Source organism: Imhoffiella purpurea (assembly GCF_000585215.1).
GTDB classification, from domain to species: Bacteria; Pseudomonadota; Gammaproteobacteria; order Chromatiales; family Chromatiaceae; genus Imhoffiella; species Imhoffiella purpurea.
Genome location: NZ_AONC01000015.1, coordinates 1 through 57671, shown reverse-complemented (window position 1 = coordinate 57671; position 57671 = coordinate 1). Strand labels below are relative to the sequence as shown.

The window sequence follows — 57671 nt, the reverse complement described above, 5'->3', positions numbered from 1 at the left end:
GCGGTGCGCGGATCGCTGCTGGACGTCTTCCCGATGGGCTGCCAAGCCCCTCTCCGGGTGGATCTTTTCGACCTCGAGGTGGAGAGCATCCGAACCTTCGATCCGGAGACCCAGCGCACACGCGACCGCATCGACCGGATCCGGGTACTTCCGGCACGCGAGTTCCCCTTCGACGAGGAGGCGATCGCGGGCTTCAGAAGGAGCTACCGGGCGAGCCTCGAGGGCGATCCCCAATCCAGCCTCGTCTACCGCGACGTCTCCGAGGGCCGCACGCCAGGGGGACTCGAATACTATCTGCCGCTCTTCTTCGAGGAGACGGCGACGCTCTTCGACTATCTGCCGAGCGCGACACTGGTCTTCGAGTCCCAGGATTCCAGGGAAACGGCCTCCGCCTTCTTCGACGGCGTCACGCAGCGATACGAACAGCGGCGTCATGATCGCGAACGCCCGCTGCTGGCACCGAACCGGCTCTATCTCGAACCCGACCAGCTCGCCTCGGCGCTCAACGGTCTCTCCGGCGTCAACTACCAGTCGCACGAGATCGCGGAACGGCGTCGCGGCTATGCGAGTCTAGCCAATTTCGCCACCGCGCTATTGCCTCCGCTCGCCATTCAGGCGCGCGCCGCCAAGCCCGCGCAGGCACTCGAGGACTTCATCGCCGCACCGGACCGCCGCACCCTGTTCGTCGCCGAGAGCACGGGCCGGCGCGAGATGCTGGCCGAACACCTGGCCGGCTTCGGCATCCGTCCGCGTCAGTTCGCCGGATGGGACGGATTCCTCGCCGGAAAGGACGCCATCGGCCTGACGGTCGCCCCGCTCGAGCAGGGGCTGCTGCTGGAGGACGCCGGCATCGCCGTCGTCACCGAAACTCAGCTCTATGGCGAACGCGTGCGCCAGGAGCGGCGCCGCCGCACCCGCGAGCGCGACAGCGATGCCATCGTCCGCAACCTCACCGAGCTCACCGAGGGTGCGCCGGTCGTCCACGAGGAGCACGGCGTCGGCCGCTACCTGGGACTGCAGACGCTGGACGTCGGCGGCATGACCGCCGAATTCCTCGCCCTGGAATATGCCAACGGCGACCGGCTCTACGTCCCGGTCAGCTCGCTGCATCTCATCTCGCGCTACACGGGGACCTCGCCCGAGAGCGCCCCGCTGCACCGACTGGGCGGCGACCAGTGGGAGAAGGTCAAGCGCAAGGCCGCGCAGAAGGCCCACGACGTGGCGGCCGAACTCCTGGACATCTATGCGCGCCGGGCGGCGCGTCAGGGCGTCGCCTGTCCCGAGGGCGGCGAGGAGTACGCCGCCTTCGCCGCGGCCTTCGCCTTCGAGGAGACCCCGGATCAGCTAAGGGCGATCGAATCGGTCCTGGACGACATGGCCTCCGACAAGCCCATGGACCGGGTGGTGTGCGGCGACGTCGGCTTCGGCAAGACCGAGGTCGCCATGCGCGCCGCCTTCATGGCGGTCAACGGCGGACGCCAGGTCGCGGTGCTGGTGCCCACCACCTTGCTGGCCCAGCAGCATTTCGAGAATTTCTCCGACCGCTTCGCCGACTGGCCGATCCGGGTCGAGAGCCTGTCGCGCTTCCGCACCGCCAAGGAGCAGAAGGGCGTGCTGGACGGGCTGGCCGAGGGCACCGTCGACATCGTGGTCGGCACGCACAAGCTGCTCCAGCCCAGCATCCGGTTCAAGAACCTGGGGCTCGCCATCATCGACGAGGAGCACCGCTTCGGGGTGCGTCACAAGGAGCAGCTCAAGAACCTGCGCAGCGAGGTCGACGTCCTGACCCTGACCGCCACGCCCATCCCGCGCACCCTCAACATGGCCATGTCCGGCATGCGCGATCTCTCCATCATCGCCACGCCGCCGGTCGAGCGCCATCCCATCAAGACCTTCGTCAGCCCCTGGAACGACGCCCTGGTCCAGGAGGCAGTGCTGCGCGAGCTCAAGCGCGGCGGCCAGGTCTATTTCCTCCACAACGAGGTGGAGACGATCGAGAACCAGGCCCAGAAGCTCCAGGAGCTGATCCCGGAGGCCCGGCTCCAGGTGGCGCACGGACAGATGCGCGAGCGCGACCTGGAGCGGGTGATGCGCGACTTCTATCACCAGCGCTTCAACCTGCTGGTCTGCACCACCATCGTCGAGAGCGGCATCGACGTCCCGAGCGCCAACACCATCGTCATCAACCGGGCCGACAAGCTAGGCCTGGCGCAGCTCCATCAGCTGCGCGGGCGGGTCGGACGCTCGCACCACCGCGCCTACGCCTATCTATTGACCCCGCCGACCAAGGCCATGACGGCCGACGCCAAGAAACGGCTGGAGGCGATCGAGTCGATGGAGGACCTGGGCGCCGGCTTCACCCTGGCGACTCACGACCTGGAGATCCGCGGCGCGGGCGAACTGCTCGGGGACGAGCAGTCGGGGCAGATCGCCGAGATCGGATTCACCCTCTACATGGAACTGCTGGAACGCGCGGTCGAGGCGCTCAAGGCCGGACGCTCGCCCGAGCTGGACCGCCCGCTCGATCACGGCACCGAGATCGATCTCGGCGTCCCGGCCCTGCTGCCGAGCGACTATCTTCCGGACGTGCATGCGCGCCTGGTGATGTACAAGCGCATCGCCAGCGCCCGGAATCCCGAGGAGCTGAAGGAGCTGCAGGTCGAGATGATCGACCGCTTCGGGCTGCTCCCCGAGCCGGCCAGGAACCTGCTCGAGATCACCGAGCTCAAGCTCAGGGTCCAGCCCTACGGCATCCGCAAGATCGAGGCGGGCCCCGCGAGCGGACGCATCCTCTTCGGCGACGAACCCAAGATCGAGCCGGTCAACCTCATCCGACTGATCCAGGCCAAGCCCAAGGAGTTCAAGCTCGAGGGCGGGGACAAGCTCAAGTTCTTCCGCGCCATGCCCGAGCCGCAGCAGCGACTACGGCAAGCCAATGCGGTGATCGACGAGCTGACCGGCTAGTTCAGGCCTTCTTCTGGCACCCCGACTCCGAGCAGACGCCGTAGATGACCAATGAATGCTCCTCGATCTCGAACCCGTTCTCGGCGGCGATCCGTGCCTGGCGCTCCTCGATGATGGAATCGGCGAACTCGACGATCTTGCCGCACTTGACGCACACCAGATGGTCGTGATGCTCGCCGCTGTTGAGCTCGAACACGGACTGGCCGCCCTCGAAATGGCGCCGGCAAACGAGGCCGGCGCTCTCGAACTGGGTGAGCACGCGATAGACGGTCGCCAGACCGATCTCTTCCTGCTGGCTCAGGAGCTCCTTGTAGACGTCCTCGGCGCTGAGATGTCGCTTTCCGCAATTCTCGAGGATGCTCAATATCTTGACCCGAGGTGCCGTGACCTTGAGTCCAGCCTGTTTGATCTGCTGGCTTTCCAATTGGATGTCTCCGTCAGGTACCGTCGGGCTCTCGATGGCCCTTGACGGCATGCCTTGCCATGCGCCCCTGTCAAGGGGGACCGGCGCTGCTGTATGATGCTGCGGTTTATCGCAAAGTCGTTATCAGAGCAAGATGCGAAAGATACTCAATTTTCCGATCATTGGCTGGCTTGCGGTCCTGGCAGTTGCGGGATGCGCGCGGGACAAGAAACCGGACGACTACCAGTCATCGGTTCTGGAAGACCTGCCCTTCGTCTATAAGATGACGGTTCAGCAGGGCAATATCATCACCGAGCAGATGGTCGACGATCTCGAACTCGGCATGACCAAGCGTCAGGTCGAATTCCTGCTGGGCACACCGTTGCTCATCGACTTCTTCCATACGAATCGCTGGGATTACGTCTACACGATCAAACGCGGACACGACCAGATGGAGGAACGCTCGCTGACGCTCTATTTCGAGGATGACGCACTGGTGCGCATCGCCGGCGACATGCGCCCCGATCCCCAGCGCAAGGCGAGCCAGGAGCCGACCGAGATCCTCGTCACCGTGCCGGACTACGAGCACCGCAAGGGGCTGATCAAACGCAGTCTGGAGGCGGTCGGTCTGGAACCCAAGGACTAGTTCAGGCCGCGGCCGGCTTGCGACCGCCTGCCGCTCCGGCCGCCCGCTGTTTGCGCGCGGCCTTGGGATCGGCAATGAGCGGGCGGTAGATCTCGATCCGGTCGCCGTCCTGGGGAACCTGGTTCAGCTTCGCGAGCTTGCCGAAGATGCCGACCTTGTTGACCGCCAGGTCGATCTCGGGAAAACGCGCCAGCACGCCGGACTGGGCGATCGTCTCCTCGACGCTGGTCCCGGCGGGGACCTCCAGATTGCGCAGGAATTGCTCATCGGCCCCGACGAAGGCGACCGAGACCTGCAGATAGTCGGTCATCTGTAGACCTCGTCGGCACGCTTGCAGAAGGCATCGACCAGGGTGTTGGCGATCTGGTTGAAGACGCTGCCGAAGGCCTTGTCGATCAGCTTGCCCGAGAACTCGAACTCCAGCTCCAGCTCCACCTTGGAGGCATCCTCGCGCAGCGCGGTGAAGCGCCAGCAGCCGTTCAGCTTGCGGAACGGCCCATCCAGGAGCTCGAGCGTCATCCAGGTATCGCGCTCGAAGCGATTGCAGGTGCTGAAGGTCTGACGGATGCCCATGCGGGCGACCTCGATCTGGCCGCAGATCTTCTCCTCTGTCTCGGACAGAACGCGGGTGCTGTGACACCAGGGCAGGAATTTGGGATAGGACCCCACGTCGTAGACGAGATCGAACATTTGCGATGCCGAATGCGACACCAGGGCGCTTTTCTTGACGGTAGCCACGATTTCTTCACGAACGAACGATTGAAAGACAACCCAGCCGTGTCTCCCCCCGGATCCGGATCGACCCGCAATCGGAGACATACCAGGCCGAGCTGAGTCGGTTGAGGAGCCTCTCAGACTCGGATCTGGTCACGCACCACATCGGCGAGCCGATTGGCGAGACGGTCGACCTGATCGGCATCGACTCCCTCGACCATGACCCGAACCAATGGCTCGGTACCCGATGGACGCAGCAGCACCCGCCCGCTGCCGGCGAGCTCGCGCTCGGCCTCGGCGACCGCCTCCCGAACCCGGGTCGAATCCATCACATTGCCGGCGCCGTCGAGACGCACGTTGACCAGCGCCTGAGGATAGAGCTCGACCTCCCGGCTCAGCGCGTCGAGCGTCATGTCGAGCCGCTCGATGGCCGTGAGAACCTGCAGGGCGGAGACGATCCCATCGCCGGTCGTGGTGCGGTCGCGGCAGATGATGTGCCCCGAGGGCTCGCCGCCGAGGATACCGTCCATGTGCTTGAGCCGCTCCATGATATAGCGGTCCCCGACCTTGGTGCGAAACAAGCCGATCCCCAGACGTTGCAGCGCATGCTCGAGGCCGAGATTGCTCATCAGGGTTCCGACCAGATCGCCGCGCATGGCGTCGGCCGCCATTCGGGACTTGGCGATGATGTAGAGCAGCTGATCGCCGTCGACCAGCCGGCCTTGCGAGTCGACCATGAGCACCCGGTCGCCGTCGCCGTCGAAGGCGATGCCCAGATCGGCGCCCTCCGCCACCACGGCCTGGCACAGCGCCTCGGGCCGGGTCGAGCCGACGTCCCGATTGATGTTGAATCCGTCGGGCTCGGTTCCGATCGAGACGACCGTGGCACCCAATTCCTCGAGGACGTGAGGGGCCGTGTTGTAGGTTGCGCCATGGGCGCAATCGACGACGATCTTGAGATCCCGGAAATTCATCGAGGACGGGATGGTGCTCTTGCAGAACTCGATATAGCGGCCGTTGGCGTCCTCGACCCGTTTCGCCTTGCCCAGACGGCTCGAATCCACCGTACACAGCGGGCGCTCGAGCTCGGACTCGATGGCCAATTCGATCTCGTCCGGCAGCTTGTCGCCGTCGGGCGAGAAGAATTTGATCCCGTTGTCCTGATAGGGATTGTGCGAGGCGGTGATGACGATGCCGGCGGAGGCCCGGAAGGCACGGGTCAGATAGGCCACGCCCGGGGTCGTCATGGGACCGAGCAGCCGAATGTCGACGCCCGAGGCCACCAGCCCCGCCTCCAGGGCCGACTCGAACATATAGCCTGAGATGCGGGTGTCCTTGCCGATCAGGATCTTGCCTCGGCCGTTGCCGAGGACGCGCCCGGCCGCCCAGCCGAGCTTGAGGACGAAATCCGGGGTGATGCACCCCTCGCCGACCCGACCGCGGATACCGTCCGTGCCGAAATACCGACGCATGGATCAGTGTTCCCCGGCCGGACGGCCCACGTGTCCGGTGTCGGAGAGATCCGAGTCGCCCCGAGGCGGATCCGCGGGGCGTTTGGTATCCTCGTCGTCCCAGTCGCGCGGAGGCCGGGGCGTGCGACCCTCCATGATGTCGCCGATCTGGTCCGAATCGATGGTCTCGTACTTCATCAGCGCCTCGGCCATGGCGTGAAGCTTGTCCATGTTCTCGACCAACAGGGTCCGGGCGCGCTCGTAGTTTCGATCGATGAAGTCGCGGATCTCTTCGTCGATGAGATGGGTGGTCTCGTCCGACACGCTCTTGTGCTGGGTGACCGAGTGCCCCAGGAAGACCTCCTGCTCCTCCTCGCTATAGGTGAGCGGTCCCAGCTTGTCGGACAGGCCCCACTTGGTCACCATATTCCTGGCGATCTCGGTCGCGCGATGGATGTCGTTCTGCGCTCCCGTGGTCACGCTCTCCTCGCCGAAGATCAGCTCCTCCGCCACGCGCCCGCCGAACAGGCTGGATATCTGGCTCTCGAGCCGCTGCTTGCTGTAGCTGAAGCGGTCGTCCTCGGGCAGGAAGAGGGTCACGCCCAGGGCGCGACCGCGCGGAATGATGCTGACCTTGTGCACCGGATCGTGGTCCGGAACCAGACGGCCGACGATGGCGTGACCCGACTCGTGGTAGGCGGTCAGGCGCTTCTCGTCCTGGGACATCACCATGGAGCGGCGCTCGGCGCCCATCATGATCTTGTCCTTGGCCTTCTCCATGTCGTCCATGTCGACCAGCTTCTTGTTGGCGCGCGCGGCGAACAGGGCGCCCTCGTTGACCAGATTGGCCAGATCGGCGCCCGAGAACCCGGGCGTCCCCCGAGCAAGGATGGATGCCTTGACGTCCTCGGCCACCGGCACCTTGCGCATATGCACCTTGAGGATCTGCTCGCGGCCGCGCACGTCGGGCAGCGGCACCACCACCTGGCGGTCGAAGCGACCGGGACGCAGCAGCGCGGGATCCAGGACGTCCGGGCGGTTGGTGGCGGCGATCACGATCACGCCCTCGTTGCCCTCGAAGCCGTCCATCTCGACCAGCAGCTGGTTGAGCGTCTGTTCGCGCTCGTCGTGTCCGCCGCCGAGGCCCGCGCCGCGATGCCGTCCGACGGCGTCGATCTCGTCGATGAAGATGATGCAGGGCGCGTGCTTCTTCGCCTGCTCGAACATGTCGCGCACACGCGAGGCACCGACGCCGACGAACATCTCGACGAAGTCCGAGCCCGAGATGGTGAAGAAGGGCACCTTGGCCTCGCCGGCGATAGCGCGTGCCAGCAAGGTCTTGCCGGTACCGGGCGGCCCCACCATGAGCACGCCCTTGGGAATCTTGCCGCCGAGCTTCTGGAACTTGGTCGGATCCTTGAGGAAGTCGACCATCTCGGTGACCTCCTCCTTGGCCTCCTCGGCCCCGGCCACGTCCTGGAAGGTGACCTTGATCTGGTCCTCGGAGAGCATGCGCGCCCGGCTCTTGCCGAACGACATGGCGCCCCGACCACCGGCCCCACCCTGCATCTGACGCATGAAGAGGATCCAGAGACCAATCAGGATCAGCAGCGGGAACCAGTTGATCAGGATCTGCATCAGGACCGACTGCTTCTCGGGCGGCGCCGCCTTGATCACCACGTTGTGGTTCAGCAAATCGCCGACCAGGCCGTCGTCTCCCGGGCTGAAGGTCGTGAAACGCTGACCGGACTCGTTGACGCCCTCGATGGTCCGCCCCTGGATGGTGACTTCCTTGACGCCACCCTGCTTCACCTGCTCGATGAAATCCGAATAGTTCAGGTTTCTCGGGGTCGATTGGGTGGCGGTGAAATTGTTGAACACGGACATCAGCACGATGGCGATGACCACCCAAAGAAGAAGATTTTTCGCCATGTCACTCACGGCTGATAGCCCCTAGTGGTTGTCTTTCTTTACGCATGCAGAGGTGGACCGGTGAACTTAGCACCGACGCTCTAGCGATTAAAGCCTTTCGCGACCAGATAGAGCTCGCGGCTCTCGGCGCGCGAGGACTTGGGCTTGCGGCTCGCCACCTGACGGAAGGTCCCCCGGAGGTCGCGCAGAAAGGCATCGAAACCGACGCCCTGAAATGCCTTGGTCACGAAGGTTCCGCCCGGTTTCAGCTGCTCGCGCGCCAGTTCCAGCGCCAGCTCGAGCAGGTACATGCTGCGATTCTGATCCACGACGGCCGTCCCCGTCATATTGGGCGCCATGTCGGACATCACCAGATCCAAAGGATCCTGACCCAGCATCTCGCGCAGCGAAACCAGGATCGCTTCCTCGCGGAAATCGCCCTGGAGGATCTCGACCCCGGCGAGCGGCTCCATCGGCAGGATGTCCAGCGCGATGACGCGCCCCTTGTCCCCGACCAGTTGCGCCGCGATCTGCGACCAGCTGCCAGGGGCTGCGCCGAGATCGACCACGCGCATCCCGGAAGCGAGCAGACGGTCCTTCTCCTGGAGCTCGAGCAGCTTGTAGGCGGCCCGCGAACGGTAGCCGTCGAGCTGAGAGCGCTTGACGAAGGGATCGTTGACGTGGCGATCGAGCCAGCGTCGACTGGATTTGCTTCTTGCCATGAACCAGGAATGAGAAATTAAGTGCGAGCCGAGACGACGACAATAACCAAGTCGGCTGCTTAGGCTAACACATTCCGCGCCAGGCTCCGGCGAACAAATTCGTCATCAGATATCGTGGACCCAGCGGAAACGGAAGATCTCCAGCAGAACGCCGGCCGTTCCACCGCCGAAGAGACCGCCCAGAATCGCCTGCTGGATCTCGAGATGCATGGTCTCGCTCGCGATCAGGGACATCCCCTCGCCCAGGTTCAGCAGCGGGCCGGCGACCATCCAGACGCTACCGGCCGCAACGCCCGCGAGGATCGCCATGATGAATGCCTCGATCAGATAGCAGGGATGGGATTCGAGACGTATCCGCCGGGAAAGACCGACCCACCAACGCACCGTCGAGACATAGAGGACGCCGTTGACGCTGACCACGAAGGCAAGCGTGGCGAAGATCGGAAACGGATGCGGATGCAGAGGTTCGGCCACGGCCACGACGGCACCGCCGATGATGCCGGTCGCCAGACCGGCCAGGGCCTTGCCGGGCACATGGCGCGAGCAGCGCTTGGGAAAGGCGACGGTGAGACCGACCGTCGCCGCGACGGCCGCGGCCAGTAGCGCGACATCGGCGAGCGAGACCTGCCCCGACAGCAGTATCAGCAGCATGACGCCGACGACCGCACCCAACCCGGTGCTGATCAGGGCCAGCTCGCGCGCACCATAGAGGACGGCCCCCACCCCACCCGCAACCGAGGCGGCGATGACATAGGAGAAATAGCCCAATCCCACACCCTCGAGCAGGAGCACGAGCCCGGTGAAGAGTGGGGCATAGATCATCCCGATCAGGCTCCAGACGATACCCCTGAGAAAGGCGAGTCTGACGCGGGAGCCCAGGGAGAGATCGACATCGTCCAGAGGGGTGTAGGGACGTGCATTGGCGAATTCGGTCGAACTCTCGGGAGACATGGCGATACCACTGCGATACGACTACGACATCTGTATTGAGAGGATGCACCCATGCGGGCATTCCTCCCCATGACCCAGCTCAACCGCGATGGCGAAAGCCTTGGAAACGGCTTGGACCAGGGCGAAATATCATGGCGGGCTCGACTCGAATACTAACGAAGGCCGCCTGTCTCCGGCGAGAAGAGAGTCACATGTAAACGAAAAACGGGGCCATCGGCCCCGTCAGCATCCGATCCGAGGGATCGAGCTCGATGGCGATCAACCGGCCCGAAGGGTCCAGGACGCGCACCAGCCGTTCACGTTGATCAGCTTGCCGGGGAACAGCTGGCAGCCCTTCCACTCGTCCGTTGCGCCCGCAGCGTCGGGGAGCATGAACTGGCAGTTGGCGCAATGCTGTTCCTCCGGGGGCAAACCGGGGCGAGCGGCCGCGACACGATCGGACTGGGTGGCGTCCGCATGGTATTTCAGGGCCACGGCGGTCGGGTCATCGGCGGCCACGGCATTCGCAGGAGCCTGAGCGCGAGCGGTGCCGACACCGACCAGGTTGATCACAGGAATCGCTGCGGCGGTACCCAGCATCACTTTGACGGCGTCGCGACGGCTCTTGCAGATTGGCTTATCGGACATTGGTGTCACTCCTAAAGGGAATTAGGCACAGTTGTACTGATCTCGAAACTCCCGGCCGAGTGCCGAGAGCCGCTCAGCATTGTGCATCACCAGGCCGAAAAAGGCGAGTCATTCACTTAGTAATCCTCGGACGAACGCGACCCAGATCAATTGAGATAGGTGCCTGCACCCAGATAATGCGCCCGCCAATAGGGGGTGTTCAAACGAGCCAGGCGGACCCGGCTGCGCGAGCTCGAGGCATGCACGAAGCGCTCTCGATCGACCATCAAGCCGACATGATAGACACCGGGCGCCGTCTTGAAGAACACCATGTCGCCCGAGCGCAGCCGATCGATCGGGATCGGCCTGGACGCCTTTTTCTGCGCCTTGGCCGTGCGCGGGATACTGACCCCGACTCGGTGATGGGCATAGAAGGTGAGACCACTGCAATCGAATCCTTCGCGAGGCGATTCGCCCCCATAGACGTAGGGTGAGCCGATCAGGGACAGACCGGCGAGGACGAGATCCGCTCTGCGCCCGGCATCCCCCCCGTCCTCGCGACTGCCGACTCCCGAACAGCCGGATACCAGCATCAGCATGGTCGCCAGTCCGAAAGGCACCCAAGCACCAGCCCCAGATATCCTCATAAATCACTCGCAGTCAAGATGATAATCTATTGTTTTGAATAGATACATACGACTAACTTGAGGATCTGTCAAGAGGCTCGTCCCACCGCGATGCCGGCAGCGGCTCCGGATCCGCTCCGCGCCCGGACGGCGGCAGACAAGGCTTTACGTGATTTATGGCAAACCGTACATTTACGCGATAGATCGACATCGGATCCCCCACCCGCTTTTCAGCCAGGCGCTCGTATCCGGGCGCCCCGACTCAGGTCCTCGCGAGGCCCTTTGGAGTGCAATCCATGCCTGAAACCAAACACTGCCGGCTCTTGATCCTCGGATCCGGGCCTGCCGGCTATACCGCGGCCGTCTATGCGGCACGCGCCAACCTCAAGCCCGTCCTGGTGACGGGACTGGAGCAGGGCGGCCAACTGATGACGACCACGGAGGTCGACAACTGGGCGGGCGACCCGAACGGCGTCCAGGGTCCGGAACTCATGGATCGGATGCGCCGCCACGCCGAGCGCTTCGAGACCGAGATCATCTTCGACCACATCAACGAGACGGATCTCGGCAGCCGCCCCTTCAAGCTGACGGGCGACTCGGCCGTCTATACCTGCGACGCACTCATCATCGCCACGGGCGCCAGCGCCATGTATCTCGGCCTGCCGTCCGAACAGGAGTTCCGCGGTCGCGGCGTCTCGGCCTGCGCCACCTGCGACGGCTTCTTCTACCGCAATCAGAAGGTGGCGGTCATCGGAGGCGGCAACACCGCCGTCGAGGAGGCGCTCTATCTCTCCAATATCGCCTCCGAGGTCATCCTGGTGCATCGACGCGATGCCCTCAGGGCCGAAAAGATCCTGCAACAACAGCTGTTCGAAAAGGCCGAGCACGGCAATATCCGCATCGCCTGGAACCATGTGCTGGACGAGGTGCTGGGGGATGCCACGGGCGTCACCGGCATGCGCATCAAGAGCACCCAGGACGACTCCACCCAGGATATCGACCTGCAGGGCGTCTTCATCGCCATCGGGCACAAGCCGAACACCCGAATCTTCAGCGGTCAACTCGATATGGAGAAGGGATATATCCGAGTCCGAAGCGGGATTCAGGGCAATGCCACGGCCACCTCGGTGGCCGGGGTGTTCGCCGCCGGCGACGTCATGGACTCGGTCTATCGTCAGGCCATCACCTCGGCCGGCAGCGGCTGCATGGCGGCGCTGGACGCCGAGAAATACCTGGACGCACTGGAGGCCCGAGAATAACGAGCGACCGGCTCCACTTGGAGCCCGCGCCCCGACCCATATCTCATGGCCATGGACGGCCCGACCTCGACCCCGCGAAAACCCTATCTGGTCTCGACGCACGCGTCGATCGCCGAGATTCCGGCGCATGACTGGAACCGGCTCGCCAGCCCGGACACCCCCTTTCTGCGTCATGAATTTCTCGCCGCGATGGAGACACATGGCTGCGTCGGCGAGGAACTGGGATGGATCCCGCTCCACCTCGCGCTGCGAGACGAAGCCCAGCACCTGCTGGCCGTCGCCCCCTGCTATATCAAAACCAATTCATACGGCGAATTCGTCTTCGACTGGTCATGGGCAGACGCCTACCATCGCCACGGCCTGCGCTACTACCCCAAGCTGGTCATCGCCTCGCCCTATACCCCGGCAACCGGCCCCAGACTCCTGACCGGAGCGACGCCGGCCCGGGACCAGTATGCCAGTGCCCTGCTGCAGGGCGCCGCCCGAGTCGCCGAACGACTCGGCATCTCCTCCCTCCACTGCCTCTTCCACGCGGAAGAAGAGACGCGACTGCTCGAGGGATGCGGCTTCATGACCCGTCTCGGCTGTCAATTCCACTGGCACAATCAGGGATACGACAGCCTCGACCAGATGCTCGGCACCTTCACCTCAGCCAAGCGCAAGCAGGTCCGGCGCGAGCGCCGACGGGTCGCCGAAGCCGGGCTGCGGCTTCGACGCATCAGGGGCGACGAGGTCAATGAGGAGGAATGGAGCATCTTCCACCGTTTATACTGCAGCACCTTCGACAAGCGGGGCGGCATTCCGACCCTGAGTCTCGACTTCTTCCGCGCCATCGCCGAAGTCATGGGTGACAGCCTGCTGCTCGTCCTGGCCTATCGAGGCCGCCACATCGTCGCCGCAGCCTTCAATCTGATCGGAAACAGCTCGCTCTATGGACGCCATTGGGGATGCAACGAGGATTTCCATGGCCTTCATTTCGAAGCCTGTTACTATCAGGGACTCGAGTACTGCATCGAACAGGGTTTGGACCGCTTCGAACCAGGTGCCCAAGGTGAGCACAAGATCAGCCGAGGCTTCCTGCCGACCCGAACCTGGTCCGGTCACTGGGTGGCCGATCCAGGCTTCCGAACCGCCATCGCCCGCTTCCTCGAGAAGGACGTTCGCGGTATGGAGGAGTACCTCGCCGCAATGCAGACACACAGCCCCTATCGGAGCCATTGACGGAGCGTTACGCCGGCACCTCGTCCCTCGCCCTGACACGAACAGCCGATGATCGCTCTACTCGACCCCTACGACCGGCAGTCCTTCCCAGACCCGCGCGTCGCACTGCGCGAGCCGAACGGACTGCTTGCCGTCGGCGGCGACCTGAGCCCCGGGCGGCTGCACAACGCCTATCGGCGCGGGATCTTTCCCTGGTTCAACGCCGGAGACCCCATCCTCTGGTGGTCGCCCGACCCCCGCACGGTCCTCTTCCCCAATCTGATCCACACCTCGCGCAGCCTGCGCAAGCATCTGCGCAAGCCCGACTTCACAGTCTCCTTCGATCATGACTTCTTCGGCGTCATCGATGGCTGCGCACGACCGCGCGACAATCAGTGCGGAACCTGGCTGGTGCCTCAGATGATCGCGGCCTATCAGAAGCTCCACGCGCTGGGACTGGCCCATTCGGTCGAGGTATGGCGAGGCAGGGAACTGGTGGGCGGACTCTACGGCGTCGCGGTCGGCCGCGCCTTCTTCGGCGAATCCATGTTCAGCCGCGCCACCGACGCCTCTAAGGTCGCACTCGTCCATCTGTGCAAACGCCTGGCCGATTGGGAATTCGGGATCATCGACTGCCAGATGCGCACCGATCATCTGGTCCGGATGGGTGCGGTCGAGATTTCGCGCGAGTCCTTCCTGAACCTCCTCGACGACCACTGCCCCTCGCCCGGTTTCAATTACAGCTGGTTCGAGGGATTCAAGGAACAGGCGACAGCACTCCAGTCAAGGACCCACGAGCGCCCCGCTCCGCAACCGCCATGAGCCGGAATCCGCGATGACCCACAACAGCCCCCCTCGACACGGCCGGTATATCGCGCTCTACACCACCGCCGATCATCCATGTTCCTATCTGCAGGAGCGGTTGGCGAGAACGCTCTTCGTCGACCCGACGATCCATGTCGACAACACCACCTATCAGGCGCTCATCGACCAGGGATTCCGTCGCAGCGGCGACCATATCTACCGACCGACCTGCCGTGGATGCAACGCCTGCGTGCCCGTGCGCATCCCGGTCGATCGCTTCACGCCCGATCGCTCGCAGCGGCGCAACTGGCGATCGAACGCCCCGAGGATCGGTCTCCGCGATCGCCCGGCACATTTCGAACCCGACCACCTAAGGCTCTATCGGCGCTATCTCGAGCACCGGCATCCCGGCGGGAGCATGGCGGAAGACACCAGTGAAGACAGCTACCGGCGCTTTCTGGTCGATCCCTGGGGCGGAACGACCCGATTCATCGAACTCCGTCTCGCCGACAGACTGATCGGCGTCGCGGTCACCGACATCCTGGAACAGGGCCTCTCCGCCGTCTACACCTTCTTCGATCCGGCCTTGTCGGAGCTGGCCCCCGGCAACTTCGCCGTCCTGGGCCAGATCGAGCTCGCGCGACGCCTCGGACTGCCCTATCTCTATCTGGGCTACTGGATCGCCGAGAGCACGAAGATGGCCTACAAGGAACGCTATCGCCCGATCGAGGCATGGGACGGACGGGAATGGAAGGGATTCGAGCGTGGCGAGAAACTGAGGGTAGACTGATCGCGCCTTTCGATCGCATCGCGACATCGACAGGATGTGGTATACTCCGCAGGCTTTGACAGCCGAGTTGTTCACCTACGAATAAGCACTATGTCCAAAGACGACGTCATTCAAATGGAAGGCACGGTCACTGAGACCCTGCCGAATACGGTCTTCCGCGTCCAGCTCGAGAACGGCCATACCGTTACCGCCCACATTTCCGGGAAGATGCGCAAGCACTACATCCGGATCCTCACCGGCGACAAGGTCACGGTCGAACTCACTCCCTACGATCTCACCAAGGGACGCATCGTCTACCGCGCCAGATAAGGGTCGATCGATCGCGCCGTATCCTCCCCGGCAGAACCACTCCGCACAAGGACTGCCGAGAGATCCTGCATCACGGGTGGCGGTCGCCATCCTTGGCGGTGACCGCTCGACCGGAACGAGTCGGCACAGCCCCGCTTCCTCGAGCGCAGATGCAGCAATACTCTGATGCGTGTCGACGCCGACCTCAGGCGCCGACCAGATCGCGTATCTCGCCATTGATCTCGAAGGCGAGATCCTCGCCGTCCGCGCGTACCCGTACCTCCCCGCCATTGGCGAGATCGCCGAAGAGCAGTTCGTTCGCCAGCGGTTTCTTGATGTGCTGCTGGATGATCCGCGCCATGGGACGGGCACCCATCTTGGGATCGTATCCCCGTTTGGCCAGCCAGCGACGCGCATCCTGATCCAGCACCAGCTGGACCCGCTTCTCCGCCAGCTGCTGTTCGAGCTCGAACACGAACTTGTCGACGACACTCTGGATGGTCTCCTCGGTCAGCGAGGAGAACTGGACCACCGCATCCAGGCGGTTGCGGAATTCGGGCGAGAAATAGCGCTTCAGGGCCTCCATGCCATCGGTCGAGTGGTCCTGCTCGGTGAAGCCGATCGAGCGGCGCGCGGTCTCCTCGGCACCCGCGTTGGTCGTCATCACCAGCACCACGTTGCGGAAGTCCGCCTTGCGGCCGTTGTTGTCGGTCAGAGTCCCATGGTCCATGACCTGCAGGAGCAGATTGAAGACGTCTGGATGCGCCTTCTCGATCTCGTCCAGCAGCAGGACCGAATGGGGATGCTTGTTGATCTGCTCTGTCAGCAGGCCGCCCTGATCGAAGCCGACGTAGCCCGGGGGGGCTCCGATCAGGCGCGAGACCGTATGGCGCTCCATGTACTCGGACATATCGAAGCGCAACAGCTCCATACCGAGGATCCGGGCCAGCTGGCGCGTGACCTCGGTCTTGCCGACGCCGGTCGGACCGGTGAAGAGGAAGGAACCGATCGGCTTGCCCTCGTTGACCAGACCGGAGCGATTCATGCGGATCGCCGCGGTCAGGGCATCGATCGCCGGATCCTGGCCGTAGACCACCATCTTGAGGTCGCGGTCCAGATTCTTGAGCGACTCGGTATCCGAGGCCGAGACCCGCTTGGACGGAATGCGGGCGATCTTGGCGACGATCGACTCCACGTCCGAGACGTCGATACGCTTCTTGCGCTTGGAGGGTGCCATCAGCTGAACGAAGGCGCCCGCCTCGTCGATGACGTCGATGGCCTTGTCGGGCAGATGCCGGTCGTTGATGTGACGGCTCGACAGCTCGGCCGCCGCGCGCAGCGCCGGATTGGTGTAGCTCACCTGATGGTGCGCCTCGAAGCGCGACTTGAGCCCCTTGAGGATCAAGATCGTCTCCTCGACCGAGGGCTCATCCACGTCGATCTTCTGGAATCGGCGCGCCAGGGCACGATCCTTCTCGAAGATGCCGCGGTATTCCTGATAGGTCGTGGACCCGATACAGCGCAGATCGCCGGAGGCGAGCACGGGCTTGATGAGATTGGATGCATCCATGACGCCGCCGGACGCCGAGCCGGCCCCGATGATGGTATGGATCTCGTCGATGAACAGAATCGCGTGCGGCTGACGCTTGAGCTGCGCGAGAACGGACTTGAGCCGCTTCTCGAAGTCGCCGCGGTACTTGGTGCCGGCGACCAGGCCGCCGAGGTCGAGCGCGTAGATGACGGCCTTCTCCAGCACGTCCGGCACCTCGCCGTCGACGATCTTCTTCGCCAACCCCTCGGCGATGGCGGTCTTGCCGACACCCGCCTCCCCCACGAACAGGGGATTGTTCTTACGCCGCCGACAGAGGATCTGGATGGTCCGCTCCACCTCCTTCGCGCGCCCGATCAATGGATCGATGCGGCCCTGGCGTGCCATCTCATTGAGGTTGGTGGCGTAATTCTCCAGCGGCGAGCCGCCCTCCTTCTCCTCGCCCCGCACCTCGTCGGGATCGCTCGACGACTCCTCGTCCTGGCTCTCGCCCGGAACCTTGGAGATGCCATGCGAGATGAAATTCACCACGTCCAGACGCGTCACGTCCTGCTGGTTGAGCAGATAGACCGCCTGGGAATCCTGCTCGCTGAAGAGCGCGACCAGGACATTGGCCCCCGTGACCTCCTTCTTGCCCGCCGACTGGACATGGAAAACGGCGCGCTGCAGAACCCGCTGGAAGCCGAGGGTCGGCTGGGTGTCCCGCTCCTCGCTCTCGGGGATCAGCGGAGTCGTCTCCTCGATGAATGAGGCGATCTCCTTGCGCAGCCGCTCCGCGTCGGTTCCACAGGCGCGAAGCACCTTGGCCGCGGTCGGATTATCCAGCAAACACAGCAACATGTGCTCAACGGTCATGTATTCGTGATGCTTTGCGCGAGCCTCCTTGAAGGCCCGGTTTAGCGAAAATTCGAGTTCTTTGCTCAGCATCGGCGTATTTCCAAACGGGGGTTTATGAAACCGGGGGATCTATGAAGGCATCGTCAAGTTTCCGCACGGCGTTACATGCAAGCCGAGGCTCAGGCCTCTTCCATCGTACACATCAGCGGATGCTGATTGGTGCGCGCGTAATCGTTCACCTGGGCGACCTTGGTCTCCGCGATGTCCTTGGTGAACACGCCGCAGATACCCACGCCTCGCGTATGCACATGGAGCATAACTTGGGTCGCCTTTTCGCGATTCATACCGAAAAAGATCTCCAGAACCAGCACGACGAACTCCATCGGAGTGTAATCGTCGTTCAATAACAACACCTTGTACAAAGGTGGACGGCGTAGCTTGGGACGCGCCTCTTGGACCGTCAGTCCGGATTCGCGTTCCTCGCCTGGTATATCGTTGCTCATGATCTCGGATTCTAGTCAAGTTTAACTCGATGGCTGCCGATGGGCCCGGAGGGCGGAAACCTCAGCTTTCCGGATGGCCACGGGCACCAGGATCGCCAAGGCTTCCGGTACCACCGGAGCGCGCGGAAAGGGCTTTCGCATACGGCTCGAACAGCCGATTTGACCAGCGAAATCAACTCACTATACTACTGAATTGTGGTGCCCCAGATCTGATTCAAGACACGGCATCAGAAGAAGAATAATCATCGCTAACGAAAGCCCCGCAACCCTGGGAGGAGTGCGTCAATGATCACCGGTGTCGTCAAATGGTTCAATAACGCTAAGGGCTACGGCTTCGTGCAACCCGATGGACGCGACGAGGACGTTTTCGTCCACTTCTCGTCGATCGACATGGAAGGCTACAAAACGCTCCGGGAGGGACAGCGCGTCGAATTCGAATTGAGTGAGGGGCCGAAGGGGCTGCATGCCGCCAACGTTCATCGCGTCAGCTGATGCTCGACCTCGACCGAGCTGATTTTCACTGACTGGAGGCGGCCCTTGGGGCGGGGCCTCGCACCCCGACCCAAGGGCCAGCGCCCCGACTTACATCTTGCCGATCACGGCCTCTCCGAAGCCCGAGCAGCTCAGCTTGGTGGCACCTTCCATCAGACGATGCAGATCGTAGGTCACGGTCTTGGCCGCGATCGCCCCTTCCACACCCTTGATGACGAGATCGGCCGCCTCGGTCCAGCCCATGTGGCGCAGCATCATCTCGGCCGAGAGGATGAGCGAGGCCGGGTTGACCTGATCCTTGCCCGCATACTTGGGCGCCGTGCCGTGGGTCGCCTCGAACATGGCGACCGAATCGGACAGATTGGCGCCAGGCGCCATGCCGATCCCACCCACCTGGGCGGCCAGGGCGTCCGAGATGTAGTCGCCGTTGAGGTTCAGGGTGGCGATCACCGAATACTCCTTGGGTCGCAGCAGAATCTGCTGCAGGAAGGCGTCGGCGATCACGTCCTTGACGACGATCTCGCGGCCGGTCTTGGGATTCTTGAAGCTGCACCAGGGACCGCCGTCGATCTCGACCGCGCCGAATTCGGACTTGGCCAGATCGTAGCCCCACTGCTTGAAGGCACCCTCGGTGAACTTCATGATGTTGCCCTTGTGCACCAGGGTCACGGAGGGGCGGTCGTTGTCGATGGCATACTGGATGGCCTTGCGGGCCAGACGCTCGGTCCCCTCGCGCGAGACCGGCTTGATGCCGATGCCCGAGGTATCGGGGAAGCGGATCTTGGTCACGCCCATCTCGTTGCGCAGGAAATCGATCACCTTCTTGGCGCTCGCCGACCCTTCCTCCCACTCGATACCGGCATAGATGTCCTCCGAGTTCTCGCGGAAGATGACCATGTCGGTATGCTCGGGTGCCTTCAACGGGCTGGGGGTGCCGCTGAAATAGCGCACCGGGCGCAGGCAGACGTAGAGATCCAGCTCCTGGCGCAGGGTCACGTTCAGCGAACGGATACCGCCGCCGACGGGCGTGGTGAGCGGTCCCTTGATGGAGACCACGAAGTCCTTGACCGCCTCGAGCGTCTCCTCGGGCAGCCAGACGTCCTCGCCGTAGGTGCGGGTCGACTTCTCGCCGGCAAAGATCTCCATCCACTGGATCTGGCGCTTGCCCCCATAGGACTTCTCGACCGCGGCATCGACCACGGCACGCATCACCGGGGTAATGTCGACACCGATCCCATCGCCCTCGATGAAGGGGATGATGGGCTTGTCCGGAACGGACAGGGAAAGGTCTGAATCGACCTTGATCTTTTCGCCAGCGGTCGGGATCTGTATCTTCTGGTAGGCCATGTGCATCACTCTTCGGCGGTGTAGAGAAACGCGTGATCCTACCATCCCGCCGCTTTCTTGAGCAGGTCCAATAGCGCGACCGCGACCGCATCGACGCATCCCAGCCGCCACCGCGGGCACGGACAGACCGAAAGAGATCCCCTTATATGCTCGCCCTCCACTCGACCGGTACCTCTAATGTCGCCGGCCGAGAGAGGGTTCCGACGCGAAGTCCAGTCAGCGAGCCCGAATCCTCAGCACCTCCTCCCCGTCGGGGTCCGTCAGATGGACCGCGCAGGCGATGCAGGGATCGAAGCTGTGCACCGTGCGCAGGATCTCGAGCGGCTGATCCACATCGGCCAGATCATGACCCTGGAGTGCGGCCTCATAGGGACCGGGCTGGCCGCCCGCGTCTCGCGGACCCGCATTCCAGGTGCTGGGCACCACGGCCTGGTAGTTGGCGGTCCGGCCGTCCTCGATGACGATCCAGTGTCCCAAGGCGCCGCGCGGCGCCTCCAGATGTCCGACACCCCTGGCCGTGGAGGGCCAGGTGGACGGATCCCAGAGGGTCTCGTTGAAGGTCCGGAGGTCGCCGCCGCGGATGTTGGCGAGCAACCGATCGAACCAGCCGTCCATGGCCTCGACCATGATCTGGGTCTCCAAGGCCCTGGCCGCCGTTCGCCCCATCGTCGAGTAGAGCGCGTCGAGCGGCAGATCGAGCGAGGCGAGCGTTGCGTCGGCCAATTCCCTGGTCCGCTCGTGCCCGGTCGCATAGAGCATCAGGACCCGGGCCAGGGGACCGACCTCGACCGGACGACCGCGCCAGCGCGGCGATTTGAGCCAGGAATACTGGCCGTCGACGTCCAGCTGCTGGTAGGGCGGCTCCGGCCCGGTATAGTCGAAGTCGGTCTCGCCGGCATAGGGATGCAACCCGGCATCCTTGCCGCCGCCATAGGCGTACCAGGAGCGCGAGACGAACTCCTGGATCTCCCCCTCGGCATTCAGATCGACCTCGCGGATGTCGGAGAGATTGCGATCGAGGATGACGCCGCCCGGAACCAGATAGGAACTGCGGTCGCCGAAACCATTGGCGGGGAAGTCGCCGTAGCACATGAAATTGCCGACGCCCTCGCCCATCTGGAACCAGTCCTTGTAGAAACCCGCGATCGCCACCGTGTCCGGCAGATAGACCTGCTCGACGAAGGCGTGCATCTCGGCGATGAGCGAGCGCACCCGCTCCAGCCCCACCATGTCGACCGCCGTTCCGGACTGATTGCCCGAGTCGATGCTGATGGCGCAGGGCACGCCGCCCACGACCAGATTGGGATGCGGATTCTTGCCGCCGAAGATGGCATGGAGCTGCGCCACCTCGCGCTGCCAGGCGAGCGCCTCGAGATAGTGCGCGACCGCCATCAGATTGGCCTCGGGCGGCAGCCTGTAGGCCGGATGCCCCCAATAGCCGTTGGCGAAGATCCCGAGCTGCCCGGACTCCACGAATCCCTTCAGCTTCTGCTGGACGTCCGCGAAATAGCCCGGGGACGACTTGGAATGACGGCTGATGGACTGGGCCAGCTCGGAGGTGGCCTTGGGATCCGCGCTCAGTGCGGACACCACGTCGACCCAGTCCAGCGCATGCAGGTGGTAGAAGTGCATGACATGGTCGTGCACGTACTGGGCGGCCACCATGAGATTGCGGATCAGCTCGGCGTTCGGCGGAATGGGATAGTCCAACGCATCCTCGACGGCGCGCACCCCGGCCAGTCCGTGGACCAGGGTGCAGACGCCGCAGATGCGCTGAACGAAGGCCCAGGCGTCGCGCGGATCCCGGCCCCGCACGATCGTCTCGATGCCGCGCACCATGGTGCCGGACGAGTAGGCGCTCTGGATGCGATTCCCGTCCATCTGCGCCTCGATCCGCAGGTGACCCTCGATCCGGGTCACCGGATCGACCACTAGCCTCGTACTCATGCGGCCTCCCCTCGAATCGGCATCACCGAGCCGGTGCGCGGCTCATCCACGAGGTGGTCGGCGACCAGCTCGACCAGGCTCTCGACCCGCTTGTCCCAGTGGTTCTTCTGGCGGCCGGCCTCGAAGTTCAGCCGGCAGCTGGCGCAGCTCACGACGACCGTCCCGGCGCCGGTGGCATCCACCTGCTGCATCTTGATCCGGAAGGACTCGTCGCGCAGACGCGTGGCGCGTTCGAGCAGGAAGATGCCGGCACCGCCGCCGCAGCACCAGTTGAACTCCCGGTTGGCCGGCATCTCGACGAGATCCGCATGCATCGCCTCGAGCAGGGCGCGCGGCTCTTCGAAGGCCCCTCCCCGCCGCCCGGTCTTGCAGGGATCGTGATAGGTGAGGCGCCCCTCGATCGGCGTCAGCCTCAGCCGACCGGCCTTGGCCTGACGCCCCAGATACTCGGACATGTACATCATCTCGAACGGGAGCTCCCCGCCCTTGAGCATGGGGTTCCAGCGCAGCGCCGGATAGGCGTGGCCGCACTCGGCGATGACAAGCGTCTTGGCCCCGATGCGCTCGGCAGCGGCGACGATGGGACCGACCTGCTTTCGCCACAGCGCCATGTCTCCCGACAGCAGACCGAAGTTCGCGCTCTCGAAGCCATCGCTGCAGATGGTCCAGTCGACGCCCAGATGATTCATCACCTTGGCCGTCGCCAGCAGCCCCTGACCGTTGCCCATGAGGTCGACGGCAGAGCTCAGGACCATCACCTCGGCCCGGTCGCGGTCCAGCGGGATCTCGATCCCGGCCTGCTCCCGGATGGTGTCGACCAGTTGCCTCACCACCTCCGCGGATGCGCCGAACACGGTGCCGCGATGCTTCTGTTCCATGCGCAGCGCCTCGAGCTCCGGCGGCACCAGTTCGGCGGCCACCAGCGCGCTGCGCTGGTGATGTACCAGCGAGGCGATATCGATCCCCATGGGACAGACCATGGTGCAGCGACCGCATTCCGAGCAGGAGTCGTAGACCAGCTCCTGGAGCGCCTCGAGATCGGAGAGCTTGACCGGACTCGTGACCAGGCGGTACCACCAGCGCAAGGGTCCCAGCTCGCGCTGATAGACCCGCCGATAGAGGTTCATCTTGCGCAGTGGCGCATACTTGGTGTCGCCCGTGGCCTGGAAATAGTGACAGGCATTGGTGCACTGACCGCAGCGGATACAGCTCTCGAGCCACACAGCCTCGTCGGCGTTGGTTTCCGCGATCAGGGTAGCGACCGCCTTCCTGACCCGCACGCTCTCGGGAAGGCTCGGAGGGGGCGCCATCTCGCGCAGCATCCCGATCTGGGAGGCGAATCCCTGGAAGACCTGATCGAAGGTCGGAAAGATACGTTTCGGTGCGGCGATGCTGCTCATATCCGAACCCCCTTATGGGCATAGACGACGCCGCTCTGGGCGCGCGAGAAGATGAACCAGAAGGCATGCATCAGCTTGCCGAACGGGAACCAGGCGAACAGCAGGGCCGCGCTCAGGATGTGAATGGCCAGCATGGTCTCGTACCTGAGCCCCAGATGGGCGAAAGCCATGAGTCCGGTCACCAGTGGCGCAGCCATCACCAGCCAGGAGAAATAGTCCCCCCAATTGGAGCAATAGACGCCCGGCTTGGAGACCCGCCGGGCGACGAGCGCGAGCAGGGATGCCAGGGCCATGATCCCGGCCCCGACCCCGAAGGCGTTGGGCAGCCCCGGCCAGGAGGCGCCGGTCAGGCTGGTGATGAACTCGATGTGCGGGACGATCCCGATCACCACGACCAGCGTGGCCAGATGGAAACCATAGGCCATGGCCGTCTGATAGCGGGTCGTGGTCCTGAACTCCCCGCTCGGCCAGGCGCGGCTGAAGACGGTTCGATAGCCCTTGAAGTTGCCGAAGGCATCCCTGGGCCGTGAGAGATCGGCGCCGCGCGTGAGTACCAGAACGCCGAGCAGACGCCAGATGATGCCGGTCACCATGATGATGAGAGACCAATGGATCGCCGGCCCCCGTGCGAAATCCAGCAGAGTCATGGACCTAATCCTCCTAATGTGGCGGACGGATGAATCCTTCGGACGCAGACATCCCGAGAGGGGTCAGTCGTCCGAATCCAGTTCCGTCTCTGTTTTGTGCTTCTTGCCGCGGGCGAGTACCGCCGCACCCGCGCCCGCGACGGCGCCCAGCGAGGCTGCAACCGCGATCTTGGGCCCGCTGCCGAACTGCCCCATCGCAACCGAATCGTAGATCCCGCCCTTGTCCCAGAAATTCGGCTCGGAACAGCCGATACAGCCGTGTCCGGACTGGATCGGGAAGCTCGTGCCCTGATTCCATTTGATCTGGGCGCAGGCGTTGTAGGTCTCCGGGGCCTTGCACCCCAGCTTGTAGAGACACCAGCCCCGGCGGGCGCCCTCGTCGTCGAAGGTCTCGGCGAACAGACCGCGGTCGTAGAAGGGACGGCGGTAACAGCGGTCGTGGATGTTCTCGCCGTAGAAGGCCAGCGGACGCCCGAGCCGATCCAGCTCGGGCATGACCCCCATCGCCAGGTAGTGCGCGATCAGCCCCGTGATGGCGAGCGGCAGGGGCGGACAGCCGGGGATGTTCACGATCGGGCGATCCTTGACGATCTCCTCCACGGACATGGCACCCGTGGGATTGGGATCCGCCTTGGGCAGTCCGCCATAGGCGGCGCAGGTCCCGATCGCGATGATCGCGGCGGCGCCCGCCGCGCCTTCCTTCAGCATGTCGAGATTGCTGATCCCGGCGATGGTCGAATAGGCCTTGACCGAGGGGATCGAGCCGTCGACCAACAGCAGATACTGGCCGTCGTTCTCGTGCATCGCCTCCTCGCGGGCCGCCTCCGCCGCCGCGCCCGAGGCCGCCTGCAGGGTGTGGTGATAGTCCAGCGAGATGAAATCGAAGATGAGCCCTTCGATGCTCGGCGCGTTGGAACGGGTCAGGGCCTCGGTGCATCCGGTGCACTCTTGAAAGGAAAGCCAGATCACCGAGGGACGGCGCGCCTGTTCCAGCGCCTCGGCCAACGCCGTTACGCTCGAGGCAGGCAAGGCCATCATAGAGGCCATGGCGGAGCAGAACTTGAGAAAAGCCCTGCGGCTGACGCCGCGGTGACGCAAAAAGCCACCCAGGGTTCTTTCGGTCGTCATCGAGTCCTCCATCATCCCCATCGAATTATGTTTATCGATTCCGGGAGAGTCGACCCCGGACGATTTCCTTATTGAGACATCTCCCCCATTCCGTTGGCCCTAATGACAGCCGTCCATCCAAAGACGAAATCCACCGAAGACAAATAGCCGATCAAGCCGTCAAGCCTTCATCCAGATGTACACAGATATAAACATGACGGACCAATAAAGTCATTTGACTCAGATCAAGGCAAAAAGCATCTCGCATCGATTTAGACGGAAACGACGAACGAATCAATGATATTGCAAATACATGATTGAAAAAGAATATTCTACGAGTTGGCAGTATTATAATAATCTTAAATTAACGACTTACCGCATACCCATGTGCCAGTTGACACGATAATGACAAGAGCCGCGAATCAGGACATGAACACGACCCGATGCAGCCGGCTATCCAGAAAACACAGGAGACGGGAAACCACGAAAACGAACATCGAGAACTCGACTCGGCCTCGAGCCATATGAGATCAATGGCGCGCGGATGCCGGAAACATGAATTCGTGAGCCAGATACGATGCCGAAGAACGGAAGAGGATCGAGCGCGCAATGCCCTCGAAATGGTGAGATGCGAAAACGCGGCCTAGCGCCGGCGATGCAATGGGGAAGATATGCCCCTGGACCAGAATCGCGTACCTGGAAAGGCCCGCGAAACGCGTAGCCGAGAGTCAGGGAGACGATGAAACGGCGGGTGGACCTGATTCGACCCGAAACGAAACGACTCGAAGACGGCGTCTTCGAGTCGCGTGCGGACCAGGCATCTCGTAAAGCGAGATGCGACGATCGTCGAACCGGCGGTCGCTCAGGAGACGAGGCCGTAAAGCATCATCATGGGGACGAGAACGACGATCGAGATCGAAACGATCTCGCTGAAGGTCAATGCCTTGAGGATGGCTAGGATTTTCATGGCGGACTACTCCGAATACAAGGTCGATGGAAACCGTGTCGCGACGCGGACCGAACGAGACGAGACGCATATCCCGCTCGCTCTATTTCAGTATATCAGATTACTCTAATGTAATACCGAACCCAGCAATGCAGCCCGCTGTTTTTCCCGACCAACGGAATCGAGGCTGGATCTCGACCCGAACCATGGATCAGGATGGCGAACCACCAACGCAACGACGATCGATCCCCCGCTTGCGGGGCTTGCTCCAATTAGACTCCATTCATGACAGACAGAACCTGCACCCCATCACAACGCCGCATCATCGTCGGACTCTCGGGAGGCGTCGACTCCGCGGTCGCCGCCCATCTGCTCAAGGACGCGGGATATGATGTCGAGGCCCTGTTCATGAAGAACTGGGAAGAGGACGACGAGGCGGGCTACTGCGCGGCCGCGGAGGACCTGGCCGATGCCCGCGCGGTGGCCGAACGGCTCGGCATCCGGCTCCACACGGTGAATTTCGCCAGCGAGTACTGGGACCATGTGTTCGAATATTTCCTCGCCGAATACCGGGCGCTGCGCACGCCGAACCCCGACATCCTCTGCAACCGCGAGATCAAGTTCGCCGCCTTTCTCGATCACGCGCTCGGTCTCGGCGCCGAGGCGATCGCCACCGGACACTATGCGCGCCTGACCCATGACGAAACCGGCCATCATCTGCGGCTCTGCGCAGACGAGGGCAAGGACCAGACCTACTTCCTGCATCTGCTGAACCAGACCCAGCTCGCCCATGCGCACTTCCCGCTGGCGAATCTGACCAAGCCGGAGGTCCGGCGGATCGCCGCCGATCTCGGGCTCGCCAATGCCCAGAAGAAGGACAGCACGGGAATCTGTTTCATCGGCGAACGGCGCTTCAAGGACTTCCTGGAGCGCTTTCTACCCCGCGACCCAGGGCCGATCGAAACACCTGATGGCGTCTACCTCGGGCAGCATCAGGGGCTCGCCTACTACACCATCGGACAGCGTCAGGGCCTGGGGATCGGCGGGATCGCCGGCGGACGCGAGTCGCCCTGGTACGTCGCCGCCAAGGACGCCTCCCGCAACCTGCTGGTCGTGGTGCAGGACGGAAACCATCCTCTGCTGATGGCCCATGCGCTGAAGGCGCTCGAGCCCCATTGGATCAGCGGCCGACCGCCAGGCACCCTACCCTTTCGCTGTCTCGCCCGTCTGCGTCACCGTCAGCCGCTGCAGGCATGCACCCTGCTCGCGCTCGACTCGGACGGCTGCCGGATCGCCTTCGACGTCCCTCAGCGCGCCATCACGCCGGGCCAGTCGATCGTCTTCTACGACGGCGACGAGTGTCTCGGCGGCGCCGTGATCGAGCATGCCGCATGACCCACGGAACGCGATCGATCGTTTCCATGTCTGCCATCAACACCGCCGCCAGCGAGAACTGGCGCTCGAACCGGCTTCGCGTTCAAATGGAGCCTCGCTCAACCCGTTGGAGATCGGAGCCGCATGCCTCCTCGTGACACTCTGGAGCGCGTCACCGCGCTTGCAGGCATCTACCAGGCCGTCAACTGCGTCATGCAGATCGCCCGCAAGGGGACAGTGGACACGGATGTCATGACGCCCTGCATCCACAGCCTCTATCAAGTCGACGCCGATACGGTCGACGCCGTCTTCGGAGAGCCCGGAGCGGTCGCGAACGGCATGCGTCAACTGATCGCTCAGTTGACCGGACAACCGGAGCGCAAGCTGGAGCTGACCCGTTACGTCGTCCAGCTGATCCGGCTCGAGCGCAGCCTCTCGCGCCATCCGGATCAGCTCAGGCGGCTCGCCGACGGGATCGAAGAGGCCAGAGTCAAACAGGAACACTTCGGCCCCATGCACGCCAATCTGCTGGCCCATTTCGCCGAGCTCTACAGCGCCACCATCAGCCATCTCGAACCGCGCATCATCATTCGGGGCGAATCGCTGCACCTGCGCAATCCTGACAATCAGAACCGAATACGCGCCCTATTGCTCGCCAGCATCCGGGCGGCGATGCTGTGGCGCCAGATCGGCGGCTCGCGCTGGCAGATCCTGCTCAAGAACCGCCAGATCCTCGCGGACGCCAGACGCTATCTCGCCATGCATGTGGCTTGAGCTGCAAACCTCCAGCGGCCAGCTTCCAGCTGGGTTGCAGCGACCCGACGCATCGCGATTCATCCCGCCGAGGGTCGAGCGGCCCGCATCCGCATCGAATGGCGCCAACGGCGAAGCTGCTTCCGCTGGAGGCTGGTCGCTGGCGGCTGGAAGCTAGAGTCTTTTACCGCACTGCAGCATATGGCGGAACACCGAGCGGAACGGTAGAATTTAGGGCTGCCCAAGAATCAAGATGACACGCTTCCGGAGCCCTAAATGCCCAACAGCTTCAACGCCAAGACCAACCTGAACGTCGCTGGCCAGGACTACGAGATCTTCAAGCTCGACGCCGTCCCGGGCGCCGAGCGTCTGCCCTATTCCCTCAAGATCCTGCTCGAGAACCTGCTCCGGAACGAGGATGGCGTGACCGTCACGCGCCAGGACATCGAATTCTTCGGTCAGTGGGACTCCCAGGCGGAGCCCGCCAAGGAAATCCAGTACCGCCCCGCCCGCGTGCTGATGCAGGACTTCACCGGCGTGCCCGCGGTGGTCGATCTGGCCGCCATGCGCGACGCCATGGCCGCGCTCGGCGGCGACCCACGCAAGATCAATCCGCTGCAGCCGGCAGAGCTGGTCATCGACCACTCGGTGCAGGTCGATCACTTCGGCTCCGATTCCGCCTTCGGCCTCAACGCCGAACTCGAGTTCAGCCGCAACAAGGAGCGCTACCAGTTCCTCAAATGGGGCCAGAACGCCCTCGACGGCTTCAAGGTCGTGCCACCCGACACCGGCATCGTCCACCAGGTCAACGTCGAATATCTCTCGCGCGTCATCTTCCCCAAGCCGCTCGACGGCAAGACCCAGGCCTACTTCGACACCTGCGTCGGCACCGACTCGCACACCACCATGGTCAACGGCATCGGCGTGCTGGGCTGGGGCGTCGGCGGCATCGAGGCCGAGGCCTCCATGCTCGGCCAGCCGATCTCCATGCTGGTTCCCAAGGTCGTGGGCTTCAAGTTGACCGGCACCCTCAAGGAAGGCGTCACCGCGACCGACCTGGTGCTCACCATCGTCGAGCGTCTGCGCCAGCACGGCGTGGTCGGCAAGTTCGTCGAGTTCTACGGCCCGGCCATCGCCACCCTGCCGATGGGCGAGCGCAACACCATCGCCAACATGGGGCCGGAGTACGGCGCAACCTGCGGACTCTTCCCCATCGATCAGATCACGCTCGACTACCTGCGCCTGACCGGCCGCAGCGAGGAGCAGCTCGCATTGGTCGAGGCCTACTGCAAGGCGCAGGGCGTGTGGCACACCGCCGACGCCGCCGAGGCCGACTATTCCGAAACGCTCGATCTCGATCTGGGCGACGTGGTTCCCTCGCTCGCCGGCCCCAAACGCCCCCAGGACCGCGTCGAGCTGTCCGAGATGGCCAGCCACTTCCCGGCCGCCCTCGAATCGCTCAAGCAGGAGCGCAACATCCCGAGCAAGGGCCCGGCCAAGGCCACGATCGACGGCGAGGAGGTCGAGATCTCGGACGGCTCCATCGTGGTCGCCGCCATCACCTCCTGCACCAATACCTCGAACCCGAGCGTGCTGATCGCCGCCGGCCTGGTCGCCAAGAAGGCCGCCGCCATGGGCCTGAAGCGCGCCCCCTGGGTCAAGACCGCCTTCGGCCCCGGCTCCATGGCGGTTACCCGTTATCTGGACCGCGCCGGGCTGACCGAACCGCTCAAGTCGCTCGGTTTCCACAACGTCGGCTACGGCTGTACCGTCTGTATCGGCAACACGGGCCCGCTGCCCGAGCCGATCTCCAAGGCGATCGCCGCCAACGACCTCTGCGCCGTGTCCATCCTTTCGGGCAACCGCAACTTCGAGGGCCGGGTGCATGCCGAGGTGCGCATGAACTATCTGGCCAGCCCGCCGCTGGTCGTCGCCTACGCCATCGCCGGTCGCATCGACATCGATCCCTTCAATGACCCCTTGACCAAGGACGCGAACGGCAACCCCGTCTATCTCAAGGACATCTGGCCGAGCCAGGACGAGGTCACCCAGGCGATCTCCGCGTTCGTCACCCCGGACGAGTTCACCACCGCCTACGCCGACGTCTTCAGCGGCGACGCGCGCTGGCAGTCGCTGGCCGCCGCCGAGACCCAGACCTACGACTGGCCCGCAGACTCCACCTACATCCAGAACCCGCCCTACTTCCAGGGCATGAGCCTGGACGTGGCCCCGGTCGAGGACATCCAGGGCGCGCGCTGTCTGGCGCTCCTGGGGCACTCCATCACCACCGATCACATCTCCCCGGCCGGTTCCATCAAGCCCGACTCGCCGGCCGGCAGGTACCTGATCGAGAAGGGCGTGGATCCCAAGGACTTCAACAGCCTGGGTTCGCGTCGCGGCAACCACGAGGTGATGATGCGCGGCACCTTCGCCAACATCCGGCTGCGCAACCTCATGGCGCCGGGCACCGAGGGCGGCGTGACCCTGCACCAGCCGAGCGGCGAACAGATGTCCATCTACGACGCGGCCATGAAGTATCAGGCCGAGGGCACCCCGGCCATCGTCATCGCCGGCAAGGAATACGGCTCGGGCTCCTCGCGCGACTGGGCCGCCAAGGGTCCACGTCTGCTGGGCGTGCGTGCCGTCATCGCCGAGAGCTACGAGCGCATCCACCGCTCCAACCTGGTCGGCATGGGCATCCTGCCGCTCGAGTTCATCAATGGCGACACCGCCCAGTCGCTCGGCCTGAACGGCACCGAAAGCTTCGACATCGTCGGGCTCGAGAACGGCGAGACCAAGCAGGTCGAGGTCAAGGCGACCGCCGCCGACGGCTCGGTGAAGAGCTTTAAGGCCAAGGTCCGGATCGACACCCCGAACGAGATGGACTACTACCGCAACGGGGGCATCCTGCATTACGTGCTGCGCAAGCTGGCGGCATCCTAAAAGAGAGTTTCGAGCCATGCGGCGCAATACGCTTCGCTATTGCGCCCTACGCTGGCTAAAAGCCTGACTCCCGACAGAGGGTCGGGTGACGGATGGCAGGGGTGTCGACGGCATGGATGCCGTCGTCAAGCCTCCAGGGATGGATTCACGGCGTCCCCAGCCAGCCGTTGCCCGATCCGGGAGTGCCCGCTAATTTCGTAGCCTGACCGCAACAGATAGCAAGCCCCTTCTTCTTGCTTTCCCACACATCCTGGGGCAGCCTTCAGCCCTTTCCGAATCGAGGCCAGAGCCCACGGGGCCGGCCCCAACCCATCACGACCATGAACAATCCGGAGCAATCCATGCCGATGGAGCTATCCACCCTCACCGCCGTGTCCCCGGTGGACGGGCGCTATGCGTCCAAGACCGCCGATCTGCGGGCCATCTTCAGCGAATACGGACTCATCCGCTGCCGCGTCCAGGTGGAGGTGCGCTGGTTCCAGGCATTGGCTCGCCATCCCCAGATCGTCGAGGTCCCGCCGTTCTCCGAAGAGGCCAATCGACGGCTTGACCAGATCGTCGACGACTTCGACCTCAGTCATGCACAACGGATCAAGGAGATCGAGCGCACCACCAACCATGACGTCAAGGCGGTCGAATACTTCCTGAAGGAGCAGATCGTAGACACTGCCGAACTGGCCCGCGTCGGCGAGTTCATCCATTTCGCCTGCACCTCCGAGGACATCAACAACCTCTCGCACGGACTCATGATCCGGGCCGGCCGCGACGAGCAACTGCTGCCGCAGATGGACCAGCTCGTCGAGGCGATCCGCGACCTGGCGCACCGCTACGCCGACCTCCCCATGCTCTCGCGCACCCACGGCCAGCCGGCGACCCCCACGACACTCGGCAAGGAGATGGCCAACGTGGTCCAGCGCCTGCGGGCGCAGCGCCAGCGCGTGGCCGAGGTTGCATTGCTGGGCAAGATCAACGGCGCCGTCGGCAACTACAACGCCCATCGAGCCGCCTATCCGGAGATCGACTGGGCCGCCTTCTCGCAGCAGTTCGTCGAGTCTCTCGGCCTGACCTGGAATCCCTACACGACCCAGATCGAGCCGCACGACTACATGGCCGAACTGTTCGACGCCATCGCCCGTTTCAATATCATCCTCACCGACTTCTGCCGCGATATCTGGGGATACATCTCGGTCGGATTCTTCAAGCAGCGCACCGTCGCCGGCGAGGTGGGCTCCTCGACCATGCCGCACAAGGTCAACCCCATCGATTTCGAGAACGCCGAAGGCAACCTGGGCATCGCCAACGCCGTGCTGGAACACCTGGGCCGCAAACTGCCCATCTCGCGCTGGCAGCGCGACCTGACCGACTCCACCGTGCTGCGCAACCTGGGCGTCGGCGTGGCCCACACCCAGATCGCGCTCGCCTCGGCACTGCGCGGCATCGGCAAGCTGGAAGCGGATCCGGAGCGTCTCGCCGCCGACCTGGACGCCAACTGGGAGGTGCTGGCCGAGCCCATCCAGACGGTGATGCGTCGCTATGGCGTCGAATCGCCCTACGAGAAGCTCAAGGAACTGACCCGCGGGCGCCGCGTCGGCCCGCAGCAGCTCGCCGAATTCGTGGACGGACTCGACATCCCCGCCGAAGCCAAGGCTCAGCTCGCCGCCATGACGCCCGCCACCTATCTGGGCGAGGCCGCCCGGCTGGCGCGCGCGATCTGAACGAAGGGTATCGGGACCGGTCGCATCCAGCGATAGACATCGGTGCACCGAGAGAGAAGGTCGCTGATACTGGATGCCGCCGGTCACAGTGGACGCGCTTGCCGATTCCAGTAATCGAGAAAGACGGATGCCGTGAGCGGCTCGCTGAAGAGATAGCCCTGGGCTTCGTTACAGCCGCATTCGGTCAGCAAGGCCAACTGCTCGGCCGTCTCGACACCCTCGGCGATAACCTTGAGACCGAGACTGCGTCCAAGCGCGATGATGGCGCGCACGATCGCCTGATCGTTGACGTCCAGGCTGATATCGCGCACGAAGGCACGATCGATCTTGATCCGGCTGATCGGAAACTGCTTGAGATAGCTGAGCGACGAGTATCCCGTCCCGAAATCGTCGATCGCGATCCCGACACCCATGTCGCGGATACGCTCGAGGATCGACCGCGATGTATCAGGTCCGCGGATGAGGAAACCTTCGGTGATCTCGATCTCGAGCGACTCGGGCCGGCACCCGGAGCGCTCGAGTGCGCCCTGCACCGTCTCGACAAGATTGCCGTGTAGGACCTGACGCCCGGACACGTTCACGCCCAGGCGGATTCCGCCGAAGCCCGCGCGCTCCCAGCGCTTCAGATCTCGACAGGCCTCCTCCAGGACCCAGCCGCCGATCTGTTCGATCTGACCGGTTGACTCGGCCACGGCGATAAAACGGCCCGGAAGCAGCAAGCCCGCGGTCGGATGCAGCCAGCGGACCAGAACCTCCGCCCCCATCAGCCGACCGCTTCTCAGGTCGATCTGCGGCTGGAAAACGAGCCTGAGCTCATGCTCGGCCAGAGCACGCCGCAAGGCCGTCTCGATCTCCAGACGCTCTCGAGCGCGCTCTGTCATGTCCGCGGTATAGAATCGATAGGCCCTGCGACCGTCGGCCTTCGCTCGATACATGGCCGCATCGGCATTGCGAAGCAGTGTCTCGGTATCTGCCCCATCCTCCGGATAGAGACTGACCCCGATGCTCGGCGTGATGCAGATATCTCCCGAATCGAGCTCCAAGGGGTCGTTGAAGGCATTCAGGATCATCTCCGCGATCGAGGTGACATCCGCCACGCTTCGCGCGTCTTCGACGATGACGACAAACTCGTCTCCCCCCAGGCGCGCAACCGTATCACCCTCGCGCAGAGAGTTCAGGAGCCGACCTGAAACCGCCTTGAGCAGCTGGTCTCCCGTCGTGTGTCCGAGGCTATCGTTGATTTCCTTGAAATGATCGAGGTCGAGAAAAAGAACGGCCACCCCCGATCCGGCACGATGGGCGTGATGAATCGCATGTCCGAGACGATCGAGCATCAGCAGACGATTCGGCAGACCGGTCAGGGGATCGTGATCGGCCAGATGCCGCAGCGAGCGCCCTTGCTCACGGAGCGCCGTCTCAGCCTTTTCACGCTCCATGATTTCTGCCTGGAGCGACGCGTTGGTTGCCGTGAGTGCCTCCGTGCGCTCGCGAATCACTTCTTCGCGACGCAAGTTCTCGGCATTGAGCCTTGCCACCAGCTCCTGATTCCAGGTCCCCAGATGGACATGATCGCGAAACAGCCGATCCGCATTGCGCGCGAACAAGGTCAGCATCAATGCGTAGATACAGATGGCCAGGGCGAGCCATCTGAGCTCGTGCGGCTCTTTGGTCATCAGAATCAGCGCCATCATGAAAAGCTGCGGATAGACATAGAGCACGAAGGATGGCAAGTGCGACGACAGGATCGCGACCGCAGAACTGGTGACCCCGAGCACCAGCATGAACAGCGATGCGACCACGACCTGATCCTCCATGTCGCCGAGCATCAGGAGCACGAGACTCCAGGAGCAGCCGACCGCCAACGAGGCATTGCGGTAACGCCGCAGCCAGGCCGATGGGGAAGCCTCCGCCGCATGCTGTTTCCAGCGGGACCAGAGCCACAATCGATACCCGGCCACAGACCACATCGTCAGGGTCCATCCGAGCAACGGGGAGGTCTCCAGACGGGAGTGCAGAACGAAGAAGTACAGGGCCGAGATGGCCAAGACCGTCAGATTCGAGATCGGCGCCTGCAGATACAGGGCACGCATCTGCTCATGAGCGAGGAATTCGGGGCGCCGACCAGACACGCCTTGTGCCTCCCGATATGAAACAGGGTGCTTGACGAAAGGGCCATCCAAGCGCGTGACGGTATCAGGGATCCGAACGAAACACCACGCACACGCAGCGAATTCAGCCCAAGCACTCACCTTCGACCGGGGATCGGGCGACCCGGCCATGGGCGAAGCGGGACGTGAAAAAAGGCCGATCATGCCAGGCATGACCGGCCCTGCCACAAGCCTCAGTCGGGGGGGGTGAGGCTCATTGGACCTTGAGCGACGCCGGTTCGGGAATCGACGTCGGATACTCGGGGAATCGGAGGGGGTCATGCACGGCGCTCGCAGGAGGCGAGCGCCGTCATACGGAGAAGGCCAGGCTGAAGTGGCAATCTCCAGATGCCTTGGGAGATCAACCCTCGTAGTCGGCCTTGATGGTCACGCGACGCTGTTCGAGGGAGTAGATGTCGACGCCGGGAAGCATGTCCAGCTCGCCACGGCTCTCGACGGACATGATGTCCTCGGCCGGAATACCGCGGCTGATCATGTAGTCATGCACGGTCTCGGCACGGCGCATGCCCAGCTGATAGTTGTATGCCTCGGAACCCTTGGCGTCGGTGTGACCGACCAGGGAGATCTTCTCGCGCACCGGGGTATCGTTGACCTGGGCGATGTAATCGTCCAAACGCTGCAACTCGCCGTCGTTGACGATGTTCTCGATCCGGTACTTGTCGAATTCGAAGTTGAGACGAACGTTGAATTCCTTGGGCACGGCGGGCGGAGCGACACAGGGCTCCAGATCGTTGGGACCATGGAGGCTCTGCCAGCATTCGCCGTAGTTGGTGACCCAGGCGGTGCCATCGGGCTTGGCGGACCAGAAGTGCTCCATATTGTAGTCGCCAGCGCTCGCAGCAGTGGGAACAGCCAGTACCGCAGCCACCGCGAACGGAGCAGCCAGCGAGGCGAGGCGGAGAATATTCTTGTGTTTGCGCATCTTTTCGTTTCCTGTTCAGGTGGGTGGAGAGGATCGAATCGGGAATCCTGGCTCAGTCGCTGAAATGCACGTCAGTAAAATACAACAGCGTCGTGATTTTCTCTTCTAGCGCCGCAATTCCGCTCTCCCGAAACTGACATCCAAAATCGCTGGGCGCGGGCGGCGATGGATCGGCCGCTCATGGGACACAGACATTTTAGCCTACAACAGGAACATAAGTGCAACTTTTTTATACTTCCGATGCATATTTGCAACTACCGTCATCCCAATACAACAACTCAGTCGAGAGCCCCGATTTCACCCCACTTCCATCAGGGGCCGGGTCCAAGATAGGCGTCGACATCACGCAACAAGCCGCCCCGAGACAGCATTGAGAAAGCCCCCTTCAGGAGGCATTCTCGTCAATCCTACCTCGCGCCTGCCGCTCACCAGGGAATCGAACATGTCGCCAAAGCCGCATCTCGAAGATCTCGCGCTGGAGGCCCCGAAAGGCCCCATCAGACTCGACAGCGCTCGAGCGATCCAGCAAACCAGCGCACTGATGGCCACTCGAGCCCGCCGCGAGCTGTTGATCTTCGGCCGCACACTGGATCCGGAGATCTACGATCGGGGCGAATTTCTCGACGGGGTCAGACGCCTCGCACTGAACAGGGCCTCGATCTGCGTCCGAATCCTGCTGTTCGACACCCGAGAGGCCACTCGAGCCGGTCACCGCCTGATCGAGATGAGCCGCCATCTCACCTCGCGGATTGCGATCCAGTGCGTCTCGGAAGACGACCGCGATCGGCTCGACGCCTTTCTCGTCATCGATGAGCGGGGCTACGTCCGACGGCGCTTGGCCGATACCATGGAGGCCACCGCCGATTTCGACAACCCCCATGAGTCGCGCCTGCTGCGCACGGATTTCGAACAGATGTGGGACCGCAGCAGCCCGGACGCCGAGATGCGGCGTCTCTATCTCTGAAAGAGGCATGCGGAGATGCGGGATCGAACCCCTGGAGACAACAGGCGAACGACAGGCATTCGCTGGCCGAGAATCGCCCTCGTCCTGATCCTTCTCGTCACGGCCTGGATCGCCGGCTGGACCTGGTGGGCCGAGGGACACCCCAGCGAGGAGCGCGAGCTCAGGGTGTTCGTCCACCGGCAACTCACGCAGCTCTTCCCCGAGGCCATGTCGATCGAGAGCGACGCCTGGTACGGACTCGTCGAGCGCCATCCGGCCGCCCCGGACGCCAAGATCAGGGTCCTGCTCGTGCATGGATTGGACGAGCCGGGCAGCATCTGGGACGACCTCCTTCCGGCACTCGCCGAAACCGGCCTGGGTGTCTGGGAGCTGCGCTACCCGAACGATCAGGGCATCGACCGAAGCAGCGACTATCTGGCAGGGCTCTGGCCCGAGCTTCCGCCCGACCTCCCGATCGCACTCGTCGGACACAGCATGGGCGGACTGGTGATCCGGGACTGGTTGACGAACCGATATTCCAGGATGCCGGGATCGGACGGCCAGCAGGAGGCCGCCATTCTCGGTGCCATCCTCGTCGGTACCCCCAACCATGGATCCGAGTGGGCACGATTGCGGATCTGGCTCGAGCTGCGCGACCATGTCGTCGGCAGCCCCGAGCGCCGCTTCTCGCTCCTCTCGGCGCTCAGAGACGGCGTCGGCGAGGCCAAGGTCGACCTGCGCCCGGACAGCGATTTTCTCGCGTCGCTCAATGCGCGCCCCTGGCCCGCAGCCGTCCCCATTCAGCTGATCGGCGGACGCCTGATACGGCCGACCGCCGAGATGACCAGAAACCTGGCGGGCATCGGAGAGGATCTCGGGTCGGAGGAGCTGACCAGACGTCTGACGCGCTGGTGGACCGGCCTCGGCAGCGATCTCGGCGACGGCGTGGTGACACTCGAATCGCTACGGATCCCCGGGGTCGCGGAGCCGATCCTGGTCGAGGGATCCCACCGCGGCATGCTGCTCCGCTACCACCGGGCCGATCCGGCGCCAGCCGCCATCGCCCCCATCCTGGAGACCTTGAAACGATGGACGGACGATCGCGGAGCTCGATGAGCCGAGGACGCTGACGGCACGCGAGCCCCCTAGGATTCGGCCTCCTTCCCGAGTCGGACGATGCGCCCGTCGAGACGCGGCGAGACCCTCCCGGATTCGCGCACGGCCTGGATCAGCATGTCCGAGATCAGCCTCCCGGTCATTCGGGGCTCGGTCATCGCCTTGAGAACCTCGTAGCCATCGCCACCGGCCGCCAGAAAATCTGGCACGACCACAGTGTAGGCGCGTTCCGGATCGATCGGCTCGCCACCGATGGCGGCCGACGCCAGCCGATCTCCATCGATGCTGTAGGTCAGCCCAGACACCTGCAGAAAGCCACCCGGGTTGTCGTCGGGATCGAGCTTCGCGCTCCGCTCCAGCGCCGCCAGAAGCTGACCGCCGCCAAGGCGGCCGACGACCAGTTCGTTACGGAACGGAAACGCCTCGTAGACCTGCTTGAGCCTGATCCGGCCGCGTGGAATGCTGGCCCGGAAGCCGCCAGCGTTGAACAGGGCCACATCCGACTGGGTTTCGGAACGGGCCAGATCGGCCATGAGATCGCCGAAGACCGCCTCGGAGCGGCGGATCAGCGCGCGCTTGGCGCTCAGATCGACATCCGTCGCGCCGATCTCTTCGTCCAGATCGGCATCCGCCTGGGCGAGGATACGCTCGACCTCTCGCGCCATCTCGGGATCCTCGGGCAGATCGGCGTCGATCGGGATCAGACGATAGTCCGACTGAACCATGCGCCCATCCCGGCAGACGAGGTCCATCCGTCCGAGCCATTCGCCGCGCGCGCCGGCCTGGACGATGGATACGCCACCCCGAACCTCCGGCTGTTCCAGCAGAAAATGATTGTGTCCGCCGACGATGAGATCGATGCCTGGAACGGCAGTCGCGAGACGCCTGTCCCCGGCCAGTCCGAGATGCGAGAGCACCAGGACCAGATCGGCCCGAGCACGCAGTTCCGGAACGAGCCGACGCGCCGTCTCGATCGGATCCTCGACCGTCACCCCCTGGATATTTCGCGGATGGGTCGCCGTCCGCAATTCAGGCGTGGTGAGGCCCATGACGGCGACCTCGAGCCCAGCCTCGTCGAACAGGGCGAACGGACGCGTCGGCAAGGGATCGGGTTGGACCAGAACGTTCGCTGTCAGAAATGGGAAGCCCACCTGCGCGGCAAGCCGGCGAAAGACGTCCTGACCATAGTCGAATTCGTGATTTCCCACGACCGCCGCATCGACGCCGATACGATCGAACATGAGGACATCGGGAATCCCCTGGAAGAGGGTCGAGGTCAGGGTTCCCTGCAGCAGATCGCCAGCGAACAGCAGCAGAATCGGGCTTGACCCCTTCTCGGCACGCACCCGGTCGATCGCTTCCGCCAAGCGAGCGATCCCGCCGACCGGCGAGGCATGATCCGAGTCGGTATAGGATTCGAGCTGACCGTGGAAATCGTTGAAGTGCAGGAGCGTCAGCGACGCTCCCGATCGGCATGCGGCCCATGCAGTCTGCCCGCCCGCAAGCGCGAGAAGCAGAATGGCCATCACCCCCAGGCGGATCCTTCCCATCGGTGGCCGGTCCTGAATCGAGGAGAAATGCAGGCAAGCGTCGAAATCCTGCAGACGTGGCTGCAGGATTCCGACGTCCCTCGCGAGCGCTTTCGGTTCAGCGAGGAGTCATGTGGAGCATCCACGCCGGCATCGGATGGGCGGGAGACGCAGGCTCCGCGGCCGGCTCGGCCACAGCTTCCTCGGCGACCGGGGCCTCGGCAGCCTCTTCAGCCGCAGCGACCTCGGTCGTTTCGACCGCAGCCTCGGCAACCGGAGTCTCATCGGCGGCGGGTGCCTCGGTGGACTCGGCGACGGCCTCTGCGGGCGCCTCTTCAGCAGCCGGAGCGGCCGGAGCGGCCGATTCCGCGATCGTTTCCTCGGCGGCAGGCGCCTCTTCCGGCGCGGACTCGGTCGTCGTGGCAGCCTCGGCCGCCTCAGCGGGAGCGGCAACGTTGGCGGTTTCCGGCTCGGTGGCAGGCTCTTCGGCCGGTTTGGCCGGCTCCGGCGGCTGAACCAGGGCAACGGTGCCGATCTGGGCCAGATTCGCGGAGATCTGGGCCTGACTCAGAGGCTCCGGATCACCCGCGAACAGACCGTGCGAAGCCCCATGGATGAGCCACATGACGAAGAGCACGGCGACGACGCCGGCAACCTTCTGGTCTACGCCAAGGGAATCCAGCGTGGCCTTGAATTGCGCCATACCCGGCACGGTTTCGTTCATCAGATGTATCCTCTTGTTCGGATCACGAAAATGGTTGCAAACAGCTAAGCCTATCTAGGCTGCCTGAACGCACGTCTCTATTCAAGTCAAGCCGGAACGCCGGGGTCGCGAGCCCACGCCACCGACCCGAAGCTCGAATCCGACGAGCCGATCGCAGAACGAGCCAGACATCCTTGCGGCTCGATCAATCTTTTGCATTGAATCAGCCCCAGGACGTCCAGCTCCTCCCTGCGCTATATTCTCTCGATTGTTTAGCCGTTTTATCAACTGAACCGGCGCTAAACTCCCGCGGCTGCGCCTCTGCAAATCGCAATCAGCCCATCGCCCTTGCCCCTGGACGAAGGCCGTCGGCGTCCGGCCCAGCCCGCATGATCTCACGAACGATATTACGTATTTTAGAGACCGGAGAACGAACACGATGACCGATTACGTCCGCTGGCTCAGCGACCTCGGGATGGACGATGTACCCGTCGTTGGAGGCAAGAACGCCTCCCTTGGCGAGATGATCCAGAACCTGACTCATCTCGGGGTGCAAGTCCCCGGCGGTTTCGCGACCACGGCCGACGCCTATCGTGAATTCCTCGCTCGCGACGGGCTCGACGAGCGCATTCAAACCGTTCTGGACGAACTGGACGTCGAGGACGTCGCCGCCCTCGCCGAGGCCGGCCCGCGCATCCGCGACTGGGTGATGGAACAGCCCTTCCCGCCCGAGCTCGACGCCGCCATCGACGCGGCCTACGCCAAGCTGACCGCCGAGTCCGGAGACGGCGTCTCCTGGGCCGTGCGCTCCTCGGCCACCGCCGAGGACCTGCCCGACGCCTCCTTCGCCGGCCAGCAGGAGACCTTCCTCAACGTCCAGGGGCTCGACAACATCAAGCACCGGATCAAGGAGGTCTTCGCCTCCCTGTTCAACGACCGCGCCATCTCCTACCGCGTCCACCAGGGCTTCGAGCACCGTCACGTCGCCCTGTCCGCCGGCATCCAGCGCATGGTGCGCAGCGACCTGGCCGCCTCGGGCGTCATGTTCACCCTCGACACCGAGTCCGGCTTCCGCGACGCCGTCTTCATCACCTCCAGCTACGGCCTGGGCGAGATGGTGGTCCAGGGCGCGGTCAACCCCGACGAATTCTACGTCCACAAGCCGACCCTCAAGGCCGGCCGTCCGGCCATCCTGCGCCGCACCGTCGGCGACAAGGCCGTGCGCATGGTCTACAACGAGCCAGGCGCCGACTCCTACGTCAAGACCGAGCCGGTCCCCGAGGAGATGCGTCCCCTGTTCAGCATCACCGACGCCGAGATCGAGGAGCTGGCCAAGCAGGCGATCCAGATCGAGCAGCACTACGGCCGTCCGATGGACGTCGAGTGGGCGAAAGACGGCGTCGACGGCAAGATCTATGTCGTCCAGGCCCGCCCCGAGACGGTCCAGAGCCGCAGCGGCAACGTCATCGAGCGCTACGTACTGCGTCAGAAGGGTCCGGTCATGACCAGCGGCCGCAGCATCGGCAGCCGCATCGGCGCCGGCAAGGCGCGCATCGTCGCGAGCATCGCCGACATGCACAAGGTCGAGGCCGGCGACGTCCTCATCACCGACATGACCGATCCCGACTGGGAGCCGGTGATGAAGCGCGCCGCCGCCATCGTCACCAACCGCGGCGGGCGCACCTGCCACGCGGCCATCATCGCCCGCGAGCTGGGCGTGCCCGCCGTGGTCGGCTGCAACAATGCCACCGACGTGATCAAGGACGGCCAGGAGGTCACCGTCAGCTGCGCCGAGGGCGACACCGGCTACATCTACGAGGGCAAGCTGGCGTTCGACTACAAGACGGTCGAGCTCACCGCCATGCCCGAGATCCCGGTCAAGATCATGATGAACGTCGGCAACCCCGACCGCGCCTTCGCCTTCTCGGCGACGCCGAACGCGGGCATCGGTCTGGCGCGTCTCGAGTTCATCATCAACAACATGATCGGCATCCATCCCAAGGCGCTGCTCGAATTCGACCAGCTCCCGGCCGACCTCAAGGCCCAGATCGCACCGCGCATCGCCGCCTACCCGAGCCCGCGCGAGTTCTACGTCGCCAAGCTGGCCGAGGGCATCTCGACCCTGGCCGCGGCCTTCGCGCCGAGCAGCGTCATCGTGCGCATGTCGGACTTCAAGTCCAACGAATACGCCAACCTCATCGGCGGCCCGCGCTACGAGCCCGAGGAAGAGAACCCCATGATCGGCTTCCGCGGCGCCGGTCGCTACGTGGCGGAGAACTTCAAGGACTGCTTCGAGATGGAGTGCGAGGCGCTCAAGCGCGTCCGCGACGACATGGGTCTGACCAACGTCGAGATCATGATCCCCTTCGTCCGCACCCTGGGTCAGGCCAAGGCCGTCTCCGAGTCGCTGGCCGCACAGGGCCTGGAGCGCGGCAAGAACGGTCTGCGTCTCATCATGATGTGCGAGCTGCCCTCCAACGCCGTCCTGGCCGAGGAGTTCCTGGAGTACTTCGACGGCTTCTCGATCGGCTCGAACGACATGACCCAGCTCACCCTGGGCCTCGACCGCGACTCCAGCCTGGTCGCCGAGCACTTCGACGAGCGCGATCCGGCGGTGAAGAAGATGCTCTCCATGGCCATCTCCGCGTGCCGCGCCCAGGACAAGTACGTCGGCATCTGCGGTCAGGGTCCGTCGGACCACAAGGACTTCGCCGACTGGCTGCTCAAGCAGGGCATCAGCAGCATCTCGCTGAACCCCGACACCGTGATCGACACCTGGATCTATCTGGCCGAGCAGGCCAAGACCCTCTGATCGTCCCCGAGGTCGCCGGCGGCATGGGCCGTCGGCGACCGCCCCCACCTTTTCGCCCGCCCGGACAGGACCCTCGCGCCTCCTGACCCCGGGTCCGCGGGCGCCCGAATACCGCCCGCCTACCCGATCAGCCTCGTCGGGTCTCCAGCCCGTACCAGTCCAGATTGCGCGTGAGCGTCATGGTCAGGGCGAGCAGCGCGAAGAGCATGATCGAGCCCATCAGCAGCGCCACGTCCTCCGAGACCAGCAGGGCGTAGAGTACGGCGAAGAGGGCGGCGACCAGTGCCGCGAATCCGATGCCCCGCCTGACGCCGCCGAGCACATGACTGACATAGAAGCCGAGCAGGCCGACGCAGGCGGCGGTCGCGACCAGATAGGCCGTCGCGAAGGGGATGTGCTCGGAGAGACTCAGCAGGAGCAGGAAGAAGATCGCGAGGGCCATGCCGACGAGCAGATACTGCGCCGGATGGATCCGCAGCGACTCGAGCAGCTCGAAGAGCACGAAGGCGGCGAAGGTCAGGGCGATGAAGAGGATGCCGTACTTGATGGCCCGGTCGGCCATGGAATAGACGTTGACCGGCTCGATGAAGCGCACGCCGAGCCATTCGGCACAACCGGACGCGCATGCCTTGGCGGACGCCACGTCGGCACGGATGCTCGCCGGTGCCGTTGTCGCGAGCCCGGAGACCTCCCAGAGCGCGCTGAAGCCGGTCGCATCGATCCGCTGGCTGTCGGCGTCGGGCAGGAAGCGGCCCTGGAAGCTGGGATGCGGCCAGCTCGAGGCCAGCGAGATCCGGGTGCTCTCGGCGATGGGCACGAAGCTCACCGACTCGGTCCCTCGGAATCCGAGCTTCAGCTTGAAGGGGATGACCCGCGTCTCGGCGTTCGGCGCGGTCTGCTCCTGCTCCGCGATCCAGGGAGGCAGCATGGCGTGAATGCCGTTCGGCAGACCCTTGCCCAGGCCCGTGCCCTGCTCGAAGCCATGCCGGCTCCCGTCCCACTCCAGCAACGGAGCACGCAGGATGCCGCGCGTATCGCTCAGCCCGAGACTCAGATAGGGCCGCCCCCAGACGATCCTGGAGCCCTCCTGATGGCGGCCGACGCGCGGCGCGACCGGCACCAGGAAGCGGCCCTCGATCGCGCCGTCCAGATCGTAGACCAGGGCCTTGAAGAGCCCTCGGCGCTTGACCGAGGTCCCGCCCTGGAAACGCAGCTCCGCCGAGCGCGGCATGAACAGCGTTCTCGCCTCGTGCTTGACCAGACGGGTCCGGCTGACCCGCTTGACGCCGCTTTCGGTCGATTCGTCGACCCAATATCGTTCCCTGTACTCCTCGACATAGGGCAGGACCAGAATGGGTCCGACGATCTGCTGGTCGCCCGCCGAGCTGGACGCGATCTCGTTCACCACGGCCCGCTGCCGCGCCGCACGCTCGCCGACGAGCTGGTCGACCATCCCGAGCGGAACCGCCAGCACCGCGATCAGTCCCGTGGTGACCGCCGCCTTGATCAAAAGGGCCTTTTGCATCTTCATCTCCTCATCGATTGAAACCCGAGGAGGAGTCTGGCGGGCGAACGTGAAATCCCGGTCGAGCGCGGGTGAATTCGTGTGAAGTCGGGGTGAAGGGATGATGAGTGCGATGATCAGGGCATCCGGCTGACAACGGCGGGCAGCCGCAGCCGAGCGCGGGTACCGGTCGGGCTCCGGTCCTCGAGCGCGATGGAGCCGCCGTGCAGCTCGGCGACCTCGCGCACGAAGCTGAGGCCCAGTCCAGTGCCCCTGCGGCCCGCCCGCGGACGGGGCAGCGAGAAGAAACGCTCGAAGACCCTGTCGCGCGCATAGTCGGGGATGCCGGGACCCTGGTCTCCGATCGCGATCTCGGCCCAGGTGAGGCGCTCGCGCCGTCCGGACGGCTGGGATTCGAGGAGCTCGATGCGGATGCGTCCGCCGTCCGGCGAGAAGCCGAGCGCGTTGTCGAGCAGGTTGGAAAGCGCGCGGGCGAGCAGGAACCGGTCGCCCTGAACCTGAAGGGAGCGACCGATCCGCAGATCCATGCCGATGTCGCGCTGCGCCGCCAGCGGCGCGAATCCCTCGACGCACTCTTCGAGCAATGCGGCCAGCTCGACGGGTTCGGGCCTGGCCAATGTCTGCTGCTGCTCGACCCGGGCCAGCTCCAGCAGACGGTCGGCGATCTGGGTCAAACGGTCCGACTGCTCGCGGATGTTGTCGAGAAAGCGCCGACGCTCCGGATCCGGCATGTCCGGCTCGGTCAGCAGCTCGGCGGCCCCTCGAATCGCGGCCAGGGGACTCTTCAGCTCGTGCGTCAGGGTGTGCAGATAGCGCTCGACATATTGCTTGCCCTCGAGCCGCTCGCGCATCTCGCCGAGCGCATCCGCCAGCTCGGCCAGCTCGCGTGCCCGCGATCGGGGCGGATCGCGGCGCTCGCCGGCGGTCACTGCGCGGGCATAGCCTCTGAGACGCTCGATCGCGCGCGTCAGATGCCAGGTGAAGAGTGCGCCGATCACCGCGGTGATGGCGAGCAGCACCAGACCGCGGTCGCGGATCTTGGCCTCGCTGATGGCGACGATGGGGGCGACGCTGTAGGCGGGTTTGGCCAGGCTGACGACACCGATGATGCCACCGTCGCGATCGAGCACGGGCGCGGCCACATGCATGACGCTGCTGGTGTCCAGACTGGGCGTGGTGCGGGTCGAGCGCGCCCCGTACCGTCCTGCCAGGGTGAGATAGATGTCGTTCCAGCGCGAATAGTCCTTGCCCAGCTGATGCGGCTCGGTCGAGAAGACCACGCGCCCCTCGCCGTCCGTGACATAGACGCGCAGGTCCAGAGTCCGTTTCCGATGCTGCCAGATGGCCGCCTCGACCGTGCGCCAGCGGTAGTGCTCCAGTGCCTCGGCGACCAGACGGCCGACCAGGGGCGCTTGCGGATGCGGATCCAGGAGTGCCGGGGCCACCAGCTCGGCGATGAGGTTGGCGCTGTCGACGAGGGTGTCCTCCATGGTGTCGCGCACGCCCGGCTCGACCTCCTCGACGAAGACGTCCAGCACGAACCAGCCCGCCAGCCCGACGATGAGGAAATAGCCCGCCGCGACCTGCAGCGAGATCCTCACGCCGGAATCTCGAGGGCGTAGCCGATGCCGCGATGGGTCCGGATCGGATCCAGATCCGCCCGCACGGCCCGCAGCTTGGCCCGCAGCGTCTTGATGTGGGTGTCGACAGTGCGCTCGAGGCTGTGTTCGGGATGGGTCCAGACCTGCTCCATCAGCTGGGCGCGGCTGAAGACCCGCCCCGGACTGGCGACCAGGATGGCCAGCAGCTCGTACTCGTAGCGGGTCAGGTCGAGCGGGCGACCGCAATAGCGGATGGCGCGACGGACGGGATCGACCTCGAAGGGTCCGCCCTGGCCCGGGCGGGATCCGGGGTCCTGTGAGGGAATCTGTGAGAAACGGCGCAAAATGCGCTTGACGCGCACGGCCACCTCGCGCGGGCTGAAGGGCTTGACGACATAGTCGTCGGCACCGAGCTCCAGACCCAGGATACGGTCGATCTCGTCGCTGCGCGCGGTCAGGAAGAGCACCGGCATCTCGTTGACGCGCCGCAGCTCGCGGCAAAGCTCGAAGCCGTTCATGTCCGGCAGCCCCACGTCCAGCACCATCAGATCCGCCTCGCCCCGGAGCGCCAGGTCCAGGCCCTCGCGTCCCAGCTGGCAATGGCGGGTCGCGAAGCCCTCCGTGCGCAGGGCGTAGACGAGCGTATCGGCGATGGCCTGCTCGTCCTCGACAATCAGGATCCGGCTGGGTTGAGCCTGCATGGCGGACGACCTTCGAGGAAGGGTTTTGCCCCCGAGACGCGGCATGGGCCCCGTCTCGACGCGAATGTCGCAATGATAGCGATGACGGACGGAACCTGAACAGATAACAGAGGGCACATGAGTCGGCCACAGATCGCGGCCATGGAGGCTGGAACGTCATTCAACTGACATACATCAATCGAAAACCGGCTTGTTACCGTGCAATTCCCGATCTGTGAACTAGATTCAAAGTCAGACCGACGCCTGTACACGAATCGCGAAACAGCCGCTTCCGCAGGTCGACGCATTTGGTGCTAGGGAGAGCGCAAAGAAAAGGAGCCCGCCTCGTGCGGGCTTCTTTGCGTCTCGCCGTTTCCTCGACGGCCGCGCGCCGCGTTGCGCGCCAGCGGCCCCTTCCCTTTCTGCCCCCGTTCGAGAAATCCGCTCAGCTGCGAACGGCGCAGCCCGCCCCATCCCACTGATGATGGAACCGCGCTGGCAGAGGACCGACCGACCCGTCCCCTCCCCTCCCCACCTGGGGGGAGAGGGGCGAGGTCGCGATGGATCCATGATCACCCAACCTGGGACAGCGGGATCAGTTGACGCGGAAGATGTCGAAGATGATCGCCTGATCGTCGCCGAAGTCCTGGTGACCCGGGATATAGGGATGGGGATCGGAGTGATGGACGTGGGTCCAGAGCCCCTTCTCGGTCAGATCGCTCAGGGCCTTCCTGTAGCCGTCGTCGTAGAGATCGACGCGATGGCTCAGCTGCACGATACCGCCCGGCTTCACCACACGGTGGAACTCGCGCATCAGCCCCGCCATGTTCTCCACATAGGTAAGCGTGCCGATGCACTGTGCCGCGCCGAAATGGTCGTCCGGGAATTCCAATGGATCGTTCAGATCGGCGCGCTTGAGCTCCGAGTAGCATCCGCGCTCCCCCGACCTTTCCAGGGATTTGCCGGAGTAATCGAGCCCAACGATCGATCGATAGCCGCGCTCGCCGAGATGGAGCCCGGTCAGACCGACGCCACAACCGGCATCGAGAATCGGCTGAGATGGATCGATGCCGTGATTCTCGATGGCTTTCGCGGCGACCTGGGGGGCATCGTAGCCCATGGACGTCAGATCCTGCTCGTAGGTGGCGGACCAGCTGTCGTAGTACTGTTCGAGCTCTTCGAGCTTGGCCGACGTCACGCCGATCAGCTTGGTCACGTCGCGTTCTTCGGTCTGCTTGGTTCGAGGATCGGTCATGGTTTCTCCTTTTGCGAATACGACGAATGAGACATTCATCCGCCCTGGAATCGGTCCCACAATCAGGAGTGGCGCTCGATCGATACGCAGAGATCCGTCACTGACGGAATCCTTGCGTCAGCGCAATGCGCAGACGGTGATCGACAATGAAAACCGAGGCCGCCAATAGCAGCGCGCTCGGAAATACGAAAACGCGATTCAAGGCAATGGATTTCCGCGTATTCCGAATCAATTGCGGAGTCCGTCGAAAAGATAAAGAAAGGCATCGAGTGGGCGACTTCATAGAATGGTCGCCGTAGATTCCCACAGGATTTCTATCGAGCCTTCATCCCGCCATTCGAGATTGAGGAATAGTCGATGATATCGAACCCGGCATCGGGTATTTATACTCATGCTACCCCACGCCAATCCGGCATGACAAGCGACCAAAGGATTAAAATCGACGAAAAACAACGACAATAAATGACAAATTATTGATTTTTAAAAAAATATATTGATCAGATATTCAGTCGTTAGACATGAATTCGATTCTGTGATAAGGGAGACGCAGAATGATCTCTAATCGGTTGCGCCGCATGGGCGCGAATGACAGGATGAAAATCAATTTCAAACCGGAAAATGATTGACCAGAAATACGGATTTGCACTGACGACCGAAGCGCGACCACTGACCTGAACCGCAGGCACCGCCTTCAGTGACTGACGGCCACATTCCCCACGACACCGCAACCACTCCATCCGAACCGGACGATGCCCTTGAAGCGAGACCCTCATCATCAGCGCGACCATCACGAATCGGCCGCGACCGAAATCGACCAGCTCAGCGAGATGCTCTCTCAGGATCAGAGCAAGCACGCCCGCCGCCTGCTCAAGTCGATGCACCCGGCCAAGATCGCGAGCCTCCTGGAAAGGCTCCCGCGAGAACAGAGGGTCGCCGCCCTGCATCAGATCGATGCACGGACCGAACCCAAGGTTCTCGCACAGCTTTCACCGGCCTTGCGGACCCAGCTCACCTGGGATCTCGATGCGGACTCGGACTCGTCCCGCGACACTGGATCCGACCCCGATGCAGGTTCCGGGGAAGAACCGGAAACTCAGCTGAACCTGGTGCTCGACGCCCTGGATCAGGGCAAGCTGAAACGGATCGCCAAGCTGTTCCGCAAGCTGCATCCGGCCCGTATCGCCGGGCTTCTGGAGTCGCTGCCCGCGACCGAGCGCGCCAGGGTCTGGGACATGGTGGAGAGCGAACGCTCCGCCAAGGTTCTGCGCCACCTGCATGAGGAGGTGCGCCGACGCCTGGCCGCGGAGATGGATCTGGAGCATCTGGTCGAGGCCGCGCGCGGGCTCGAACCCGACGATCTGGTCGACCTCATCCAGGACCTGCCGACGGCCACCGGACGCCAGATCCTGGACGCCATGGATCAGCGCGAACGCGAGCGGCTGCAGTCGATGCTCTCCTATCCGGAGGACACCGCGGGCGGCCTCATGAACATGGACCAGGTCGCGGTGCGGGGCAACATCGGAGTCGGCACCCTGCTGCGGTATCTGCGTCTGCGCGAGGAGCTGCCGCCGAATACGGACAAACTCTTCGTCATCGACCGCCGGCATCAATATCAGGGAATCCTGCGCACCGAGCGACTGCTGACCGCGCGTCCCGAGCAATCCATCGCGGAACTGATGGAGACCGACTTCGAGCCGGTGCCGGCCGACCAGTCGAGCGATGCGGTGGCGCAGCGCTTCGAGGAGGAGGACCTGAGCTCGGCCCCGGTGATCGACGCCGACGGACGCCTGCTCGGCCGCATCACCATCGACGATGTGGTCGACGTCATCCGCGAGCAGGGCGCGCGCGCCCTGACGGGCATGACCGGCCTGGACGAGGAGACGGACATGTTCGCGCCCGTGCTGGCCAGCAGCCGGCGCCGGGCGGTCTGGCTCGGGATCAATCTGATCACCGCCTTTCTCGCCGCCTGGGTCATCGGCCTCTTCGAGGGCACCCTGGAACAGGTGGTTGCGCTGGCCGTGCTGATGCCGATCGTGGCCAGCATGGGAGGAATCGCCGGCAGCCAGACGCTCACCCTGGTCATCCGAGGGCTGGCGACCGGTCAGCTCGGCCGAAGCAATACCCGCATCCTGCTGCTCAAGGAGATGGGAATCGGACTGCTGAACGGTCTGCTCTGGGCCCTGGTGGTCGCCGCGCTGGCCATCCTCTGGTTCGGCAACTGGACCATCGGGGCCATCATCGCCGTGGCCATCCTGCTCAACCTGCTCTGCGCCGCACTCTCCGGCGTCGCCATTCCGCTACTCATGTCGCGTCTGGGCATCGACCCGGCCCTGGCCGGAAGCGTGGTCCTGACCACGGTCACCGACATCGTCGGCTTCTTCGCCTTCCTGGGGCTGGCGACCCTGATCCTTCTCTGAGCGCGCCCCGTGCCGGTCGCGTCCCCCTGTCCCCGAGCCCCGCCGGAACGGCGCTTATCAACCGACCAACGGGGCTTTTAGTCCGCTTCGGACGATCGACCGACACCCCTGGGCACCGAATGCGGAGCCTGGACTCGATGGCATCTTCTTTGCTTTCACCAGACACCGAGGCATGACATACCCATCTGCAATGGCCGATCGGGATCGGCCGGGAGAAGACACCATGAATTGGGAACAGATCCGCGGAAACTGGAATCAGGCCAAGGGCGAGCTGAAGATGCGCTGGGGCAAGCTGACCGACGATGACCTGACCATGATCGACGGCGAGCGCGACAAGCTGGTCGGCAGCCTCCAGGTGAAGTACGGCATCACCAAGGAAGAGGCGATGCAGCAGATCGACGACATGAGCTGAGCCACCCCGAGGCCACGGACGGCGAAGCCGAGTCAGACCGCTGTCCTCGGACGGCAGCGACTCACATCGCCCCCCCTACCAGGAGATACAGCATGCTGCAATGGGCCCTCATCTTTCTCATCGTCGCACTCGTTGCCGGCGCGCTCGGCGCCACGGGCGTCGCCGGCGTGGCGTCCGAGATCGCCTGGATCCTCTTCGTGGTCGGTCTGATCTTCGCGGTGATTCTGTTCATTCGCGGACGAGGTCCACGACTGCCTTGATGGCTCTCGGCTGGAAATCCGACAGGTTCGGATTTCCAGCCGAGCACCGATCCGTTCCGTCATCCACGCTCATCCCCGGAGCAACGCCATGATGCAATCGAAATCACAGGGAATCGAACCTCGCGCCATTCGCCCGACAGGCTGGCTCCTACTGCTACTGCCTCTGACGACGATCCTCGTCACCGGCTGCAACACCATGTCCGGCGTCGGCCAGGACCTCGAGGCGGCCGGCGAGGGCATCGAGCAATCCGCCGAGCAGAACAAGGATTACTGAAGAAACCCGCCTCGCCGACCGGCCTCCGTCGCGATCCGAGGTGTCAGACACCATTCCCACGAACCCCTTCGTCAGGCTCGGCGATCGGTCGAGGCGTCCATGACGTCCAACGCATGAACCACTCCGAGCAGCCTGCCGTCCGATGCCGAGACCATGACGAAGGGTTCCTCGAACTGGCGCATCGGATCGCACGCCTCTTCGAGGCTGGCCTCGTTCGTAAATTCGGCGGAGCGCGTGCATACAAAAAGACTGGTGGCAGAAGAACGAAGACGGGGTTTTTGCACCAGCCGCCAGTGGATTTACCCCGACTCGCAGCCTCCGAATCGGAACGAACCCCCGATTTCCGGACTTCGCCCGCCCTGGAACACCATTTGCTCAACCCAATACAGGAGGTTCGCGCCGTCAGCGCAATCTCCATCTCGCCAGGCACTCAATGCGCCTGCAAGCGGACGCATCCACTGCGAATCCGTATCTCCAACACCGAAACGACCATCCGGAGGCGATCTCATGCCACATCGACTACCCGATCTACCCTTCCCCACCGACGCACTCGAACCGCACATGTCCAGCGAGACACTCTCGCTGCATCACGGGAAGCACCACGCGACCTATGTCGAGAAGCTCAACGCGCTGATCGAGGGGACCGAATTCGCCACCTCGCCACTGTCCGAGATCGTAGCCAAGGCCCATGGGGGCATCTTCAACAACGGGGCCCAGGCCTGGAACCACGCCTTCTTCTGGAACTGTCTTCACCCGGAAGGCGGCGGGGATCCCCACCAGGGCGCCCTGGCCGATGCGATCGCGAAGGATTTCGGCAGTGCGGAGGCCCTGAGGAACGAATTCTCCACCCGACTCACGACCCTGTTCGGCTCTGGCTGGGTCTGGCTCGCCAAGGACCGGGACGGCAACCTCGGAGTCGAGTCCACCAGCAACGCCGGAAACCCCATCACCGACGGCAAGATGCCCATCCTGACCTGCGACATGTGGGAGCATGCCTACTATGTCGACTACCGCAACCGCAAGAAGGAATACGTCGAATCCTTCTGGCACCTGGTGAACTGGAATTTCGTCGCCGCCAACTTCGAGCGCGAAGCGCCCTATGAACCCTGAATCAGGGCGGGCCGACCATAAGGCCTAGATATTCCTTCCCTTGCCCAGGCGTGGTCGAATCCAGCGATCACGCCCTCTGGGCATCGAGCGCCTGAAGTACGAGCGCATGCATGGACAACCGATCGATATCCTTCTATCAGCAGGAGCGGATGACGAAAGAATCCCGCCCGCACGCGATCGAGAGGGAATGGAGAGCCGACCCCGGACAAGCTCCTCACGCTCCGGCTCAGATCTCGTCCTTGACCTGCGCATAGGTGATGAGGGCGAACAGCCCCGTCCCCCCGATCACGTTGCCGATCAGCGCCGGCAGGATTCCCGACAGAATCGCGTGCGCCCAGGAGCAATCCCCCGCCATCGCCAGCAGGAACCATTCCGTGGATCCGGCGACCACGTGCGTCAGTCCTCCGAGCGAGATCATGTAGGTGATGAGGACGATGATCCAGAACTCGCCGCCCTTGGCGCTCGGGATCAGCCAGACGATCGAGGCCACCATGAATCCGGCCGGAATCCCGTATAGCAGGACCTGGAGCGCCGAGTAGTGGAGCAGATGACGAGAGACCTCGAGCGCCGCAACCAGTTGCTCCGGGGGCAGGATCCCGCCCAGTATCGCGACCAGTGCCGAGGCCGATGTACCGATCATGTTGGCCGCGAAGACGACTCCCCAGAGCCTGAGGGTTCTCTGAATCTTGAATCGGTTCAGGTCGGTGAGGACCGGGAGCACGACCGTAATGGTGTTCTCGGTGAAGAGCTGCAGACGTCCGAGGATCACGATGACGAAACCGACGCTGTACCCCAACCCCTCCAGCAGCGACCGGAGCTGACTCTCCTGCAATGCCTGATGAATGAATGCCGTGCAATAGACCGACAGGCTGAGCGCGAGGCCCGCGGCGATACCCGACCAGAAGAGAGAGTTGACCGGACGCGACAGTTCTTCCACCCCCTCCCGGCGCACGATCTCGAAGACCTGCAGTGATCTGAGGCCCAGGCGATCCGTCACCTCGTTTCGTTCCTTACGGGTGAGACCCGCGATTGGCTCGCTTTTCGGCATGGCAACACATCCGGTATCGATGGAGTCAGAGGCCAATCTCGGGGCGTTCGTCCCAAGCTCGGCGAGACGCGTCATGAAGGTAGCAGTTAACAATTTTCATGCCAAATTCTACTGATCGGTAACGGACGAAGAGATCCCCGGCACAGGTCCACCATCCGGCTCAAAGCAACCTGTCTTGGCTGATTACAGCCGCAGACGATGACGTGGGAACGGACGACCGGACCCGAAACAAGGGCGCGCGGGGACGCGGAATCCCGATCGGTCGAGCCGGATCCGGCGCCCAGGATATATTTGGCACGAATCCCGCTTCAGCATCGTCAACCAACGCCCGATCGTTGGTACCTCGGGTCCATGCGTTCCACATGTCCTCGGATCAGGGAGCCGCATCCCTCGCGGCGAAACGATAGATCAGAATGGGAGACACGACGATGAATCACCCATATACAAAGACTCGCGGTCCGTTCGCGACCGCACTCCTCGCGCTCGCATTGATCGTGCCTTCCGGCGCGGTCCTGGCCACCGAAAGCGCCCTGCCCCCGGCACAGACGCAGAACGGCATCTCCTATGTCACAGGGGGCGTCGGCGAACCCGAGTCCACCGCGATGAAATCCGCCGGAGGACAGCACGACCTCATGATGACCTTCGCCAGGAGCGATGGGGCCTTCGTCTCCGGCGTCCAGGTCTCCATCGCCGACGCACAGGGCATGCCGGTCGCCGAGCTGGTCTCGGGTCCCATCCTGCTCGTCGATATGCCTGAAGGCACCTACAGGATTCAGGCGACCATCGCCGGATCCACGCAGACCAAGACCGTCAGCGTCGGCTCCGGACATCAGCGCCTGGCCTATACCTGGCCCGGTGCGGTCGTCGACGGCTGAGGACTGAGACTCCCATGCCCCGGTCCCTTCACGGACCGGGGTCCTCACCCAAGGGCGATGACGCCGAATCCAAGCCCATAGAAGATCAGGACCAGCCAGCTCTCGAATCCGATGTTTCCGATCCCGCTGCGCTCGCGCCGGATCATTCCGAGCAGGAGCGTGGCGGTCAGCAGGATCGTCAGACAGATGATGAACAGAGGCTGATCGCCGATGGCGTGATAGATGGATCCGGGGCGGTAGGCGACGTCCGAGAGCGCAAGAAAGAGCACGTCGAAGGTATTGCCGCCGATGATTCCGCCGACGGCGAGCGTCAAGGCCCCCTGACGCACCGCCGCGACCGCCGTGACCAACTCCGGAAGCGATGTCACCACCGAGGTGAACAACCCTCCCACCAGGGTGTCGGACAGATGCGTCAGACGCACCAGGGCGATACCCGAAAGTCCCACCAGATAGCCCGCGACCCCCACCAGAACCACGGCCAGCGCGAACCCGAGCCACAATCGCGTCTGTCCCGCCCCCGCCTCGCCGCCCGAGAACCCATCAGGCGCGTCCTCGAAGGTCTCGGCGGTACTGACGGGCCTCCAGGCCGGCTCGTCACGGCTCTGCGAGGCCAATCGCAGACCGAACAGATAGAAGAGCACCAGGAACAGCGAGGCCGGATGCACCCCGAAGACCGCGACGGGTGGCGCCGTCGCGGCCATCAGGGGTACCGCGAGCAATGCGCAGAGCAACGCACCGCTGATCAGATTCGGGACGGATGCGGCCGCGTGCTCGAGATTCGCGCGCCGGTAGAAGATGTCTGCCACGACCAGGAACGCGGTCTGAGCCGCGATCCCCCCGACCGCGTTGCTGACGGCCAGATCCGCCCTCCCCGCCGCGGCGACGGTGACCGACACCACGATACCGGACAGCGAGGTTCCGGCCCCGAGCAGCACCGCGCCGAAGACCGCCTCTCCTAGCCCAGTCAGATCGGCGAGCCGATCCGCGATGCGTGTCATGCGGGTCCCGACCAGGGCGATGACGATACCGCTCGCGAGGAAGATCAGGACCGTCAGCCCCAGAGGCCAGTGCTCGACGGAGAGATCAGGCATTCCGGCGCGCCGCGTGACGGAGCAGATAGGGGCGCCCGAAGACCGCCAGCAGGACCAGCAGAACGACCCCGATGAGCGCCAGCTTGGCATGCAGGAACATCTGCCAGACGGAGACCAGCCCGGCCGCGATACAGCCGATCAGCCCCAGCAGACGGATCCAGCGCCTGGAACCCGCGCCTTGCAGCGCAAGGGCGTTGACGGTTCCGAAGGCCGCCAGGAAGGTGAGACTGGCGGCCTCGACCAGGTTGCCCAGTGAGCCTAAGGACGCGAGCAGTGCGCTCACGACGCCGATCCCGATGACGGCCCGATCGGGAACCTGCCGCGCGTTCTCGTGCGCGAGCGACGGCGGCAGATCCTCGTTGGATGCCACCTGCTTCATGAGACGCGCGGTCGAGAAGAGGGTCGCATTGATCGCAGACCCGGTCGAAAAGGCCGCCGCGACGGTGACGGCGACCAGCCCCACCAGTCCCAGTGCCCGTTCTCCCGCGATGGAAAGCGCGATCTCCTTCTGCTCGACGATGGTCGAGGCGCCGACCAGCATGGTCGCGCCCAGGGCCACCAGCACGTAGACGGCGATGACCGCGATCACCGCGCTCAGACTGGCGCGGGGAAGCAGACGATCCGGATCGCGGATCTCATCGTAGTCGTAGGCCAGCAGCTGAAAGCCTTCGTAGGCCATGAAGATCGCGGCGGCGCCGGCCAGCGCCCCGAGCGGTCCCTGAGGCTCGATGCCCGCCGTCAGACGCTCCGGCGACCAGGCGAACAGACCGATGACGGCCAATCCCACCAGAACCGCCAGCTTGCCCCAGACGGTGACGATCTCGAGCCCGGCCGAGGCGGCGACTCCACGTAGATTCACGAAGGTGAGCGCCGCGATGACGGCCAGAGCGCAGAGCCTCGGAAACCAGGCGCCGAGCGAAAAGGCGTGCGCCAGATAATGACCGAAGGTGAAGGCATAGACCGACACCGTGAGCACATAGCCCAGGATCAGTCCCCAGACCAGGCTGGCGGCGAACTGCCGACGCCTCAATGCGATGAGGAAGGCATAGGCACCCCCGGCGACCTGGTATCGGGCCACGAGCTCGGCATAGCTGTGGGCCGAGGCCAGGGCGATGGCCCCGGCGATGACGAAGCTCAGCCAGGCCCATTGACCGGCCATCTCGACGACCAGGCCGAGCACGGCGAAGATTCCGCCCCCGACCATTCCGCCGACCGCCATCGACCAGGTCGCGTTGAACCCCATTTTCGTCTGTCCTTGCATCCTCTCTACCTCCGGCTGGTCCCGACCAGCGTCTGGTTACGCGCAGCCCCGACGCCCGGACCGAAGGTCATGGACGGCGACATGCGGACGCCCGGACTCGAGCGTCGAACTCGACACGGAAAAGCAAGGGAAATGCCATCCGAACAGAGGCCAGATCAGCGACGGGGGCGGGCAAGGCCAGGCGGGCCGATCGGACCCGGCGAAACGAACGCCACGGCACAAGGATCTCTCGATCCGGACCATCGAGAATGGAATCGAGAGGAAGCGCTCAGTCCAGGCCGATCTCCTCGTCCTGCGCAGGATCGTCCTTGAGTCCGTATTTCTGGATGCGGTAACGCAACGTCTCGCGGGTCGTGCCCAGCGCACGCGCGGCGGCCGTCACGTTCTGCCCGCTGCGCTCCAGGGCCGTGCGGATGATGTAGCTGTCCATCTCGTCCAAGGCCATGCTGCCGTCCAGTGGAATGATGAGCCGGTCGCCGTCGACGTTCGGCCCGCCCTGCGTCTCCGGGTTCGCGGCCAAACCGCTGCCGAGCTGCATCCATTCGATCGGGAAGACCCGATCGCGCGCCAGCAGAACGGCCCGCTCGACCACGTTGCGCAGTTCGCGCACGTTCCCTGGCCAGCTGTAATCGCGCATCCGCTCGTAGACCGCGTCCGGGATCACCTGGACACGGTTGCCCGAGCGGGCGTTGTACTCCTCCACCAGCGCCGGGACGATCTGCGGCAGATCGTCGAGCCGCTCGCGCAGCGGCGGCAGGGCGAGACGAAAGAAGC

At 64.0% G+C, this 57671-nt stretch carries 49 protein-coding genes (1 of these 49 running past the window's edge); 21 read left to right on the top strand and 28 right to left on the bottom strand.

Annotated features, from left to right (window positions below; all coding sequences use genetic code 11):
* Positions 1 to 2964, top strand: the 3' portion of a protein-coding gene (gene mfd, locus D779_RS05615; protein WP_081763346.1) for a transcription-repair coupling factor. 519 nt of this gene lie to the left of the window's left edge; only the last 2964 of its 3483 coding nucleotides appear in the window; the start codon falls outside the window, past its left edge; the stop codon is at positions 2962 to 2964.
* Between the two features lies 1 nt (position 2965).
* On the opposite strand, the gene fur is transcribed toward mfd, so the two are convergent.
* Positions 2966 to 3388, bottom strand: a complete 423-nt coding sequence (gene fur / locus D779_RS05610) for a ferric iron uptake transcriptional regulator (RefSeq protein WP_043750742.1) — start codon at positions 3386 to 3388, stop codon at positions 2966 to 2968.
* A gap of 133 nt (positions 3389 to 3521) precedes the next feature.
* Here fur and D779_RS05605 point away from each other — a divergent pair, with 133 nt between their 5' ends.
* The gene (locus D779_RS05605; RefSeq protein WP_043750739.1) at positions 3522 to 4013 is read left to right on the top strand and encodes an outer membrane protein assembly factor BamE; all 492 of its coding nucleotides are present in this window, start codon (positions 3522 to 3524) and stop codon (positions 4011 to 4013) included.
* Between the two features lies 1 nt (position 4014).
* Here the strand turns inward: D779_RS05605 and D779_RS05600 are convergent, their stop codons facing one another.
* From D779_RS05600 to D779_RS05565, 8 genes are all read right to left on the bottom strand, one after another.
* Entirely contained in the window at positions 4015 to 4323 is a 309-nt protein-coding gene (locus tag D779_RS05600; protein WP_043750735.1) for an RnfH family protein, read from the bottom strand.
* Entirely contained in the window at positions 4320 to 4751 is a 432-nt protein-coding gene (locus D779_RS05595; protein WP_043750732.1) for a type II toxin-antitoxin system RatA family toxin, read from the bottom strand. The genes D779_RS05600 and D779_RS05595 overlap by 4 nt, the downstream gene beginning before the upstream one ends.
* 113 nt (positions 4752 to 4864) lie before the next feature.
* Positions 4865 to 6199 (bottom strand): phosphoglucosamine mutase, encoded by a 1335-nt coding sequence (gene glmM / locus D779_RS05590; protein WP_043750729.1) that lies wholly within the window; start codon positions 6197 to 6199, stop codon positions 4865 to 4867.
* Positions 6200 to 6202: 3 nt separating this feature from the next.
* Positions 6203 to 8110 (bottom strand): ATP-dependent zinc metalloprotease FtsH, encoded by a 1908-nt coding sequence (ftsH, locus tag D779_RS05585; RefSeq protein ID WP_198295672.1) that lies wholly within the window; start codon positions 8108 to 8110, stop codon positions 6203 to 6205.
* A gap of 80 nt (positions 8111 to 8190) precedes the next feature.
* Positions 8191 to 8811 carry a 23S rRNA (uridine(2552)-2'-O)-methyltransferase RlmE gene (gene rlmE / locus D779_RS05580; protein ID WP_043750725.1) on the bottom strand — a complete coding sequence of 207 codons (621 nt, stop codon included), beginning with the start codon at positions 8809 to 8811 and terminating at the stop codon, positions 8191 to 8193.
* 105 nt (positions 8812 to 8916) lie between these two features.
* Complete coding sequence (locus tag D779_RS05575) at positions 8917 to 9762, bottom strand: hypothetical protein (RefSeq protein ID WP_043750720.1); 846 nt, start codon at positions 9760 to 9762, stop codon at positions 8917 to 8919.
* 258 nt (positions 9763 to 10020) lie between these two features.
* Positions 10021 to 10389, bottom strand: a complete 369-nt coding sequence (locus D779_RS05570) for a high-potential iron-sulfur protein (RefSeq protein ID WP_043750717.1) — start codon at positions 10387 to 10389, stop codon at positions 10021 to 10023.
* Positions 10390 to 10535: 146 nt separating this feature from the next.
* Positions 10536 to 10967 carry a C40 family peptidase gene (locus D779_RS05565; protein WP_094300760.1) on the bottom strand — a complete coding sequence of 144 codons (432 nt, stop codon included), beginning with the start codon at positions 10965 to 10967 and terminating at the stop codon, positions 10536 to 10538.
* 323 nt (positions 10968 to 11290) lie between these two features.
* On the opposite strand from D779_RS05565, the gene trxB reads away from it, so the two are divergent.
* The 5 genes from trxB (at position 11291) to infA (ending at position 15356) form a co-directional block, all read left to right on the top strand.
* Complete coding sequence (gene trxB, locus D779_RS05560; RefSeq protein ID WP_043750711.1) at positions 11291 to 12253, top strand: thioredoxin-disulfide reductase; 963 nt, start codon at positions 11291 to 11293, stop codon at positions 12251 to 12253.
* Between the two features lie 51 nt (positions 12254 to 12304).
* The gene (locus tag D779_RS05555) at positions 12305 to 13474 is read left to right on the top strand and encodes a GNAT family N-acetyltransferase (protein ID WP_052347873.1); all 1170 of its coding nucleotides are present in this window, start codon (positions 12305 to 12307) and stop codon (positions 13472 to 13474) included.
* A 48-nt stretch (positions 13475 to 13522) separates the two neighbouring features.
* The gene (aat, locus tag D779_RS05550) at positions 13523 to 14275 is read left to right on the top strand and encodes a leucyl/phenylalanyl-tRNA--protein transferase (RefSeq protein WP_052347867.1); all 753 of its coding nucleotides are present in this window, start codon (positions 13523 to 13525) and stop codon (positions 14273 to 14275) included.
* A 13-nt stretch (positions 14276 to 14288) separates the two neighbouring features.
* Positions 14289 to 15047: an arginyltransferase gene (locus D779_RS05545; protein ID WP_043750708.1), complete on the top strand. Its 759-nt coding sequence runs from the start codon at positions 14289 to 14291 to the stop codon at positions 15045 to 15047.
* Positions 15048 to 15137: 90 nt separating this feature from the next.
* Positions 15138 to 15356: a translation initiation factor IF-1 gene (infA, locus tag D779_RS05540; RefSeq protein ID WP_012971469.1), complete on the top strand. Its 219-nt coding sequence runs from the start codon at positions 15138 to 15140 to the stop codon at positions 15354 to 15356.
* A gap of 184 nt (positions 15357 to 15540) precedes the next feature.
* Here infA and clpA read toward each other — a convergent pair whose 3' ends face one another.
* Entirely contained in the window at positions 15541 to 17811 is a 2271-nt protein-coding gene (gene clpA, locus D779_RS05535) for an ATP-dependent Clp protease ATP-binding subunit ClpA (protein ID WP_043750703.1), read from the bottom strand.
* Between the two features lie 89 nt (positions 17812 to 17900).
* Positions 17901 to 18224 carry an ATP-dependent Clp protease adapter ClpS gene (clpS, locus tag D779_RS05530; protein WP_043750700.1) on the bottom strand — a complete coding sequence of 108 codons (324 nt, stop codon included), beginning with the start codon at positions 18222 to 18224 and terminating at the stop codon, positions 17901 to 17903.
* A gap of 285 nt (positions 18225 to 18509) precedes the next feature.
* Here clpS and D779_RS05525 point away from each other — a divergent pair, with 285 nt between their 5' ends.
* Complete coding sequence (locus tag D779_RS05525) at positions 18510 to 18716, top strand: cold-shock protein (RefSeq protein ID WP_043750695.1); 207 nt, start codon at positions 18510 to 18512, stop codon at positions 18714 to 18716.
* Positions 18717 to 18806: 90 nt separating this feature from the next.
* Here the strand turns inward: D779_RS05525 and icd are convergent, their stop codons facing one another.
* The 5 genes from icd to D779_RS05500 all read right to left on the bottom strand — a co-directional run bounded on the left by icd (position 18807) and on the right by D779_RS05500 (position 25185).
* The gene (icd, locus tag D779_RS05520; protein WP_043750864.1) at positions 18807 to 20063 is read right to left on the bottom strand and encodes an NADP-dependent isocitrate dehydrogenase; all 1257 of its coding nucleotides are present in this window, start codon (positions 20061 to 20063) and stop codon (positions 18807 to 18809) included.
* A gap of 216 nt (positions 20064 to 20279) precedes the next feature.
* Positions 20280 to 22010 (bottom strand): nickel-dependent hydrogenase large subunit, encoded by a 1731-nt coding sequence (locus tag D779_RS05515; RefSeq protein ID WP_043750691.1) that lies wholly within the window; start codon positions 22008 to 22010, stop codon positions 20280 to 20282.
* A complete protein-coding gene (locus tag D779_RS05510; RefSeq protein WP_052347866.1) occupies positions 22007 to 23410 on the bottom strand; it encodes a (Fe-S)-binding protein in 1404 nt (467 codons plus the stop codon). The genes D779_RS05515 and D779_RS05510 overlap by 4 nt, the downstream gene beginning before the upstream one ends.
* Entirely contained in the window at positions 23407 to 24057 is a 651-nt protein-coding gene (locus D779_RS05505; RefSeq protein WP_043750688.1) for a hypothetical protein, read from the bottom strand. Before D779_RS05505 ends, D779_RS05510 begins: the two co-directional genes overlap by 4 nt.
* 63 nt (positions 24058 to 24120) lie before the next feature.
* Positions 24121 to 25185 (bottom strand): hydrogenase small subunit, encoded by a 1065-nt coding sequence (locus D779_RS05500; RefSeq protein WP_043750858.1) that lies wholly within the window; start codon positions 25183 to 25185, stop codon positions 24121 to 24123.
* A gap of 1210 nt (positions 25186 to 26395) precedes the next feature.
* Between D779_RS05500 and mnmA the strand changes: the two genes are divergently transcribed.
* The 4 genes from mnmA (at position 26396) to purB (ending at position 32895) form a co-directional block, all read left to right on the top strand.
* Entirely contained in the window at positions 26396 to 27505 is a 1110-nt protein-coding gene (gene mnmA / locus D779_RS05495; RefSeq protein ID WP_043750685.1) for a tRNA 2-thiouridine(34) synthase MnmA, read from the top strand.
* Positions 27506 to 27628: 123 nt separating this feature from the next.
* On the top strand, positions 27629 to 28258 hold the full coding sequence (gene hflD / locus D779_RS05490) for a high frequency lysogenization protein HflD (protein WP_043750682.1): 630 nt from the start codon (positions 27629 to 27631) through the stop codon (positions 28256 to 28258).
* Between the two features lie 255 nt (positions 28259 to 28513).
* The gene (gene acnA, locus D779_RS05485) at positions 28514 to 31180 is read left to right on the top strand and encodes an aconitate hydratase AcnA (protein WP_043750679.1); all 2667 of its coding nucleotides are present in this window, start codon (positions 28514 to 28516) and stop codon (positions 31178 to 31180) included.
* A gap of 341 nt (positions 31181 to 31521) precedes the next feature.
* Positions 31522 to 32895, top strand: a complete 1374-nt coding sequence (gene purB / locus D779_RS05480; RefSeq protein ID WP_094300762.1) for an adenylosuccinate lyase — start codon at positions 31522 to 31524, stop codon at positions 32893 to 32895.
* 83 nt (positions 32896 to 32978) lie between these two features.
* On the opposite strand, the gene D779_RS05475 is transcribed toward purB, so the two are convergent.
* Both D779_RS05475 and D779_RS05470 read right to left on the bottom strand, forming a co-directional pair.
* Positions 32979 to 35024, bottom strand: coding sequence for a putative bifunctional diguanylate cyclase/phosphodiesterase (locus tag D779_RS05475; RefSeq protein ID WP_198295671.1), 2046 nt, complete (start codon positions 35022 to 35024; stop codon positions 32979 to 32981).
* 379 nt (positions 35025 to 35403) lie between these two features.
* Positions 35404 to 35985, bottom strand: coding sequence for an OmpA family protein (locus D779_RS05470; protein WP_043750677.1), 582 nt, complete (start codon positions 35983 to 35985; stop codon positions 35404 to 35406).
* A 442-nt stretch (positions 35986 to 36427) separates the two neighbouring features.
* Here D779_RS05470 and D779_RS05465 point away from each other — a divergent pair, with 442 nt between their 5' ends.
* Together D779_RS05465 and D779_RS05460 are read left to right on the top strand one after the other, a co-directional pair.
* Positions 36428 to 36949 carry a DUF7931 domain-containing protein gene (locus D779_RS05465; RefSeq protein ID WP_043750674.1) on the top strand — a complete coding sequence of 174 codons (522 nt, stop codon included), beginning with the start codon at positions 36428 to 36430 and terminating at the stop codon, positions 36947 to 36949.
* Between the two features lie 15 nt (positions 36950 to 36964).
* Complete coding sequence (locus D779_RS05460) at positions 36965 to 38044, top strand: lecithin--cholesterol acyltransferase (RefSeq protein ID WP_043750670.1); 1080 nt, start codon at positions 36965 to 36967, stop codon at positions 38042 to 38044.
* Between the two features lie 29 nt (positions 38045 to 38073).
* Here the strand turns inward: D779_RS05460 and D779_RS05455 are convergent, their stop codons facing one another.
* Together D779_RS05455 and D779_RS05450 are read right to left on the bottom strand one after the other, a co-directional pair.
* Positions 38074 to 39594, bottom strand: coding sequence for a bifunctional metallophosphatase/5'-nucleotidase (locus D779_RS05455; protein WP_043750667.1), 1521 nt, complete (start codon positions 39592 to 39594; stop codon positions 38074 to 38076).
* Positions 39595 to 39691: 97 nt separating this feature from the next.
* Complete coding sequence (locus D779_RS05450) at positions 39692 to 40297, bottom strand: hypothetical protein (protein ID WP_052347864.1); 606 nt, start codon at positions 40295 to 40297, stop codon at positions 39692 to 39694.
* A gap of 418 nt (positions 40298 to 40715) precedes the next feature.
* Between D779_RS05450 and ppsA the strand changes: the two genes are divergently transcribed.
* Positions 40716 to 43088, top strand: coding sequence for a phosphoenolpyruvate synthase (ppsA, locus tag D779_RS05445; RefSeq protein ID WP_043750664.1), 2373 nt, complete (start codon positions 40716 to 40718; stop codon positions 43086 to 43088).
* A 127-nt stretch (positions 43089 to 43215) separates the two neighbouring features.
* Here ppsA and creD read toward each other — a convergent pair whose 3' ends face one another.
* From creD to D779_RS05425, 4 genes are all read right to left on the bottom strand, one after another.
* A complete protein-coding gene (gene creD / locus D779_RS05440) occupies positions 43216 to 44613 on the bottom strand; it encodes a cell envelope integrity protein CreD (RefSeq protein ID WP_052347872.1) in 1398 nt (465 codons plus the stop codon).
* Between the two features lie 116 nt (positions 44614 to 44729).
* The gene (gene creC / locus D779_RS05435; RefSeq protein WP_043750657.1) at positions 44730 to 46214 is read right to left on the bottom strand and encodes a two-component system sensor histidine kinase CreC; all 1485 of its coding nucleotides are present in this window, start codon (positions 46212 to 46214) and stop codon (positions 44730 to 44732) included.
* Positions 46211 to 46915 carry a two-component system response regulator CreB gene (creB, locus tag D779_RS05430; protein ID WP_043750654.1) on the bottom strand — a complete coding sequence of 235 codons (705 nt, stop codon included), beginning with the start codon at positions 46913 to 46915 and terminating at the stop codon, positions 46211 to 46213. Before creB ends, creC begins: the two co-directional genes overlap by 4 nt.
* 574 nt (positions 46916 to 47489) lie before the next feature.
* Entirely contained in the window at positions 47490 to 48149 is a 660-nt protein-coding gene (locus D779_RS05425) for a class I SAM-dependent DNA methyltransferase (RefSeq protein WP_043750651.1), read from the bottom strand.
* Between the two features lie 755 nt (positions 48150 to 48904).
* Here D779_RS05425 and mgtE point away from each other — a divergent pair.
* The 5 genes from mgtE (at position 48905) to D779_RS05400 (ending at position 52622) form a co-directional block, all read left to right on the top strand.
* The gene (mgtE, locus tag D779_RS05420; RefSeq protein WP_043750846.1) at positions 48905 to 50566 is read left to right on the top strand and encodes a magnesium transporter; all 1662 of its coding nucleotides are present in this window, start codon (positions 48905 to 48907) and stop codon (positions 50564 to 50566) included.
* Between the two features lie 223 nt (positions 50567 to 50789).
* The gene (locus D779_RS05415; protein WP_043750843.1) at positions 50790 to 50978 is read left to right on the top strand and encodes a CsbD family protein; all 189 of its coding nucleotides are present in this window, start codon (positions 50790 to 50792) and stop codon (positions 50976 to 50978) included.
* 92 nt (positions 50979 to 51070) lie between these two features.
* On the top strand, positions 51071 to 51238 hold the full coding sequence (locus tag D779_RS21545; protein WP_043750648.1) for a DUF1328 domain-containing protein: 168 nt from the start codon (positions 51071 to 51073) through the stop codon (positions 51236 to 51238).
* Between the two features lie 88 nt (positions 51239 to 51326).
* Positions 51327 to 51512 carry an entericidin A/B family lipoprotein gene (locus tag D779_RS05405; RefSeq protein ID WP_232424073.1) on the top strand — a complete coding sequence of 62 codons (186 nt, stop codon included), beginning with the start codon at positions 51327 to 51329 and terminating at the stop codon, positions 51510 to 51512.
* Positions 51513 to 52019: 507 nt separating this feature from the next.
* On the top strand, positions 52020 to 52622 hold the full coding sequence (locus D779_RS05400; RefSeq protein ID WP_043750646.1) for a superoxide dismutase: 603 nt from the start codon (positions 52020 to 52022) through the stop codon (positions 52620 to 52622).
* A 226-nt stretch (positions 52623 to 52848) separates the two neighbouring features.
* Here the strand turns inward: D779_RS05400 and D779_RS05395 are convergent, their stop codons facing one another.
* Entirely contained in the window at positions 52849 to 53670 is an 822-nt protein-coding gene (locus D779_RS05395) for a formate/nitrite transporter family protein (protein ID WP_043750642.1), read from the bottom strand.
* A gap of 428 nt (positions 53671 to 54098) precedes the next feature.
* Between D779_RS05395 and D779_RS05390 the strand changes: the two genes are divergently transcribed.
* A complete protein-coding gene (locus D779_RS05390; protein WP_043750639.1) occupies positions 54099 to 54545 on the top strand; it encodes a hypothetical protein in 447 nt (148 codons plus the stop codon).
* 44 nt (positions 54546 to 54589) lie between these two features.
* Here D779_RS05390 and D779_RS05385 read toward each other — a convergent pair whose 3' ends face one another.
* The 3 genes from D779_RS05385 to D779_RS05375 form a co-directional block, all read right to left on the bottom strand.
* Positions 54590 to 55636 (bottom strand): sodium:calcium antiporter, encoded by a 1047-nt coding sequence (locus tag D779_RS05385; RefSeq protein WP_052347863.1) that lies wholly within the window; start codon positions 55634 to 55636, stop codon positions 54590 to 54592.
* Entirely contained in the window at positions 55629 to 56897 is a 1269-nt protein-coding gene (locus D779_RS05380) for an APC family permease (protein WP_043750636.1), read from the bottom strand. The genes D779_RS05385 and D779_RS05380 overlap by 8 nt, the downstream gene beginning before the upstream one ends.
* A 268-nt stretch (positions 56898 to 57165) precedes the next feature.
* Positions 57166 to 57671, bottom strand: a 506-nt coding sequence (locus D779_RS05375; protein WP_043750633.1) for an AAA-type ATPase lid domain-containing protein, incomplete at its 5' end; no start/stop codon positions are given.

What these genes read in the sequence shown, in the direction of transcription:
- D779_RS05605 (WP_043750739.1), top strand. Translation starts at nt 3,522, where the DNA reads ATGCGAAAGATACTCAATTTTCCGATCATTGGCTGGCTTGCGGTCCTG.
- D779_RS05600 (WP_043750735.1), bottom strand. Translation starts at nt 4,323, where the DNA reads ATGACCGACTATCTGCAGGTCTCGGTCGCCTTCGTCGGGGCCGATGAG.
- glmM (WP_043750729.1), bottom strand. Translation starts at nt 6,199, where the DNA reads ATGCGTCGGTATTTCGGCACGGACGGTATCCGCGGTCGGGTCGGCGAG.
- ftsH (WP_198295672.1), bottom strand. Translation starts at nt 8,110, where the DNA reads ATGGCGAAAAATCTTCTTCTTTGGGTGGTCATCGCCATCGTGCTGATG.
- rlmE (WP_043750725.1), bottom strand. Translation starts at nt 8,811, where the DNA reads ATGGCAAGAAGCAAATCCAGTCGACGCTGGCTCGATCGCCACGTCAAC.
- D779_RS05575 (WP_043750720.1), bottom strand. Translation starts at nt 9,762, where the DNA reads ATGTCTCCCGAGAGTTCGACCGAATTCGCCAATGCACGTCCCTACACC.
- D779_RS05570 (WP_043750717.1), bottom strand. Translation starts at nt 10,389, where the DNA reads ATGTCCGATAAGCCAATCTGCAAGAGCCGTCGCGACGCCGTCAAAGTG.
- D779_RS05565 (WP_094300760.1), bottom strand. Translation starts at nt 10,967, where the DNA reads ATGCTGATGCTGGTATCCGGCTGTTCGGGAGTCGGCAGTCGCGAGGAC.
- trxB (WP_043750711.1), top strand. Translation starts at nt 11,291, where the DNA reads ATGCCTGAAACCAAACACTGCCGGCTCTTGATCCTCGGATCCGGGCCT.
- D779_RS05555 (WP_052347873.1), top strand. Translation starts at nt 12,305, where the DNA reads ATGGACGGCCCGACCTCGACCCCGCGAAAACCCTATCTGGTCTCGACG.
- aat (WP_052347867.1), top strand. Translation starts at nt 13,523, where the DNA reads ATGATCGCTCTACTCGACCCCTACGACCGGCAGTCCTTCCCAGACCCG.
- D779_RS05545 (WP_043750708.1), top strand. Translation starts at nt 14,289, where the DNA reads ATGACCCACAACAGCCCCCCTCGACACGGCCGGTATATCGCGCTCTAC.
- infA (WP_012971469.1), top strand. Translation starts at nt 15,138, where the DNA reads ATGTCCAAAGACGACGTCATTCAAATGGAAGGCACGGTCACTGAGACC.
- clpA (WP_043750703.1), bottom strand. Translation starts at nt 17,811, where the DNA reads ATGCTGAGCAAAGAACTCGAATTTTCGCTAAACCGGGCCTTCAAGGAG.
- clpS (WP_043750700.1), bottom strand. Translation starts at nt 18,224, where the DNA reads ATGAGCAACGATATACCAGGCGAGGAACGCGAATCCGGACTGACGGTC.
- D779_RS05525 (WP_043750695.1), top strand. Translation starts at nt 18,510, where the DNA reads ATGATCACCGGTGTCGTCAAATGGTTCAATAACGCTAAGGGCTACGGC.
- icd (WP_043750864.1), bottom strand. Translation starts at nt 20,063, where the DNA reads ATGGCCTACCAGAAGATACAGATCCCGACCGCTGGCGAAAAGATCAAG.
- D779_RS05515 (WP_043750691.1), bottom strand. Translation starts at nt 22,010, where the DNA reads ATGAGTACGAGGCTAGTGGTCGATCCGGTGACCCGGATCGAGGGTCAC.
- D779_RS05510 (WP_052347866.1), bottom strand. Translation starts at nt 23,410, where the DNA reads ATGAGCAGCATCGCCGCACCGAAACGTATCTTTCCGACCTTCGATCAG.
- D779_RS05505 (WP_043750688.1), bottom strand. Translation starts at nt 24,057, where the DNA reads ATGACTCTGCTGGATTTCGCACGGGGGCCGGCGATCCATTGGTCTCTC.
- D779_RS05500 (WP_043750858.1), bottom strand. Translation starts at nt 25,185, where the DNA reads ATGACGACCGAAAGAACCCTGGGTGGCTTTTTGCGTCACCGCGGCGTC.
- mnmA (WP_043750685.1), top strand. Translation starts at nt 26,396, where the DNA reads ATGACAGACAGAACCTGCACCCCATCACAACGCCGCATCATCGTCGGA.
- hflD (WP_043750682.1), top strand. Translation starts at nt 27,629, where the DNA reads ATGCCTCCTCGTGACACTCTGGAGCGCGTCACCGCGCTTGCAGGCATC.
- acnA (WP_043750679.1), top strand. Translation starts at nt 28,514, where the DNA reads ATGCCCAACAGCTTCAACGCCAAGACCAACCTGAACGTCGCTGGCCAG.
- purB (WP_094300762.1), top strand. Translation starts at nt 31,522, where the DNA reads ATGCCGATGGAGCTATCCACCCTCACCGCCGTGTCCCCGGTGGACGGG.
- D779_RS05470 (WP_043750677.1), bottom strand. Translation starts at nt 35,985, where the DNA reads ATGCGCAAACACAAGAATATTCTCCGCCTCGCCTCGCTGGCTGCTCCG.
- D779_RS05465 (WP_043750674.1), top strand. Translation starts at nt 36,428, where the DNA reads ATGTCGCCAAAGCCGCATCTCGAAGATCTCGCGCTGGAGGCCCCGAAA.
- D779_RS05460 (WP_043750670.1), top strand. Translation starts at nt 36,965, where the DNA reads ATGCGGGATCGAACCCCTGGAGACAACAGGCGAACGACAGGCATTCGC.
- D779_RS05455 (WP_043750667.1), bottom strand. Translation starts at nt 39,594, where the DNA reads ATGGGAAGGATCCGCCTGGGGGTGATGGCCATTCTGCTTCTCGCGCTT.
- D779_RS05450 (WP_052347864.1), bottom strand. Translation starts at nt 40,297, where the DNA reads ATGAACGAAACCGTGCCGGGTATGGCGCAATTCAAGGCCACGCTGGAT.
- ppsA (WP_043750664.1), top strand. Translation starts at nt 40,716, where the DNA reads ATGACCGATTACGTCCGCTGGCTCAGCGACCTCGGGATGGACGATGTA.
- creD (WP_052347872.1), bottom strand. Translation starts at nt 44,613, where the DNA reads ATGCAAAAGGCCCTTTTGATCAAGGCGGCGGTCACCACGGGACTGATC.
- creB (WP_043750654.1), bottom strand. Translation starts at nt 46,915, where the DNA reads ATGCAGGCTCAACCCAGCCGGATCCTGATTGTCGAGGACGAGCAGGCC.
- D779_RS05425 (WP_043750651.1), bottom strand. Translation starts at nt 48,149, where the DNA reads ATGACCGATCCTCGAACCAAGCAGACCGAAGAACGCGACGTGACCAAG.
- D779_RS05415 (WP_043750843.1), top strand. Translation starts at nt 50,790, where the DNA reads ATGAATTGGGAACAGATCCGCGGAAACTGGAATCAGGCCAAGGGCGAG.
- D779_RS21545 (WP_043750648.1), top strand. Translation starts at nt 51,071, where the DNA reads ATGCTGCAATGGGCCCTCATCTTTCTCATCGTCGCACTCGTTGCCGGC.
- D779_RS05405 (WP_232424073.1), top strand. Translation starts at nt 51,327, where the DNA reads ATGATGCAATCGAAATCACAGGGAATCGAACCTCGCGCCATTCGCCCG.
- D779_RS05400 (WP_043750646.1), top strand. Translation starts at nt 52,020, where the DNA reads ATGCCACATCGACTACCCGATCTACCCTTCCCCACCGACGCACTCGAA.
- D779_RS05395 (WP_043750642.1), bottom strand. Translation starts at nt 53,670, where the DNA reads ATGCCGAAAAGCGAGCCAATCGCGGGTCTCACCCGTAAGGAACGAAAC.
- D779_RS05390 (WP_043750639.1), top strand. Translation starts at nt 54,099, where the DNA reads ATGAATCACCCATATACAAAGACTCGCGGTCCGTTCGCGACCGCACTC.
- D779_RS05385 (WP_052347863.1), bottom strand. Translation starts at nt 55,636, where the DNA reads ATGCCTGATCTCTCCGTCGAGCACTGGCCTCTGGGGCTGACGGTCCTG.
- D779_RS05380 (WP_043750636.1), bottom strand. Translation starts at nt 56,897, where the DNA reads ATGCAAGGACAGACGAAAATGGGGTTCAACGCGACCTGGTCGATGGCG.